We start from the raw sequence: 57,671 nt of genomic DNA on the forward strand, positions 1-57,671 counted from the left end.
AGCGGCGTTCCCATAACCGCGCGTCAGCGCCATAAACACGCTGCAGGATCGGCCTTATGTGGCCGATTTCCCGATCGAAATTCTCAAGCCAGGCGAGAGCCGTGCGCCGATAATGCGATCCCGGCCAGTTCCATTCCCTTTCGACGGTAAGAACCTCGCTGAAACGATGGGGAAGATCAAAAGCGGGCATGATGCCGCCGGTGAAAAAATGCCGGGCAATCCAGTCGGCGGGGTTGTTGTGGTCGAAACGATAGGATCGGCTGCGGTGGTTGAAGACATGGAGGAAAAACTTGCCATCAGGTTTCAGCCAGGTACGAACGCGTTCGAAGAGCACCTGCCAATTCGACATATGTTCGAACATTTCGACCGATACGACGCGATCAAAGTGATCGCCGGTCGCAAAATCGTTCATGTCTGCGGTCACCACGGAAAGATTGGACAGCCCGCGCTCACGCGCGCGGCCAAGGATGGATTCCCGTTGCGATGCGGAATTGGAGACAGACGTGATCCGCGCATTGCGAAAACGCGCTGCCATATAAAGCGACAGCGAACCCCAGCCGCAGCCGAGTTCGAGAATGTCCATGCCGTCCTCCAACTCGGCATGGTCTACCGTCTCGGCGAGAGCAGCTGTCTCCGCTTCACCGAGGCTTGTCTTGTTATGGGGATAATAGCAGCAGGAATATTTCCGCTGGGCTCCGAGAACCAGTGCGAAAAATTCAGCGGGGACTTCATAGTGTTGCCTGTTCGCCTCGTCGGTATGGCTGGCGACGGGGAATTTCGCCATATCCGCCGCAAAAGCCGCCTCGGCATCCGGCGGTATTTTGGCGAGCCGCCGTTTCGTTCTTGCGCAGAGCATATCTATTCCGGCGAGTGTAACGCTGTCGTTGAGCGCCGCGCGTTCTGCGGCATTGATGGCAAAGGCGAGCATATTCATGGCGTTTCCTCGTTTTTGCGCGGCCCCGGAAAGAAGGCGTTGACGCGGCGTTGCAGGGCACGGAATTTTTCTCCGCGCGATTTCAGCATGTGCTCTTCAAGCGGCGGAATGCCGGAGACATGGACGAGCAGCCAGTACATCATGACGGGCGCGGCAAGCGACGCCCAGGACAAGCCGTGCGCCTGAAGGGCCAGCAGCGGCAAGCTGCACCAGAAAAGCCATTCGAAGAAATAATTGGGATGGCGTGAATAACGCCAGAGACCGGTTTCACATATACCGGTTTTCGCTTCGGGGGTTTTCCTGAATTTCGACAGCTGGGCGTCCGAGAGCGCTTCACCTGCCAGTGCAACAAGCGCAACCATGGTGGCGAGAAGATCTATGGTACGCGGGAAAATCCGGTCGTTGCTGGCGGCTAGATAAACAGCCAAAACAAGCACGAAGGCGGCAACCGCCTGTATTTGCAGGAAGAAGAAAAGCCGCCGGGGACCGGTTTCGCCCCATTGCTCCATGAGTTTTGCATAACGCGGATCTTCCCCGCCACCCCGCGTGCGCAGGCCTATGTGTCCAGCAAGCCGCAGGGACCATACGACAACGAGACAGAATACGATACTGCGCCGCCCGCCATCGCCCTCCGCCAGCAACACAGCCAAGATGCCGCCGAGCCCGACGCTTGCCGACCAGACGGTGTCGATCCAGCCGCTCGAGCCGGTCGCTCTTTGTAATGCCCAGGCTCCCGCCATCAGCAGCGACATCAGAATGGCAAGCGTCAGGATCACGGAAAACATCACTACTTCGCTCACCACTTTTAATCGATCGAGGCCGGGTTTCGTGATGGCAAATACGGCCTAACCAGCAAAAGAGTTTCAGGGTTCGAAAAAAATTCGAAAAACCGCCTGCCGCTGAAACTTATCAGACGGCTGCTTCGTATCTGCGCTGTCCAAAGACAATTTCTACAATGCGATAGCGAGGATCGATGACCGACACCGAAACAATGCGACGAGACAACCGGCGCCGCATCGCGATAGTGGGAACGGGAATTTCCGGTCTGTCAGCAGCCTGGCTCTTGTCGCAAAGGCACGATGTCACGGTCTTCGAGGCGGCAGACCGCGTCGGAGGCCACAGCAACACGGTGACATTCGATACGAAGAATGGCCCGATCCATGTCGATACGGGTTTCATTGTCTATAACGACTGGACATACCCCAATCTGACCGCGCTTTTTCGAAAGCTGAACGTGCCGACCGCAGCCTCGAACATGTCGTTCGCTGTTTCCCTTGATAATGGCGGCTTTGAATATTCCGGCGGAAACGGGTTTGGCCTGCTCGCACAGAAGAGAAATGCTCTAAAACCCCGCTTCTGGTCGATGCTTGCGGACCTCCTGCGATTTTATCGCAACGCCCCGCGTGACCTGCACTCGATGGCTGACATGTCCCTCGACGATTATCTGACGCGTAATCGCTACGGCGCAGCGTTCCGCGACGATCATCTCTACCCGATGGCTGCGGCGATATGGTCCACACCGGCCATGGAAGTAGGCCGTTATCCGGCGGCGCATTTCATCAAATTCTGCCGCAATCACGGTTTGCTGTTGCTGCGCAACCGGCCGGTCTGGCGCACCGTCGTTGGTGGCTCGCGCGAATATGTAAAACGCCTCACGGCACCGTTTGCAGACAGAATTCGCCTGTCAACGCCAGTGACGCGTATTCGCCGCCTGCCGCACGGCGTCGAAATTACAACTGCGCAGGGTGAGATTGCCCGCTTCGATGACGTGGTCATCGCGACGCATGCGGATCAGGCCCTGGACTTGCTGGCGGATGCGACACGTGTCGAAAAGCGCATTCTCGGTGCCTTTGGTTATACGCGAAACCGGGCCGTGCTTCACACTGATAACACCTTCATGCCGCGCCGCCGCGCGGCTTGGTCAAGCTGGAATTATGTGGCCGACACGCGCACCGAAGCGGGCCAGCCCAGCATCACATACTGGATGAACCGGCTCCAGCCGCTCGGCGAAGCCGAGGATATTTTCGTGACCTTGAACCCGGTGCGGGAACCGCATCAAGGAAAGATCATCGCCGAAGAGACCTATCACCACCCCGTCTTTGACGCCGGAACCGAACAGATGCGCCAGGAACTATGGGCCTTACAGGGCTTGCGAAACACCTGGTTCTGCGGCGCCTATTTCGGTTCCGGTTTTCATGAAGACGGCCTCCAGGCTGGGCTTGCCGTCGCTGAAGATCTCGGTGGCCTGTCCCGCCCATGGAAGGTGGCGGACGACAGCGGCCGGATCATCCGCCTCGATTTAGAGACGATTGCCAGGGACACGCGATCCATGGAGGCGACGGCATGAAGCCTCCCCTCGTCTCTGCGCTTTTCCCTGGCCATGTCACCCACGCCCGGTTCAAGCCGAAAACCCACAAACTGGACTATCGAATCTATTCGCTGTTTCTCGATCTCGATGAGTTGGAGACGCTGGACCGGAAATTGCGGTTTTTCTCGGTGGACCGGTTCAACCTGTTTTCATTTCATCGCAGGGACCGCGGCAACGGCAGCGGGCTTGGGCTGCGCCAGCAGATAGATGCGGCAATGACGGCGGCGGGCATGACGGCGGATGGAGGGCCGGTGCGCCTGCTTACCATGCCGCGTTTGCTTGGCTGGTCCTTTAATCCGCTCAGCGTGTTCTTCTGCCATGGCCGCGACATGGAACTCAAAGCCATCCTCTGGGAAGTGGACAACACTTTCGGCCAACGGCATTCCTATCTGATCCCCGTAGAGTCCGGCATGGGCGCGGAGATCGTACAGCGCTGTGACAAGGCTTTTTATGTCTCGCCCTTCATGGACATGGACCTTCACTATGTTTTCCGCGTCATCCCGCCTGGGGAGAGGCTGAAGATCGTCATTGAAACATTCGACGATGATGGCGCCGTCCTGACCGCCCGGCATCTTGCCCGAAGGATCGAACTGACCGATCGAGCCTTGCTGAGAGCCTTTGTCACCATTCCTTTCCTGACCCTGAAAGTCGTTCTCGGCATTCACTGGGAAGCGCTGAAAATCTGGCTGAAGGGGGTGGGGCTGAGAAAGCGCCCGCCGCCACCGGAACAGCCAATATCCTTCGTTCACCCTTCATCGTCGCAAATCGAGGCCAGAATTCATGACCCCGTTTGACAATCTCTCGGAATTACCGGTGCAGAACACCCGCGTCAGCGGCCGTATGGGCCCCGGCGCATGGCTCATCACCCGGCTGCTGAACAATATTCACCGCGGCCGGCTGCGCATCACCCTCCCCGGCGGCGGAACCATCGAAAAATCGGGGACATCGGAAGGCATCGACGCCATTCTCGTTCTGCATAACTGGCGGGCAATCCGCCGTCTGTTCGTCAATGGTGATATTGGCTTTGCGGAAGGCTTCATTGAGAACGACTGGTCCACACCGGACCTGACCGCGCTTATCCGTTTCGCCGCGCAAAATCGTGATGCTTTCACGAAATCAATGCGCGGCAGCCTGCCCATGCGCCTCATCAACCGGCTTGCGCACGGGCTGAACGCCAATACCAGACGTGGCAGCCGACGCAACATCGAGGCGCACTACGATCTCGGCAACGAGTTTTACCGGCAATGGCTCGATCCCTCGATGCTTTACTCATCGGCGATTTTCGACCTGATGACACCAACCCTTGAGGCAGCGCAGCAGAAGAAACTCGAGCGTATTGCGGAAAAGTTGCAGTTGACCGGCGACAAGGATGTGCTGGAAATCGGCTGCGGCTGGGGCGCGCTCGCCATCCACCTCGCCACGCAGCACAATGCCAACGTGACCGGCATCACCCTGTCGCCCTCCCAGTTGCGCTGGGCGGAAAATGCTGCGGAAAAAGCAGACAAGGCTGACCGGATCAAACTGAAGCTGCAGGACTACCGCGACGTCAAAGGTCAATTCGACAACATCGTCTCCGTGGAAATGTTTGAAGCTGTCGGCGAAGCCTATTGGCCAAGCTATTTCGGGACGCTGAAGCGCTGCCTGAAACCCGGCGGTCGGGCGGTGCTGCAAATCATATCCATTGAAGAAAACCGCTTCGATACGTATCGGCGCAAGGCCGATTTCATTCAGAAATACGTGTTTCCTGGCGGCTTCCTGCCCTCCGATTCAGCTCTGGAAAAAGCCGTGGGGCAAGCCGGCCTCAAACTCACGGAAAAGGAGCTTTTCGGCCAGTCCTATGCGCTCACACTGGCGGAATGGCGCCAGCGTTTCCATGCCCGGTGGCAGACTATTTCCCTGCTCGGCTTCGACGAGCGCTTTCGGCGGATGTGGGACTATTACCTCTGCTACTGCGAAGCAGGTTTTGCCGAGGGAACCATTAATGTCGGGCTGTACACAATAGAACACGGATGAGGCGGGACAAAAAAACGGAGAACCACGATGAAGATACTTGGATTGGCAATTGTATCCGCCCTGTCTCCGGTGCTGGTGGGAACGAGTGCGACCGCAGCCGATATCAACGGCAACTGGGCGCGGGGCGACGGCAAGGCGAAAGTGCTGATCGCTCCCTGCGGCGAGAAAATATGTGCGACAAACACATGGATCAAACCCGGCACCCAGAAAGAAAAGACCGGCGATCGCCTGATCATGGACATCAGGCCGGGCGAGACGGGCAATTACACCGGCACGGCCTTCGACCCACAGCGGGATAAATCCTACAAGATAACGGTGACGGTGGCAGGCAACAACATGACTACGAAAGGCTGCATCATCGCCGGTCTGCTGTGCAAGGGCATAAGCTGGACCAGGATCGACTAGCCACGTCCCAGATCCTCCCTCTCTCGTCAACCAGACCAAAAAGTCGCCTGATCAATGGCAAAGGAAAAAATCGATGAAGACATATCTTGCCGCCTATTTCTTCACCCTGGTTGCCTTTCTGGTGATCGATTTCATCTGGTTGAGCACCATGGCGTCACGACTTTATCGACCGGCCATCGGCGATCTTCTGGCGGAAAATTTCCGTCTCGCTCCGGCGTTCATCTTTTATCTCATCTACGCCGCCGGCCTTACTTTTCTCGCCGTGCGTCCGGCACTTATTTCGGGACAATGGAGCACGGCGCTGCTTTACGGCGCTGCCGTGGGCTTCATGGCTTATGCCACATATGATCTGACCAATCAGGCGACGCTGAAAAGCTGGTCGACGACCCTGACCGTTGCCGATCTGCTGTGGGGCACCTTCGTCTCCGCGGCAGCGGCCGTCATCGGCTTTCTTGTCACGGTACGCATCATTGGCCCGTTGGAAAACTCGGCAGGCTGGCCATGATGACCGTCGCCTCCTGCGGCCTGCGCCCGATGATCACAGGGCGTGTCCGGAACGAACTTCCCAAGCATCTCTTGTCTTCCTTCGAAAGACGATCCTATAAAGGAAGAATAGCAAGGAAGGTTCGAATGCAGGGCACAGAGATCGCAAGCCTTATCCACCGCGTCGGCATGGGTGATCGTTCAGCATTCGTCTCGCTTTACCAGGCAACAAGCCCGAAGCTTTTTGCGATCTGCCTGAAAATCCTGCGGGACAGAACGGACGCCGAGGAGGCGCTGCAGGAAATTTATATCAAGGTGTGGCAGCGCGCCCGCACATTTGCCGCTAGTGCCGGCAAACCGGCGACATGGCTCGCCACCATCGCGCGCAACCACGCCATAGACACGATTCGCGCCCGCAGACCTGCTGGCGATGACATTGACGAGGCATATGACCTCGTCGACGAAAGCGTTCGCGATCCTGAACAGAATGTTGTTCTGGCGGATGAAGGCCGCAGGATCGACGACTGCATGCGGGAACTTGAGACTGTGCACGCACAGGCAATACGCCGGGCGTATGTCGAGGGTCTGAGCTATCTCGAACTCGCCGACGAATTACGCGTGCCACTGAATACGGTTAGAACCTGGCTGCGGCGCAGTCTTCTCAAACTCAGAGAGTGCATGCAGCGATGACGACGGGCGACCACAGCGGCGGAATGCACTCGCGCGATGAAATACTCGCAGGCGAATATGTGCTCGGTGTCCTGCCGCTTGAAAAGCGCCGCGAAGTGGAACAGCGTATCCAGGAGGACAGGGTCTTCGCGCAACTGGTGCAGCGCTGGGAGACCGAGTTTTCAGACTTTAACGCCGATTACCAGGAAGAGACGCCCAGCGCCGCTATTCTTGCCCGTATTCAAGAGCGTCTGTTCGGCAGCAGAGCGGTCAACACGAATGGCACCTTGTGGAACTCCGCATCTTTCTGGCGCTGGATATCCGTAGCCACCAGCGCAACCGCCGTGGCTGCCGTCGTTTATGCCGCGTTCCCGGAACAACGGGACGGCACAAGCCCGCTTGTGGCCGAGCTTGCGACAACCGACAGCCAAGTCAATCTCCTCGCGTCCTACGACGCGGAATCGGGCCGAATGCGTATCGTTCCCGTGGCGACCGGAAAGACGGACGAAAAGTCACTGGAACTGTGGCTCGTCATGGACGGCGGCAAGACCCGCTCGCTCGGCGTTTTCCAGCCCGGCACGAATGGCGACCTCGTCATTCCCGCCGACATGCGTGGCAATATAAAGGAAGGTACGACTTTCGCGATCAGTGTCGAACCATTCGGTGGTTCACCGACCGGTCAGGCAACCGGTCCGGTCATTGCTGTCGGCACCGCCCGGTGGGGTTGATGCCCCAGTGGGCCGTCTCCAGCCATGGTATTGTCATGCTGCCGCCGGAGAAGAAAAATGCGGTTCCCTTGTCCAGCATGGCGCAGAACCCAGGACTGGCAAGGGTGATCCGCCGTATCTGAAGCGAAACGCCGCGCTGCTGCGGCCGTTCTCAATTTTACCGCCACCGCCATCCGTCTTTTCGCAACGTGCTGCAGCCCAACACGTAACCTACACCCGCGGCAAGGCAAAGTGAAGCCCAAGGACTTCTGCCGATCGCGCTACGTGCGGCACGGCGATTGATCCGGGCAACCGCATTTACAGACACCAAAGCCCGTGAAGCGGTTTCGCCAGCACGGACTTTCAAACTGTCGATCTCGGCGCGCAGTGCGTTTATCTCATCGCTCAATTGCGCTGCAAGGCTGTCATCGCGCTCCGCTACCTCTGCAAGCGCCGCGTCAACGAGGGGAGCGTCGGAGATTTGCGGCTGGACACCCGCGGGGTTCGGCTGTCCGTTGCCCTCTGATGCCGCGGGAACAGAACTGCCATGTTGTTGAAAGGTATTTTGGTTCATCGAAGCCTCCTTGATCAGCATCTAACCCGCGCCTCTCTCGGATGTTCCAGGACGAATGATTGCTTTGCGTCGCGTAAAGCCCTGGCCGGTGGGTCTTGCGAACACTTGCTTCAGCTATCGCACAACACCGGGACCGCGCCTCCTCAGACGCCGCCAACAATGGGTCTAACTGTCGAAGGTTCTTTAGAGGCCGGCGACGCGAGACAAGACACATCGCAGACAGGGAATCGGTCTTGAATCCGGATTTGCCAGCGACGGCGATCGGGGGTGAAACTTTTTTGAGCGCGACGAGTTTGGTTCACGAGCAATGAAGCTCGCATTTCCCACAGCATGCAGTCATCCGCCATGCGGAGAATCTGCCCCCTTTCGGAGGAGATACCGTGAACTCTATCATTTACCTAGTCGGGCTGGTCGTGGTCGTCCTGTTCATTCTCTCACTGTTGGGGTTACGCTAATGGTTGATCCAATCGTTACTGACGCCAATCGGAGCTACGTCGACTGGCCTGCCATTTTTGCCGGTGCGTTTATTGCCTCCGGGGCAATGGCGGTTCTCACCGCGTTTGCCAGCGGATTGGGACTGAGTTCAATCTCGGCGGACAATGGCGGTGAGATCAGTTCAGTCTGGCTGATCATAACCGGCCTCTTCGTGGTCGTTTCTATGGTCGGCTCTTACATGCTGGGCGGTTACATCACCGGCCGGATGCGCAGACCCGCAGGGCAGGCGGACCGAAACGAATTGACCGTTCGTGACGGCCTGAATGGGCTGGTGGTTTGGGGGATTGGAACGGTCGTCTCGGCATTCCTGGCCCTGGGCGTTATTTCAGGTGGTGCAAGAGCTGTTGGAAGCGCCGCCCAGACAGCAATTGAGGCAACCGGAACGGCGGTTGGTGGAGCGGCGCAAGGCGTCGGACAGGTCGCCGGGGGAATCGTTTCAGGAGCCGGCAGTGCCGCTGGCGGTATCGCGCAAGGGGCCGGGCAGGCAGCAGCGCCCAGCATTGAGCAGATGCTTCCGCAGGGCCTCAGGGCCAATCCGCTCGATTATTTTACTGATACGCTGTTGCGAATGGACGGACAGGCAGCGTCGCCGCAGGCCGATCAAACCGTCGGTGACTACCAGCGGCAAATAAGCGGCATCCTGGGAAATCTGCTGTCGACAGGCGAAATTTCCGACGCTGACAGAAACTGGCTCACGACACAGATTGCTACGCGTACCGGCATCAGCCAGACCGATGCCCAGAACAGGGTCAATCAGACGGTGGAGCGGGTGCAGGCCGTACGGACGGAAGCGCAGCAAAAAGTCGATGAGGCCCAAAAGCGCGTCGACGAAATGAAGGCGCAGGCAGAGAAAGCGCTGGAGGATGCCAAGAGGCAGGCGGCTGACGTTGCGGAGAAAGCACGAATCACCGGCATTCTGACCGCATTTTTATTGGCGGCTTCAGCAATCGTGTCCTCTGCAGCAGCTTACATCGGCGCTGTTCACGGTGGTCGACATAGGGATGAAGGAAGAATCTGGGGCGGACTCGCCTACAGGAGATAGCCCTTCATATCTGCAAACGAGTCCCGCCCGTCTCGGGCGGGGCCCCGATCATAAGCCATTCCGCGCTCTTCGGCCTCATTACGCCGCGCCATCATCATCCTTCGACATTTCCGCCTCAATGACGCAGATCACACCGCTCTTCTCGTAGACGAATTTCGTCTCGCCCTTCAATTCGGCGGACAGAAGCCGCTCAATGAGAGTCGAACCGAAACCCCTGCGCCGGGGCGGAGCAACCTCCGGCCCCCCTCGCTCCTCCCACACAATCCGCAGGCGGTTGTCTGCAAGAGGCTCGAATTGCCACGAGATGGATACCTGGCCGCCAGGCGCGGACAGTGCACCGTATTTTGCCGCGTTGGTCGCCAGTTCGTGGAGAGCAAGGGAAAGTGACACGACCGCTCTCGGGGGCAAGGGAACGCTAGGCCCGCCAATCTGAAAGGCGTCGACGGGATAAGGTGACAAGGCCTGCTGCATGACGGCCTTGAGATCTGCGTGCTGCCAATCGGCGTGCACCAGCAGGTCCTGCGCTCTGCTCAGCGACGTCAATCTGCTGGTGAAGGCTTCCACCTCCTCGTGGTTTGCCTTGTCGCGACCAAGCGTTTGTCTCGCAATTGCCGTCACAGTCGCAAGGACGTTCTTGACGCGATGATGGAGTTCATTGACGAGAATGGATTTCAGCCGCTCTGCATCCTTGCGGGCGGTGATGTCGTGCGCCGTCTTGGAGGCGCCTATAACACGTCCGTTGGCGTCGCGGATCGGCGACACGCTGAGAAGCACCTCGACAAGCCGCCCGTCCTTTCGACGACGCTGCGTCTCGTAGGGTTCAACGAAACGGCCTGCCCTGACCTCCGTGAGGATCCTCGGCTCCTCTTCCTGCCTCCCATCCGGCACCAACATCAGCACCGACCGGCCGACGACTTCATCCTGCGAATAACCATAGAGCTTTTCCGCAGCTGCGTTCCAGCTGGTGATCTTCATATCGAGATCGATGCCCATAATCGCGTCATTGGAAGAGGCGATCATCGATGCGAGGTGTTTCTCGATCTCCTGCGCGTGTCGTCTCTCGCCGATATCGACCGAAATGGCGACAGCTTGCGACATGTTTCCCCCGTCATCGCGGATTGCGGAGACCGAGTTCGCGACCCACACCAGACTTCCGTCACCACGGACGTAGCGCTTTTCTATCTCGAAGCTTTCACCGGTCTGAACCATGTGCTGGAACAGGCGCTGGTTTTCGGGAAGATCGTCGGCAAACGTAATCTCCTGCATGCGGATGCCGATCAGCTCGTCCCTCGGCCGACCGACGATCCGACAGAAATGATCGTTCACGCTGAGGAGTTTTCCGGTCAGATCGCCGAGGGCTATGCCAGCGGCCGACTGCGCGAAGATGGCCCTTAGACGCTCCTCGCTCTCTCGCAAAGCCGCGTCCGCCTTCACCCGCTCGGTCGTTTCGTTGACGATGCAGAACACACCACGCACGGTGCCGTCCTGATCCGCGACCGGAGAATACGAAATGTCGAAGTACACCGTTTCGGGGTAACCGTGTCTTTCGATATAAAATGGCCTGTCTTTTGCGGCGACCGTTTCTCCCTTCGCAAGGACGCGCTTCAACAGCGGCTCGAGGTCATCCCAGAGTTCGTTCCAGTGTTCTCGAGCGGGTCTGCCGAATGCGTGTGGGTGCTTGTTGCCTATGGTTGGCGCGTAGGCGTCGTTGTAGAACGCGACAAACTCCGGCCCCCAGAACATCACGATCTGCGCCTGTGAGGGAAGCATGATGCCGATGGCGGCATGCAGACAGGCAGGCCATTCCGATTTCGGGCCAAGTGGCCCTGATGCCCAGTCCACTGTGTCGAGGAGGCTGGATACGGGAACTGCGAGCGTGTTAACCTTGTCCAGGACGACGATCTCCACCTGAGGATTTATAGAAGTAGCCTATAGAACTTTCGGGTGCGAGCAAAGTGTCTGTCACGGTTGCGGCATGTTTCCTGTGTCTGACCGTCGATATCAGCCGAAAGTCATAATGGCCGATCGTATCTCAATCAAAGCCCCATATATCTCAATCCGAGCGGCCCACCCCCGATCACCTCCGCCTGACTCTTGCAATCCAGAGTCCTTTTTGGTGTGTCACTGGACCGTCTCCCTGCCCTGCATGAATACACGCATGAAGGAACGAGATGAAATGCAGGGCGGCGCAGACTCCGCCGCCCTTTTGCCCTTTGCGATCAGCCACGTTGTGAATCGAGCTGTTCGTTGTTCTTTTCGACTTCCTGCGCCTTCATGTAGCTTTCGATCAGAAGCTGATAGGGAGGGAAGATCTTCGTGTAGACTTCCGCCCATTCCTGGGCATCGTCCCGGTGCCACGTCTTTTGAAGTTCGGAAGCCACCGCGGCGGTGTCCATTGGCACCACACCCGCCTGAACGACTCGGGCCAAAGTGATTTCCTGGGCCATCTTGGAGTAGGTTCCGGATGCATCGACCACGGCAAAAACCCTGTAGCCATCCTGAACGGCACTGATGGCTGGAAAGGCCATGCATACGCTGGTGATGGTACCGGCAATGATCAGGGTCTTGCGACCGGTCGCCTTGACGGCGGCGACGAAATCCGGATTGTCCCAGGCATTGATCTCGCCACGACGCGCCACATATTGCGCATGTGGTGCATTTTCATGAATTTCCGGGATCAGCGGACCGTTGGGCCCCTGCGGTACTGATGCCGTGGTGATAACAGGCATCTTCGTCAGCGTCGCCATTCTGGCAAGTGCTATGGCATGGTTGCGCAGAACAGGCATCGGCATATCCGCCACCGTCTGGAACAGACCGCTCTGGTGGTCGATCAAAAGCATCACCGCATCATCGGGATCGATGACAGGCCGCTGGCCGTTAAAATTGGCTGGTGTACTCATTTCAAGTCTCCTTGGTTGGTAAGCATGGACTTGGGGAAGGAAATCACTTGCCCCGATAAGGCCCGCGGCCCTTGCAAAGCCGCGGGAATGGCTCATGCAGGAATGCCGCCAAATTTTCCGGCTCGGAAATCCACGAAGGCTTCGCGCAATTCCTCAGGCGTGTTCATGACGAACGGCCCCTGCATCGCAACCGGCTCGCCAAGTGGCATACCGCTCAGCAGAAGCACCGTCGCGTCGCTGTCGGCGGTGATGTCGAAGCCGCCTCCCTCGCGATCAAGCATGACGAACTGGGCGTCTCGCGCCGATCGTGTCCCATTTACGGTGACAGTTCCGCGAAGTACGGCAAGACCGGCGCTGTGGCCCTCCGGCAGATCGAATCTCGCGAGTCCGCCCTGCTTCAGACGCAGATCCCAGACGTTGATCGGCGTGAAAGTACGCGCCGGTCCGTTGTGTCCAGCATACTCGCCGGCGATGACACGAACAGTTCCGGCATTGGCAGGCAACACCACGGCGGGAATATCCCCGTCGAGTACGGTCTGATAAGCGGGCGGCGCGGACTTGTCCCTCGCGGGCAGGTTCACCCAGAGCTGCACCATTTCCAGCGTACCGCCCTGTTTCGTAAAGGCACGGGAATGACGTTCCTCGTGCAGGATACCCGCAGCCGCGGTCATCCATTGGACATCGCCCGGGCCGATCAGACCACCGCTTCCGGTCGAGTCGCGATGTTCCACTTCGCCCTGATAGACGATGGTCACTGTTTCGAACCCGCGATGCGGATGGGCGCCAACGCCCCGCGGCGCGCTACCAGGCTCAAACCGTTGCGGTCCGGCATAATCAAGATGCAGGAAGGGGCTGATATGTTCGCCCTGGGTCATCTGGGAAAGCATGGAGCGGACCGGGAACCCGTCCCCGACCCAATGCGGCGATGTGCTGCTGTAAACGCCAAGAACCTGTCTCATCATTGTCTCCTGAGTGCCCTTCTCTTTGCGAAGGGCCGCTGGTGATCGTGTGAGAGCAAAATAATTCTGGAACAAACTGGCCGGTAGATCGGAAATCAGGATATACTGTCCTGAAAACAGGACAATTAAAGGCCGTACCATGCCCGATCTGAACGATCTGCGCCTCTTCGTCGACGTTGTGGAACAGGGCGGTTTTTCGGCCGCCGCAAGGAAACTGGACGTCCCCCGCTCGCGGCTGAGCCGCCGCATCGGCCTGCTGGAGGAGAATCTCGGCGTGAGGCTGGTGCAGCGCACGACCCGGCAGTTTGCAGTTACCGAAATCGGCCAGGAATTTTACCGCCATTGTCTAGCGATGGTGGTGGAGGCGGAAGCGGCACTGGAAGTGATCGACCGCCGGCGAGCGGAACCGCAGGGCACGGTGCGGGTGAGCTGTCCCGCATCGGTGATCTATTTTCAGGTTGGAGAAATGATCGCCCGCTTCATGGCCGAATTTCCCAAAGTGAAAGTCCATCTGGAAAGCACGAACCGACGGGTGGATGTGATCCGCGAGGGTTTCGACCTTGCCATCCGGGTGCGTTTCCCTCCGCTTGAAGACAGCGATCTCGTCATCCGCAAGCTGGCGGAAAGCGAACAGCGGTTGGTCGCAAGCCCCAGCATTGTCAAATCACACATCACCATTCCGGCCGATCTCGTCAACATGCCCGGCCTTGCCTGGGGTTCATCCCACAGCAGTTTCGAATGGAACCTGCTTGGTCCCAATGGCGCCTCCGCGGCCATTCCCTATCAGCCGCTGCTGATTACCGACGACATGGTGGCCCTGCGGCTTGCCACACTCCGGGGCATCGGTGTCTGCCAGTTTCCCACCATGGTCATCAGGGAGGATATGGCGATGGGGAGGCTGATCGACCTCCTTCCAGACTGGGCGCCACGAAGCGGCATCATCCATGCCGCCTTCCCTTCACGGCGCGGGCTGCTGCCATCCGTGCGCGCGCTTCTGGACTTTCTGGCGGATGAATATGCAAGACTTTCGGCTTTCGAGAGACAGCAAATTTTACCGTGAACCCCGCACAGGTGACCGTTGAACGTGCACGCTGGTTTCTGCGCACGTTGCGTAGTCAACGGTCAAACGGCCCCAATCCAGTATCAGTTTCTCCCGATCCTCACCTTTGGACTGCTGCCTGGATGCCGCTTGCAGCTATCGATCAAGTTCCGCCGACCGAATGGAATGGCGTTATTGTCGCCCGCGCCAACCATACGCAAGATAAGGAATCGTGCGCCGAACCGGCAGCCACGTGCCGCTACGTGTCACGCCCTTGCGATTTGCCATACAGCGATCGCAGCTGTTGCAGCCGGTATTGTGACGACAATCACGAAGATGGGCAGTTCCTGCATCACCGTGTAACCCGCTTTGGTCACGCCCACCCACATATTAACCAGCGCCATCGCAAGCCAGAGGGGAATGAAAGCTTTCGCGGCGACAGCCACACTTGCCGAATCCTCGCCCCACAGCCAACCGAACAGGCAGAATACACCGAACAGGGCAATGCCGCCCAGAATCACCAACATCATATGCATGATGCCAACCTTTCATGCCTCGCAGGCGAGAACGGGCGCTGAAGCCCGTTCCCCCAGTCGTTACTTGGTCGTATAGCCGCCGTTGACGAGAATGGTTTGGCCCGTCATCCACCAACCATCCGAGACCATAAAACGGATGTAGGGGACGATGTCCTCGATGTCGGTAAGTCCCGTCTTGGAGAAACCGGAGAGCGCCGCCGCGGTCTTATGGTAGGCGACGGCATCCGCTCCTTCGGCGGGATAGAAAAACGGGGTGTCCATCGGGCCGGGCCCGATCGCCGTGACCGAGATGCCGCGCTCACCGAACTCCTTCGAGGCTGCGCGGGTGAAATGCTCGACCGGCGCCTTGGTGCCGGCATAGCTCGCATAGAAAGGTGTGAAAGCGCCGAGCAATGAGGTCACCAGCGTTACCAGCTTGCCGTTGTCATTAAGGTGCCTGCCGGCTTCCTTGATGAAGAAGAATGCGGTTTTCGCGTTGACGGCACTCATTTCATCATATTCGGCTTCAGATATCTCCAGGATTGGCTTCTTAAGGACCTTACCCACCGTGTTGATTGCAATGTCAGGGCGGCCGATGGCAGCGACAGCCTCGCCGAACAGCTTTTCGACGGCGCCCGCCGTTGTCAGGTCGGCTTGCAATGCCACTGCCTCGGCACCGGCCGCCTTGACTGCGGCCACTGTTGCATCCGCCTCCCCTTTGGTGGCAGCGCTGTTATAATGGATCGCGATTGCTTTTGCGCCGTGTGAGGCGAGATCGCGCGCTATCAGCCCGCCCAAATTCTTGGCGCCCCCGGCGATGATGACGGTTTTACCCTTGATGCTGTGATCGGTCATGGATGGCCTCCTTTTGCAGATGGGCAGCCGCATCTGCGTCCGCCGTCGCCAGCCAGAGTATCGTCTGGATTTTCGTGATAAAGTCATCCATTCTGGTTTCACTTGTTTGAAACCCCGCACAATCTGAGGCTCTTGTGGATCGCATCGACCTCTTTCGTGTGTTCACCCGCGTTGTGGAGTGCTCAAGCTTTACACGTGCAGCAGACACACTCGGCCTGCCACGGTCTACGGTTTCGGCTGCCGTTCTGGAACTGGAGGCGCGCGTCGGCGCCCGCCTGCTGCACCGGACCACCCGCAAGGTTTCAGCAACGCAGGATGGGTTGGCTTTTTACGAGAGGTGCCAGCGCATTGTCTCGGATGTCGAGGACACCGAGAACATCTTCCGACAAACCATCTCACGGCCATCGGGCAGGCTGAGGATCGACGTTCCGGGCCGGATCGGCCGGTTGATAATCGCGCCCGCCTTGCCGGATTTCCTTCATCGATTCCCTTTGATCGATATCGAGCTGGGGGTTACCGACCGCGCAGTCAATCTCATTGAAGAGAGTGTGGATTGTGTTTTGCGGGTCGGTGCCTTGACCGACTCCGGTTTGATCGCGCGACAGATAGGCAGGCTGCCACTCATCAACGTCGGCAGCCCAGCCTATTTTGCCGCGCATGGCACACCTTTCGCCCCGGACGATCTGTCGCAACATTGGGCAATTAACTACGCATCTCCTTCCACGGGGAGAATTGAAAGCTGGGAATGGCTGGAAAACGACACCGTTCGCTCGATGTCTATGCGTGCCCGCGTGACGGTCAACAGTGCAGAGGCCTATATTGCATGTTGTCTGGCAGGAATGGGTCTTATTCAGATACCTGCCTACGACGTCCGAGATCACTTGCAAAACGGCGCCCTCATCGAGGTGATGCCGGATTACAGGGCCCAATCTTTGCCCATGGCGTTGCTCTATCCACACAGGCAGCACCTCTCCCATCGTTTGCAGGTCTTCATAGACTGGTTGGAGGCACTGCTTAAACGGGAGCTCCTGAGCGACGCCATTCTTCTTGAGGATTGACCTGGGACCGAGATAAAAATGAGATTGTCCGCCAGCGGACCGATCACGCAAGACAACTGACACCCAGGCAAATCACCACCGCGATAATGCTGGCGGCGGAGGCTCCATGACGCGCCCTCAACGGATGTGTCACCTTCCGGCATGATGGACACAGGCCGAAACAGTCATCATAGTGCAGCAATAGAGCGACGCTACGGTCCGTCACTGAATGGCGTCACGGGCAGAGGCCGGCTCTTCCGAGAGCGAAGAGAAAGTTCGGGCAACCATCCCTGCCTCGGCCATTATGGGATTCACTGGCCTGCCGGCTCAGCTGGATGCTCTTCTCATGTTAACGCGGTGCGCCGCCCTGGAGGACAAGGCTAATGAAAACGAGATTTCTCGGTGGGACTGTCCTCGCTTTGGTGCTCTCCACCGCAATTGCCTCCGCTCAGCAGGCCTCTGACACTGTCGCGCCCGAAAAAGCGACGGGAGCTGCAACTGCCAGACGTGTCGAGTCAAAGAGCTTCATGGTCGCCGCGGCCAATCCGCTCGCGGCTGAGGCGGGACGCGAGGTGATCGCAGCGGGCGGAAACGCCATAGATGCGATGGTGGCGGTGCAGACCGTGCTGGGCCTTGTCGAACCGCAGAGTTCCGGTCTCGGCGGCGGTGCCTTCCTGGTTTATTACCATGCAAAAAGCGGCAAGTTGACGACGTTGGACGGCCGCGAGACGGCGCCACGGGAAGCTACGCCTAAGCTCTTCCTGGATGATAAAGGTCAGCCGCTTAAATTCCTGGACGCAGTCATTGACGGCCGTTCCGTTGGCACGCCGGGAACGGTGCGACTTCTGGAGGAAGCCCATAAACGGTATGGAGAAGCGGAATGGGCGAGCCTTCTGAAGCCCGCCGAAAAGCTGGCGACCGAGGGGTTCAAAGTATCACCGCGTCTTGCCTCCCTCATCGCTTCGGAGGGCGACCGGCTGAAGAAATATGCAGAAGCCCGGTCATATTTCTTCGACGCCTCAGGGGCCGCCCTGCAAACCGGTGCCGTGTTGAAGAACCCGGCCTATGCCGAAACGCTTGCCGTGCTTGCCAAAGGCGGCGCCGACGCTTTTTACAAGGGGACAATCGCCGAGGCGATCGTCAAGACCGTGCGCGAAGCCGCCGACAATCCGGGCGTCTTGTCGCTGACCGACCTGTCCAACTATCGTGTGATCGAGCGCGCACCGGTCTGCTTCAATTATCGCGCTCTTGATGTGTGCGGGATGGGACCGCCGTCTTCGGGTGCCGTCGCCATCGGTCAAATACTCGGCCTGTCGGAGAATTTCGACCTGAAGAGCCTGGGGCCGAAGAATGTCGAAAGCTGGCGCATTATCGGCGATGCGCAACGCCTCGCCTTTGCCGACCGCGAGCGTTATGTCGCTGACGCCGATTTCGTTCCCCTGCCGATCAAGGGCCTGCTGGACAAGAGCTACCTAAGCGAAAGGGCAAAGCTGCTCGATGGCGACAAGGCGTTGGCCAAGGATGCCGTCAAGGCCGGCGAGCCTGAATGGGACCACGCGCTCCTTTTGGGCCGGGATGCCGCGCTCGAGTTGCCCTCTACGAGCCATTTTGTCATTGCCGACAAGGACGGCAATGTGGTCTCTATGACGACGACAATCGAAAACGGCTTCGGCTCGCGTCTGATGACGAATGGTTTCCTGCTCAATAACGAGTTGACAGACTTCTCGTTCAAGACTCACGACGGCGGCCTGCCGGTCGCCAACCGCGTTGAGCCCGGTAAACGGCCGCGCTCGTCGATGGCCCCGACTATCGTGATGAAGGATGGAAGACCCTTGCTCGCCATTGGTTCACCCGGCGGCAGCCAGATCATCGGCTATGTGGCACAGGCGCTGATCGCCTACATTGACTGGGGCATGCCCGTTGAGGCGATCGTCGCCCAGCCACATCTCATCAACCGGTTCGGCACATACGATGTCGAGGCCGGCACCAGCGCAGAAGATCTGGTGGGATCGCTCAAGGCGCTGGGTTACGAGGTAAAACCGGGTGAAATGAATTCCGGTTTGCATGCCATTGAGATGACCCCCAAGTGGTTGGCCGGCAGCGCCGATCCCCGGCGCGAGGGAGCCGTTGTCGGAGAGTGAATGCGTCACGGCCACGAGCACCAGAACAGCGTGGAGGGTGTCTATCCGCCAAGATTACAGGCACGAGCCGACACCTCCCATATGATCTGGATACCTGACTAACGCCGCAGCCCATCCATGACCAGCCGGACGATCCTGTGCGCGCGGTCACGCCAATCCGGCCCTTCCGGTATGGAATAGATGCCGAAGAGCGCGTTCAGGACATCCGCACCTGCGATGTCTCCCTTTACGGCGTCAGCCTTGACGGCATTGTCGAGTAGCTCCTCGAACGCCGTATGCAACAGCTTCGAGCCCTCCGCAAAAAGGGCGGAGTTGGAGGTGAACAGGAGTTTCAGACTGTTGGCCATGCCCCTTTTTGCCGCCATGTAGCTAACAAACCGGTTCATCCATTCTTCAACGGCTTTCGCGGGCTCTTCTTCCCGGATCAGGTCGCGCGCGGCCGTCGCAAGAATTTCCAGCTCGCGCCGATAGACGCCCTCCACCAGATGTTCGCGCGTCGGGAAGTGCCGGTACAGCGTCCCTATGCCAACGCCTGCACGCCTGGCAATATCTTCCAGCGAAGCCGCCGCGCCCTGCTCTGAAAATGCCAGCGCCGCGACTTCAATCAGCTTTTCCCGATTTCGCCGGGCGTCTGCACGCAAAGGGGCCGGTTCAACCGGAGGCGTTTGCTCCTTGGGCACGTGAAAGGCCGCTCCATTAAAAAATAGCTTGACGGACGACTGCAAGCCACTAAGTTAAACGGAGGCGCCTCCGTTTATGGGTGCGCCATTCGCTTCTTTAAATCAGATATGAGGCGGATGTCATGCTGAAATCAACGATTGGCGCTGATGAGCTCCCGACAACTCCAGAGTTCCTGAGGAACTTAACCTTCTGTCGCTCATTCTGATGTCACAATGCAGGAGGCACTTATGACACGATCGGCCGATAGCATCAGACATAACGATAATCCCGCAGATTGGTTGCGTCGCAGTGCCGATGCCTCAATCTTGGCAACACCGCAGCAAGCTTTTTCCACTGACAGGGCCTACGACGTCCTGAACTTTGCCATCGAGACCATGAAGGCAGGGCTTGAGGTGGCGCTGTGCACCTTGGTGGAGATACGCGGAGGCTCGTCCCGGCCGCTTGGCGCGCATATGGCGGTCGCGGAGGATGGCAGGTACTGCGGATATGTTTCTGGCGGATGCACGGAAGCGGCTATCGCCGCTGAAGCCTTGCAAGCCATGAAGAGCGGCCATGATCGCTTCGTCATGCTGGGCGAAGGCTCGCCGTTCTTCGATATCGTGCTGCCCTGCGGAGGCGGCATTACGGTTGCGATTCATCTTGTCAGGAACGTTGAACCGCTCTGTTCCACCAACATGCAGGTCGATCACCGGCAATGCGCATCGCTTTGTTATGCACCGGGTCTCGAGCAACTTTCGCCCGGCCTCCAGAGCAAGCCGACCGGCTGGGATGGCGATGCCTTCGTCACCCACTATCGGCCAAAAGTACGGACGGTTTTTTCCGGGCGCTCGCTCGAAGTGGAAAACGCCGTCAGCGTCGCGAGAGCTGCAGGATACGACGTTGTTCTCCTTGAGGATTCGCCGGGAACCAACATCGATGCATCGTTGATTGATCCCGACACGGCCGTTGCAATTCTCCAGCATGATCTGGATCGGGAAATCCCGTTACTTGAGGCCGCTCTGCGCGCATCGCCTTTTTACATTGGCGCACTCGGCAGTTCCCGCACTCATGAGAAACGCGTCGAGCGATTGCGCCAGATGGGTCATTCGGATGAGTCAATCGCCCGGATCAAGGCTCCGATCGGCGTTTTCGGGCGGGCAAGAGACGCTCAGTCACTGGCGCTGTCGGTCATCGCCGACATCGCAGCGTCGCGACAGCTCAACGTAACAAACAGCTAGAGCAGAAGACCGTGGCATCAACAAGCCGACGGCTGGTCACAGGCAAACCATTACCGTGAGTTCCATGGGTGCCGCGACAGATCCTCCAGCGCGGGCCTTCAGAGGAGGGAGATGTCCAATGCGATTTAACATCAACGGAACGGCAGTGGAGGTCGAGGCAGACATCCGCACCTCGCTGCTTGATCTCATGCGCAACTATCTGGGATTTACCGGCACCAAGAAAGGGTGTGATCAAGGCGCATGCGGCGCATGCACCGTACTGGTGGATGGCGAGCGCATCAATTCCTGTCTCGCGCTCGCGGTCCAGTATCAGGGCCGTAACATCACAACGGTCGAGGGCCTCGCCGCAAACGGCAACCTTCATCCCCTGCAAAAAGCCTTCATAGAGCATGACGGCTTTCAATGCGGCTATTGCACACCCGGCCAACTCTGTTCCGCCGTCGGCATGGCGGGAGAAATTGAACGAAACATTCCGAGCGTCGTCACCGCCGATCTTTCGAGCGACAGCATCGCCGTCGACGACACCGAGATTCGCGAACGCATGAGCGGCAATCTCTGTCGCTGCGGAGCCTATAACGGCATCGTTGAAGCCATATCTGAAACGCTGGTGCAGCAGACGGCGGTCCCAACCGATGAAAGGGCACGGGCATGAATATCTTCTCCTATCACCAGGCATCTGATGCTGGGTCGGCGATCGCGCTCAAACAGGCCGGGCCGGCGGCGAAATATCTGGGCGGCGGCACCAATCTTGTCGATCTCATGCGCGAGACGGTCGAAAGACCGGAAACGCTGATCGATGTCACGCGGCTATCGAGCAGCATCGAACAGCGCACCGATGGCAGCCTGCTGATCGGAGCGGGGGTGAAGAACACGGCGCTCGCGGCCCATGGCGCGGTGCGGACCCAATTCCCGGTTCTCTCCCGGGCCATCCTGGCAGGAGCAAGCGCGCAGATTCGAAACGTCGCGACGGTCGGAGGCAATATCCTCCAACGCACCCGGTGTCGGTATTTCTATGACAATGCCGCCCATTGCAACAAGCGTGAACCGAGTTCGGGCTGCGACGCGCTGGAAGGTTTCAACCGCTACCACGCAATCCTTGGGGCATCTCAAAGCTGCATCGCGACCCATCCTTCCGACATGTGCGTTGCGCTCGTCACACTGGATGCAATGGTGCACCTTGAGGGGCCATCCGGCACGCGCAGCCTGCCGCTGCGCGATCTTCACCGTCTGCCGGGCGACACACCCCAGATAGAAACGGCACTTCATCCGGACGAGCTCATCACTGCCGTCGAAATCCCAGCGCTGCCTTTTGCAAAAAGATCCGCTTACCGAAAGGTCAGGGACCGTGCGAGTTACGCCTTCGCTCTCGTTTCCGTCGCCGCGGCGCTTGATGTCGATAGCGCAGGTAACGTGAACGACGTGAGGCTGGCGCTCGGCGGCGTCGCGCACAAGCCGTGGCGCGCTCTCACGGCTGAATCGCATCTTAAAGGCCAGCCGGCAAACGCGAAGAGTTTCCGCGCTGCGGCGGAGGCCGAACTCGCGGACGCTGTCGGTTTACGAGACAATGCTTTCAAGATCGAACTGGCAAAACGCACTATTGTCGCCGTTCTGGAAGAACTGAAGGGAGAAAACGCATGAGCGCTGATACCCACACGCTGCCGGAAGCGGGCAGACAAGGTCGCTGGCAACCTGCCGTTACGAAAGATCCGCTGCTGCGCAAACATGGCGCCCTCGGGCAATCCATATCGCGCATCGAAGGTCCCATGAAGGTTCAGGGCAGGACGCGATTTGCGGCGGAATTTCCCTATGACAACATCAGCTATGCGGCGCTCGCTTTCAGCACCATTGCCCGCGGTCGCATCTCCGAGCTGAATGTGAGTGCAGCGGAGGCCGCGCCCGGCGTCATTCTCGTCATGACCTACAGAAACGCACCGAGGATGAAGGCGCCGTCGCTGATGATGTCGTCTCCGACAGCTGCCGGGGCGAGCAATCTTCCCGTCATGCAAAACGACGAAATCCACTGGAACGGTCAGCCGATCGCTCTGGTTCTGGCCGAAACGCAGGAACAGGCGGATTACGCTGCATCGTTGGTCACGGCAAAGTATGAACTGCTGCCGGCGGTCACGTCCTTCGATGAAGCCAAGAAATCGCCCAGGCAACTCGAAAACCTGCTTGGTCAGCCTCCATTTGTTGAAATCGGCGACGCGGAAGCCGCGCTTGCAAATTCGCAGGTGAAGGTCGATCTCATCTACAGAACACCACGCCACAATCACAATGCCATAGAACTGCATGCAGCAACGATCGTCTGGAACGATGATGAGCTGCGCGTTCATGACGCGAGCCAGCTGCTAGACCTTACCACAGGCCAGCTCGCGGATATATTCGGGCTCGATATCAGCAAGGTCCATGTAACCTCGCCCTATGTCGGCGGTGGCTTCGGTGGGAAATGTTTCTGGGATCATCAGATCCTGGCTTGCGCGGCAGCCAAACTTGCGGGGCGCCCCGTGCGCATCATGCTGTCGCGGGAAGGTGTCTTCAGGATCATCGGCGGTCGCACCGTAACCGAACAGCGCGTGGCCTTGGGTGCCAGGACCGATGGAACACTTAATGCGTTGATCCACACTGGAACCGCGGCGATGACGACGCACAATTCCTGTCCGGAACAATTCACCTTTCCGGCCCGCCATCTCTATGGCGCCAGAACGTTCCGCATCGGTCAGGATGTCGCCGATCTGGACATGTTGGCAAATACTTTCATGCGTGCGCCGGGCGAGTCCGTCGGGACTTTCGCACTTGAATGTGCACTGGATGAACTCGCGGAGAAATTGGAACTGGATCCCATCGAGCTGCGCCGGCGGATCGAGCCGGAAAAGGACCCGACGACCGGCAAGCCGTTCTCGTCGCGCTATCTCATCGAGGCTTACGACAAGGGCGCAGAGCAATTCGGCTGGGATAAAAGGAGCTGGACACCACGTCAAAGACGTGAAGGCGAATGGCTTATCGGCATGGGATGCGCCACCGCGACCTATCCTTACCATCGCTTTCCCGGCGGCGCGGCCCGGATCAAGCTGACAGCAGACGGCCATGTCACCGTGTCGACGGCCGTCCACGACATGGGTATGGGCACCGCCACGGCTCAGGTGCAGCACCTGGCGGCACGACTGGGCCTGCCGCTCGAGCATGTCACGTTCGAGTATGGCGACAGCAGACTGCCGAGAGGCGTGATCGCCGGAGGCTCCACTCAGACCGCCTCCATAGGCGGGGCAATCATTGCCGCAACCGAGGTCTTCATGGAAGAGTTGATCAAGCTTGCCGGGAATGATTCGCCCCTTGCGGGGCTGTCGCTTCCTGAAGTCGAGGCAAGAGATGGTGGGCTATCGCATGTGAACGATAGCAGCCGGTTTGAGAGCTACCAATCGATCCTCCAGAGGGCGGGTCGAGAAGAGCTCGTCTGCGAGGCAGAGGCACCAGCGCCAGCCGAAATGGAAGCTTTTTCAATGCATTCCTATGGTGCGCAGTTCTGCGAGGTGCGCGTCAGCACACTCACCGGCGAGACGCGCGTCTCCCGCTTCCTGGGTTCCTTCGACGCCGGGCAGATCCTCAATCCCAAAATGGCGACCAGCCAGTTCAAAGGCGGCATCATAATGGGCATCGGGCTTGCCCTGACCGAAGAAACCTATTTCGATGAGCGGACTGGACGCATCGTGAACGCCTCCCTGGCGGATTATCATGTGCCGGTGCAAATGGACGTACCGCCTATTGAAATCCTCTACACCAACAAGCCCGACCCGCAGGCGCCGATGGGCGCACGTGGCATCGGTGAAATCGGTATAACAGGGGTTGGCGCAGCCGTTGCAAACGCAGTCTATAACGCAACGGGTATTCGTGTTCGCGATCTGCCCGTCACCCTGGACAAGCTGATGGCCGGTCTCGACTGACGCGTTCGACAACATCAACGCCCTCAGCATTTCCGCCGCGGTCCAAACCGCTCGCCGCCGACACGGAGCGCTAAAATTCGAGGTCGAGCTTGGACCTCGACCCCGCCTGCAAGCGACAGCAATGTCGGTAAACGGTCCACAAAATCTGTCTGCCTGGATGGGCAGTAAGCCCTGCCCATCGGCAAAGAGCGCAGAGACCACCGGCATTACCCTTCGCCTATGGTTTTTGCGGTTTGCATACCGTCGAGTTGGCCGCTCTGGCGGCCTCCTTAGCGCTCCGGGCATGACCTACGGCATTCGTTTGTTCCTGCGCGGATCACGCGGCAGTCATAGCGAGAGGTTAGCCGTTGTTGGCTGCGCTGAGGACGGCCTTGACCGAAGCCGTGGCGATGTCATCGTCGATGCCGATCCCGAAAACCGTGACGCCATCACGAGTGCGGCATTCCAGGTAGGCGACCGCTTGGGAATTCGCGCCGCGTTTCAGAGAATGTTCGTGATAGTCGAGGACTTCCAACGTCACCCCACAGCCCTCCTCCAGCGCCGAGACCGCACTGGAGATCAGGCCATTCCCACGGCCTGTGATCGCAATCACACGACCTCTGTGACGGATGCGCCCGACAAAAACGCGTTCCTTCCCGGCGCTCCGACGGCTTTCATCCTGATAATCAACCAGTTCAAACGGCTGCGGCCCGGTTAGATGGTAAGCATCTTCGAAGATCGACCAGATCATAGCGGCCGTGATTTCCCTGCCGGTGCTCTCAGCGAACTCCTGCACACGGCGGCTGAGATCGATCTGAAGGGAGCGCGGCAGTTTCAAACCCTTGTCCTGTTCAATCACCCAGGCAATACCTCCTTTGCCGGACTGGCTGTTGACGCGGATGACTGCCTCGTATGTCTCGCCTATGTCCGCCGGATCAACTGGCAGATAGGGCATTTCCCAGATACCGTCATTGCGTTTTCTGTGGGCCGCGAACCCTTTCCGGATCGCGTCCTGGTGCGAGCCCGAGAAGGCCGTGTGCACCAGTTCGCCGGCATAGGGATGGCGCGGGTGCACCGGCAGTCCGTTGCAATGCTCAACGGTATTCACAACATCGCGGATCGCGGGAAAATAGAGTTTTGGATCGATCCCTTGGGTGTAGAAATTCATCGCCAGCGTCACCAGGTCCACATTGCCGGTCCGCTCGCCATTCCCGAACAGGCATCCCTCGACACGGTCGGCCCCGGCAAGTAACGCCTGCTCGGCCGCCGCCACGGCCGTTCCCCTATCATTGTGAGGATGCACGCTGATAACCACCGCATCACGGCGCGAGATGTTGCGGCCGAACCACTCGATCTGGTCTGCATAAACGTTGGGTGTCGCGACTTCGACCGTTGCCGGCAGGTTGAGGATCGCTGGACGTTCGGAGGTCGGCTGCCAAACGTCCAACACCCGTTCACAAATCTCAAGCGCAAAATCAGGCTCGGTGAAGCAGAAGGTTTCGGGCGAATACTGAAAGGTCCAGTGGGTGTCGAGTCGCTTCAGGCTTTCCTCCAGCATCGCCGTGACGCCGGTGACGGCCAGATCGATGATCTGATGCCGCTCCATGCCGAAGACCACGCGGCGGAACAGCGGAGCCGTTGCGTTATAGAGGTGAACGATCGCCCGGCGCGTGCCCTCAAGCGCTTCGAAGGTGCGGACAATAAGATCTTTACGGGATTGGGTAAGCACCTGAATCGTTACGTCGTCGGGAATCCGATCTTCTTCGATCAGCGCACGGACAAAGTCGAATTCGGTCTGTGACGCCGATGGAAAGGCGATCTCAATTTCCTTGAAGCCTACGGCGAGCAGCATGTCGTAAAAGCGTAGCTTGCGTTCCACATCCATCGGATCGGCAAGCGCTTGATTGCCGTCGCGCAGATCGGTGGACAACCAGCGGGGCGCTTTCGTGAGCCGGTTGGACGGCCACTTGCGATCTTGCAGCTCGATGGGAGAGACGAAAGGGCGGTATTTGATTTCAGGATTGGTCAACATGGCGCGATCCGTTGCGATGCGTTTTGTGAAGGATTCGACACGGCCATTACGATCGCCGGGAAGCCGTCAGGCCCGGCGATCGCCGGTAAGTCGCAGCACAACGCAAACCATCAAACAGGCAAACGCTGGGGCCGCGTGTCCAACGGCCACGCCGAGCGCCGCAGGATACGGCTCTTCGATGCAGTCAATAAGGCGGTTGCGGTCGGTCACCTGGCGAAAACTCTCTGCTGTTAGATGGCCTACCGTAGTTAGCGCGAAGCTGATATTCTAACGCCGGATGATCATCGATCGTCGCAAAAGGATCAGTTTTGAAAAGCGGCATAAACATTACCAACGAGATCGCCGTCATCACCCACGACGAAAACCGCTTTTCGGGGCCGAGGCACAGTCACGAAGAGGCTCAGCTTCTATATGCCGTCAGCGGGGTTGTATCGATCAGGACGGATCGGGGCACCTGGGTCGTTCCGCCAAGCCGGGCGGTCTGGCTACCGCCCAAGCTGGCGCACGAAACGTCGAGCCATGCAGGCGTGCAGTTCCGGTCACTTCTGATTGACACAAGCGAAATAGGGGGGCTTCCCGACGAATGCCTTGTGGTGACGATCACCCCTCTTTTGCGGGAATTGATTCTGAAACTTGCCGAGCTTGCTGAGAAGCCACAAAGTCGGGAGCAAGCGGACGCCGTCGTCAGGCTGCTTCTGATGGAACTTTCCTTTCAGCCAGCGCAGCCGCTCAACCTGCCGATACCGAAGCATTCCGGCTTGGCGCAAATGTGCGAGCAGTTCCGTACCAATTTGGCGGAAAATCTCTCCATCGAAGATGCCGCGACCAGGCTTCACATGAGCAGAGCCACCTTTATGCGGACATTCAGGCGTGAAACCGGCATGAGTTTCGGGCAATGGCGCCAACAGGCCCGGATGCTCGATGCCTTGACGATGCTGGCAGAAGGCAGAAGCGTCCTCGATGTCGCCCTTGAGTGTGGCTACAATAGCCCAAGCGCCTTTTCTGCCGTGTTTCGCCGATCACTCGGGTGCCCGCCCAGCACTTATTTTTAAGCCAGCCCGGATTCTGGTCATCACCTCGTTTAGCGCATCGACTGCGCGTTTACATGCCAGACGATCAAGCCTCCGCAATTCAGTTGCAGTCAATCCCGCATGAGGTTGAATTCGGCTTGTCGCGCTGATCCGTCCACCCCTGTGCAAACCGCATCGCCACCGCCAGTCAACAACTTGAACGCCGTAACGGGTCCGCCAAGCCCGCGAGGTTAAACCGACAGACCGAACGGTTGCTGAGCGACGAGATGCACGACTTTCGCTACCCGCGGAATCCAGCCATTGATCACGTCCATAGGATATTGCAGGTTCCAGCAGCGCCTCGTCACAGAGGCTCATGGGAAGCCCGCAAACCATGGGAGGAAGACTGTGTCCAACAGAGACGACAATGATCGGCCGCCCAAAGAACGCCCCGTCGGGCCCCGTGTTTTCGTTATCCTGCTTGCCGCAGGGCGTTCCAGTCGCATGGGAGAGACAGGTGCATCCAAGTTGCTTGCGGAATTTGACGGCGTTGCTCTCGTACGACGTTCTGCGCAGGTCGCGCTCGGGTCGACTGCCGACAGTGTGGTCGTGGTAACGGGGCACCGCCGGCTTGAAATCGAAGCTGCGCTTGATGGCCTGGGAGTCGAGTGTCTCGAAAACCTGCTATACGGCCGCGGCATGGCGACGTCGATTGCGGCGGGGGTCTCATACTGCCATGCTCGGGGAGCGGATGCAGTTCTGGTCCAGCTTGCCGACATGCCGGGCTTGGCAAGCGGCGATCTCGATCGGCTCATTGCGGCTTTTCGAACGACCGATGGTGAAGCGGTTGTACGTGCGACGGGAAACGGGAAGCCGGGGAATCCCGTAATACTTCCTAAATCGCTGTTTGAGGCCGTCACCCACCTCGAAGGCGATGTTGGGGCTCGTCGGATCATAGAAACATCCGGCCTACCCATCATTTATGTGGAGATCGGAGAAGGTGCGTTGCTCGACGTAGACACGCCCGATGCGATACACGCCGCGGGCGGAACGCTGAAAGGTTAGTCCCAGCGCCATCGTCGGTCAGCGTAGCAAGACCCGTCGCTCGTTGTTCATCAGTGCAATGTCAGGGACCCTTACGAAGCCCTGTAGATTGAAGATCTCGCCTTCTCCCATTTATAGTTCTTCATATAGTCGAGGAACGCACGCATCGCCGCGCTCGGAAGGCGGCGGCTGGGATAATACAGGAACCAGTGGGGCAGGGTCGGGCTCCAGTCGGGGAGTAACTCCACCAGTCGACCATCCTGAAGGTAGGGCTTGGCGTAGTCATCAAAGACATGGGCGATACCTCTTCCCGCAAGTGCTGCCTGTAGTTCATTGTGCGCCGAACTGACCGTCAGGCGGCCGGTTGGGGTGACTTCAATTTCCTCGTCGCCCTCGGCAAATCGCCAGGTGACCAGCGTGCCGCCGGGAAAGCGGCGTTTGACACAGTCATGACTGACAAGTTCGTGCGGCGTCTGTGGTTGCCCGCACCTCTCGATGTAATCAGGAGAAGCAACGATTGCATAACGAAGTGCAGGACCAAGCGGCAGAGCGATCATATCCTGCGCCAGTTGCTTGCCGAACCTGACACCGGCATCGAAACCCTGTTCCACGATGTCTATGACGGCCGCGTCGCTGATAATTTCGATCTTCACCTCGCGGTATACCTCCATAAAATCGAAGACCAGTGGGCAGAGGAAGTGATCGACTGCAGGCGCAGGCGCGTTGATCCTGAGGGTCCCCGACGGGCTATCGCGTAATTCATCGACCTCTGCGATGGCGAGCCTGATGTCGCTCAACGCAGGTGCAAGACGCTCGAGAAGACGCTGCCCTGCCTCGGTCGGAGACACGCTCCTCGTTGTTCGATTAAGAAGCCGGATGCCCAGAGCTTCCTCCAGAGCATTCATCGTTTGGCTCAAGGCCGATGAAGAAACCCCCCGTTCAAATGCCGCGGCTCGGAAGCCGCCGCAGCGCACGATGGCGACAAACACGTCGAAGCTGTCTAGCCGAACAGGGTCCATTGCTAAGTTTTTCTAATCAAGTTGATAAAGTTAATGCAGGTTATCAGATCAATGGCGCCATGTCATGGTTCCCTGAGTTAAGGCCTGCGCTCTGGTGCACCTCTGCCCCATTTGAGGGGCAAACCGAGGCAGTGCGCTCAATGAAAGAGGAAAGAAAGATGAACGCCTTCACTCTGAACAGACGTGCTATCATGCTGTCCGCGGTTGCAGGCGCGTCAAGCATGATCCTCCCAAGCCTGGGCGGCCCGGGCAACGCCCGCGCCCAGACAGCTTCAGCGGCGGCCGGCAATGCCGGTCATTATCGCTTTCGGGTGGGAGAGATCAGCGCAACCGTCTTGAGCGATGGGGTGATTGGTGGTCCGCCACGCATTTACGCCAGTGATGCCCCGGAGGCCGAGCTTCAGGATGTGCTGCGACAGGCATTTCTGCCGACCGACCACATGACACTCAATCTCAACACGCTGCTGATCGAAACCGGTGGCCGGCGGATTCTGATCGAAGCCGGCGCTGGCAAGACCATGGGTCCGAACGGTGGCCGCATCTTCGATAACCTCGCGGCAATCGGTCTCGATGCCGCTGACATTGATGTGATCGTCATCTCGCATACCCACCCGGATCATGTCGGCAACTTAAGAACTGCAGACGGTGGCAAGGCCTTCCCTCGTGCCACAGTCTTTGTCCCGAGGGCGGATTGGGACTTCTTTGTCCGTACCGATCCGGACCTATCCTACATGCCTGTCCCGGAGGATTTCCGGACACGATTTGCGGCAAACATCAAGAATAGCCTCGAACCCTTCAGGAACGATGTTGAACTATATGAGGCCGGCACCGAGATTGCGCCGGGTCTGGCGACGATCGTCGCGTCTGGCCACACACCCGGCATGGCGACCTTCCTAGTTCATTCCGGAAATGACCAGCTGCTGCTGACGGCAGACCTTGCCTATCACCCTGTCGTCAACGTCGACAGGCCTTGGGTACCAGGCCCCGACCGCGATAAGGAAACAGCCCTTTCCTCCCGTCGTCGCATATTTGACAGGGCGGCCGCCGAGCGTATGCCGGTTCTTGGCTTTCATTATCCTTTCCCCGGTCTTGGCCGGATGCTGAAGACCGATGGCGGCTATGCCTGGGTCCCCGCCAACTGGCAGTTTTGACGTCAACAACAATCGAGCAGGAAATCTCCCATGGATCAGTCAAAGATCAATCGTCGCGGCTTTCTCGGCACGGTGGGTGCGGCGGCAACCGGACTTGCACTCGCCAGCAGCACTACCGCGCAGGCTCAAGGCACGAACGTGTCGTCGGCCGCATCTGCCTCGAACCCGGAGGTGCTGACCCGGACCTTGCCTCGCACCGGGGAACGGGTCACAGCCCTCGGTCTCGGCACCTTTCTGACATTTGATCTAAAGCCCGGGGATCGCCGCGATGCCCTGCGACAGGTCTTTGAGCGATACGTCGCCGCAGGCGGTCGCGTGGTCGACACATCGCCTCTCTACGGCTCGGCGGAGGTCAGCGTCGGTCAGTTCATGGGCGAATTTGAGGGATCGGATGAGATGTTCCTCGCCAACAAGGTCTGGTCGACAGGAGAATATCTCGGAGACGAAAGCCATTCCGTTGAAAGCTTTCGGCAGTCACGCATGCGGACATGGCGTGACACGATCAACCTGATGCAATGCCACAGCATCACCAATGCGCCGGTCGTTATTCCGCTGATGAAGGCATGGAAGAAGGAAGGTCTTATACGGCATGTCGGCGTGACCCATCACGAGTCGGCGGCACAGGACCAGCTGCTGGCGATTGTTCAACGCGACGATGTCGATTTCATTCAGACGAACTACTCGATCTTCAATCGCGATGCGGAGCGACGCCTCCTTCCAGCCGCCGCCGACAAGGGCGTTGGCGTCCTCATTAATCTACCGCTGGAAAAGGCACGTTTGATGAAGGTCGTCGAGGGGCAACCGCTTCCCGGATTCGCAACCGAGTTTGGAGCGACCAGCTGGGCGCAGTTCTTTCTGAAATGGGTCATGGCACACCCCGCCGTTACGAGCGTGCTCTGCGGTACGTCAAACCCTGACCATATGAGTGACAATGTCCAGGCGATGACAGGCCCGCTTCCGGACGAGCGCATGCGTGCCCGGATGGTCGCGCATATGGAAACAATTTCCGGGTTCGGCTCCATCGGCACGATGCCATGGTACCCGGGCAAGGAGAATATGTATTCCGGCCTCATCCGCGAGGCGCAGGCCAATGCGGCGCAGCGCCTGCGGTAAAATACGCGGCCAGCTCGCCTTAGAGTATTTCGCCTCACCCTGTATTCTCGAGATAGTTTTTGGCATTCGGCGGGCCGGATGGTTTCGACCAGCCTGCCGATATATCGCTTGCGCTTGAGTTAGGATGCCCCAAAAGACCGTAAAAGAGTCACCTAAAGGCTGCCACGACGGGCACAACGCGAGCTGCTGGCTCTGCCATGGCGCGGGCGGTTTGTCGAAGCGCTGCAGAGGTAACGGAGCCGGCCGCCTCCAGGTGGAACTGCGAGACGAGCTCCCGCAGCTTTCTCGCCTCGGTCGCGAGCGCAGCGGATGCCGCCGTTGACTGCTCGACCATCGCCGCGTTCTGCTGCGTCGTCTGGTCCATCGTATTGACCGCCCCATTGACTTCGGAAAGACCGGTCGACTGTTCCCGGGCCGCCGTCGCGATGGCTTCCATATGCCGGTTGATGCCGGAGATGCGCTCACCGATTTCCTTGAGTGCCACACCAGTCTCGCGCACAAGCTTCACGCCGCCGTCGACCTCGGCGGTGGAGGTATTGATCAATGTCTTGATCTCCTTTGCCGCCGTCGCGGAACGTTGCGCCAGCTCGCGCACCTCCTGTGCAACGACCGCAAAACCCTTGCCGGCGTCGCCGGCCCGGGCAGCTTCCACGCCGGCATTGAGCGCAAGGAGATTCGTCTGGAAGGCGATCTCATCGATCACGCCGATAATATTGGAAATCTGCTGCGCGGAATTCTCGATGCGCTGCATGGCTTCCTCAGCCTGGCTGACCACAGCAGCCGAGCGGGAGGCGCTCTGATCGGCCTCCGTCGCCGCCCCGCGTGCCTCCTCTGTCCGTCTGCTGGCATTGGTCACATTGGCGGTGATCTCATCTAGGGCAGCAGCAGTTTCCTCCAGCGAGGCAGCCTGCTGCTCCGTTCGACGCGAGAGGTCGCTGGCACCGGATGCGATCTCCCGCGTGCCGTTGTCGATGACCGTAATGCTCTCGGAAATCGCGCTCAGCGTCCTACCCAGTTGCTTCAGTGACGTGTTGAAGTCATGCCTGAGGGCTTCGAAATCCGGAGCGAAAGGCTCATCGAGCTGGAAGGAAAGGTCACCGGAGGACAGTCTTTTGAGACCATTGGCAAGACCGGATACCGCCACCTGCAGCCGTTCTGCGGCATCGGCCTCAGCCTGCTGCTGCGCCTCGAGCCTGTCAGCTTCGGCTTGCCCACGTGCACGCTCCGCATCCTCCTCCAGCTGCCTGTTGACGATTGCCGCCTTGCGGAAGACCTCCACAGCCGCCGCCATCGTCCCGATCTCGTCTTTCCGTCCGGTACCCGCGCAGGTGATGTTGGTCTCACCCTCAGCCAGCCTTGTCATGTCGGCAGAGAGCGCGAGGATGGGTTTGCTCACGGTGCGGCGGAACAGGACAAAGAGCAAGATCGAAAACAATCCTGCCAGACCGAGAAGAGCTTGCAGCACATCCTGCATGGCAGCGGCTGTCTGGGCGCTTTCGGCGGAGATAGATTCCGACACTTGCTCTATCTGGTCGCCTGTCTCCTCCATGGCGGTTTCCAAGGCTGAGAACTGCTTCATAAAATCGGGCAATGCCGCCAGGGCGACGATCGGATTCTTTTCTGCCGTACCGACGATCTTGTTCGCACTATCAATGTAGGCGAGCAAGGGTTTCTCGACCCCGGCGAGTACCGTCTGGGTGGCCGCATCCGTTGCAAGCGCTTTGTTGGCGGCAATCATTTTGAGAAATGACGCAACGTGTTCTGAAAGATCGGCCTTGACGCTGTCGAATGCGACGCCGGCCGCTGGATTGGAAGCAAGGAGAGACGCAAACACATCTGCGCGCAGGGCGTCATGCATCATGTCCGCCTGCATATGGTTGCGAAGGACCTGAGCCGATCGGGTTACGTTTTCAGAGTTGTGCGTCAGCGTCGATGCCGACCATATCCCCACCCCGGCGGTGCCCCCGGCTATTGCAAATATTGCCACGCCCGCAAAGATGATCTTCTGCTGAATGGATGCCATGACACTGTTCCCAAGTTCGGCCTTGGAAAATAATACGCCGTTATTCTTAATTATCTGTCACAACAATTATCTACGGTGTCTCCGAGAGATCTGATGTCTCGGATGGAACAATAACATTCGCGCTGTCCGATCTTTAATTAGAGCTGTCGGCGCAAATATTCTATGGACTGCGCGTGATACAAACCTTCACTCAAAATTCTACCGGCAATGTGAAAGCCGGCCGCCTTTAAACTTCGATCGTGGAAAAGAAGAGCCCTTTCAAAGCCGCGATTTTGGCCACTGGGCCAGTTGCGTGGTTCCGACGGGGTGCCGACTTGTCTCGGCTTACTTTTAAGGGCCTTGGTTGCTTCGTTTCGCATCTCAAAAAATGACTGCCGCTCCAAGAGGCTCACGCCATTTCAGGTCAGTCTCTTCGCTCGCGATCAGTCGACGATGTTGTTTAATCGCTTCGCGAAACGAACAGGCCATGGAACTTTTGGTTGCTAAAATACTTACTGATACGTTTTCCTGTGCCTCGATCGCTGCATTTGGTAGCACAGACCGCTTAGCCGTCATGTTTTGGTAACCACGATCTTCCTGAAGGGGATTTTTGCAGGGCATTCCCTAGACAATTTGCTCGTCATGCGCGTAGCTCTAGCCCGGCCGGTTTGTACGCTTGATTACACATCTTGAGAGGATGTCGAATGTCGTTCGTTGCCGAAATTTTCCGCCAATCCCCTGAAATCGCGCTCTTTTTATCCCTGGCTTTTGGCTATTGGATCGGAAAGGTCCAGTTCGGCAGGTTTCAGCTCGGAGGCGTCGCGGGCTCCCTTCTCGTAGCGGTCGTGCTAAGCCAGGTGGGAGTTCAAATCGACAATGGGATCAAATCCGTTCTCTTTGCCCTCTTCATATACGCGGTCGGTTTTGAAAGCGGGCCGCAGTTTTTCCGCTCCTTGGGAAAACAATCTATACGAGAGATCGTCTTGGCTGCGGTTCTTGCGATCAGCGGTCTTGCCACCGTGGTCGTGCTCGCAAAGTTGACAGGCCTTGATAAGGGCATCGCCGCGGGGATTGCCGCCGGGGGACTGACACAATCGGCCATTATCGGAACGGCGAGCTCCGCTATTGAAAAACTTGGCCTTGCCGCCGATGAGACGCAGAGGCTCCAGGCGAACGTCGCGATCGGTTACGCGGTCACCTACATATTTGGTTCTTTTGGAGCAATCATCGTCTGCGTGAATATTCTTCCCTGGTTCATGAAACGGGGGATACGGGATGACGCCGTGAAAGCGGAAGCAGAGATGCTCAAGGGCGCCCGAGTATATGGCGTCGGTGAAGCACCTGCCCTTCCGGACCTCGTCGGACGGATATTCAGGGTCGAGGGTGCGGCTGGGAAAAGCATTGCCGAATTGGAAGCACTGTCCACAAAAGGGCCCATCACGATCGAACGCGTGAAACGCGGCAGCGCTCTGGTTGGCGTTGAACCCGAGCTTCGTCTGCAGAACGGTGATCTCGTGCTGATAGTCGGACGTCGTGCGGGCGTCGTCGGTCTTGAAAACCTGATCGGCAGGGAGGTGGCCGCGGCGGAAGGCCTGGAACTCGTGGTCACAACGCGCGACATCGTCGTAAAAGACAGGGACTTCGCCGACCAAACCGTCGCCCGGATATTGGAGCGAAGCAAAGACCTGCGCCATGGGATCTACGTGATCCAGGTAACTCGGGCCGGTGTGAAACTGGAATTGACCAACGATACCGTTATACGTGCCGGCGACATAGTGACCGTGCACGGAGTACAGGAGGATTTACAGCGCCTCTCGAACAGAGTTGGCAGCGTCATAACTCCCAGTGACAAGACAGACTTCGTATACCACGGGTTTGGTGTGGCCGTCGGCCTGCTGGTTGGTCTTCTCGTGTTGAGGATCGGTTCAGTCCCGCTGACGCTTGGCGCGGGCGGCGGGGCTTTGCTCGCCGGTCTCGTATTTGGCTGGTATCGCAGCCGCAATATGACGCTTGGCAACATGCCAACACCCGCATCAACTCTCCTGAGAGATCTCGGTTTGGCAGGGTTCGTGGCCGTGGTCGGCCTACAGTCAGGTCAACAAGCGGTACATACCGTCGCCGAAAGTGGTCTTTCGATATTTGCAATAGGCGTCGTCGTCACGGTGCTCCCGCTGTTGATAACAATGCTCGTCGGTCGCTACCTTCTGAAGTACGACAACGTCGCGGTTTTCGCTGGTGCTCTGAGTGGATCTCGAAGCGCCAATCCCGCCTTCGGAGAAATCCTCGATAAAGCCGGAAACTCCATTCCCACGACCCCTTTTGCCATAACGTATGCACTTGCCAACGTTTTCCTGACGTTGCTGGGCCCACTCGTGGTGGCACTCGTTTAACAGACAGGAGAGAGAAGTATGAACGATTACAGTCAGTTCGCAAAACTCAGCCCCTTCGAACTCAAAGACGAGCTCATCAAACTGGCGTCCACGAAAAAAGAAAAACAAATGCTGAACGCGGGACGCGGTAACCCGAATTTTCTGGCAACCCTGCCCCGGCGAGGCTTTTTCAGGCTCGGCCTATTCGCTGTTGCGGAATCAGAGCTCTCATACTCCTACATGGAGCAGCACCTAGGTGGCTTACCGCGCATAGAAGGCATCGAAGCGCGATTCGAACGCTTCGTCTCAGACAATCGAGACCAGGAAGGCGTCGTATTTCTTGGTCGCGCCATAAGTTACGTGCGTGACCAGCTCGGACTTTCCGCTTCCGATTTCCTCCACGAGATGGTGGAAGGCATATTGGGCTGCAACTATCCTGTTCCGCCGCGCATGCTGCGTGTCAGTGAACAGATTGTCCGTCAGTATTTAGCGAAAGAGATGATCGGCGGGCAAATATCGCCCCAGGACATAGACGTTTTTGCTACTGAGGGCGGAACGGCAGCAATGACGTATGTTTTTGACACGCTGCAGAAAAACCGTCTGATCAAAAAATCGGACAAGGTGGCTATCGGTATGCCTGTGTTCACGCCGTATATCGAGATTCCACAACTGGACGCATACGGGCTTGAAGAGGTTTCGATCAGTGCGGACCCAGAGGCTGGCTGGCAATATCCGGACTCCGAACTCGAAAAACTTAAAGACCCCTCGATCAAGATCTTTTTCTGCATCAACCCAAGCAACCCTCCATCGGTAAAGCTCGATCAACGGAGCCTGGAAAAGATCGCCGACATCGTCGACAATCATCGGCAAGACTTGATGATACTAACCGACGACGTCTACGGGACTTTCGCGGACGACTTCAAATCGCTGTTCTCCGTCTGCCCAAAAAACACGATCCTGGTCTACTCTTACTCGAAATACTTCGGAGCTACGGGTTGGCGGCTGGGAACCATCGCATTAAGACGGGACAACGTGATCGATCAAGCGATCAGGAACTTGCCGGAGGAAGACAAAGCGTCGCTCGACAGGCGGTATTCATCGATTGTCACAGACGTTTCGGCATTGAGGTTTATCGACCGCTTGGTTGCTGACAGCCGTACCGTGGCGCTCAATCACACCGCAGGGCTCTCAACGCCTCAGCAGGTCCAAACGGTGCTGTTTTCGTTATTCGCGCTTATGGACGAAAACGACAACTACAAGAAAACACTGAAGCGACTTATCCGGCGTAGACAGGCAGCCCTGTATGCTGAGCTCGGCCTGGACACTCCCGACGACGAAAATTCGGTCGATTATTATACCTTGCTGGATCTTGAGAAGATTTCCCGCCGGCTTTTTGGCGACGAGTTCGCAGCATGGGTCAGACACGAATTTTCGCCGAACGAGTTGCTGTTCAGAATTGCCGATGAGACCGGAATCGTTTTGCTGCCGGGACGCGGCTTTGGAACCCAGCACCCTTCTGGTCGGGCGTCGCTTGCCAACCTCAACGAGTACGAGTACGCGGCGATTGGCCGATCGCTCCGTAAGATGGCTGACGAGTACTACGCGAAATTCCAGCAAACGCATCGATAACGCGCTTCCTGCCATCGTCCAGATGGCGGGACGCCTCAGTCGCCGACCACCCTGATGATCAAGAGAGTATAAGAGTGCTCTCGCAGATCCTCATGGTGGACAACGTCTATGTCGTGCCAATCGTGATCATGAACAGGTTCATAGGCACGCCGCCAAACTGAATCTTAACCTCACAGCATTGACACGCCATAAGGAGAGTGAATTGCACGGCACACGATCCTCGCAAATTTGTCCGCGCCTCCTGGAATGCCGCCGTGACCGATTTCGGCAATGTATGGGTTCTGAAACCCATTGTAATCAGACGACGTCGCTTCCGTTCCGGCAACACCATTATGAGCCGAACTGCGAATGGTGACTTGGATGTCACGTCGCAAGCTGTTATGTTCTTGTTTCGTTTCTCCCAGCCAACTTGGTTGCAATGGACCTCACCACCGCCTCAGCCGTCAGAAAAATCATCCATGTCGACATGGATGCCTTCTACGCTTCGGTTGAGCAGCGCGACAATCCTGAACTGCGTGGCAAACCCCTCGCTGTTGGCGGAGCGGCTGCCCGTGGCGTCGTTGCAGCAGCAAGTTACGAGGCACGGGAATTTGGGGTGCGCTCGGCAATGCCGTCGGTCACGGCGGCTCGAAAATGCGCGGATTTGATCTTCGTGAAACCACGATTTGAAGTCTACCGCGCCGTCTCACAGCAGATACGCGAGATTTTTGCGGAATATACGCCGCTCATTGAACCTCTGTCGCTCGACGAGGCCTATCTCGACGTCACCGAAAATCTCAAGGATATGCCAATTGCCACTGAAATCGCTCTGGAAATCCGCGCCCGGATCAAGGCGGTGACCGGGCTGAATGCTTCGGCCGGCATCTCCTATAACAAGTTCCTGGCCAAAATGGCGTCCGATCTGAACAAGCCGAACGGTCAGGCGGTGATTACGCCGAAGAACGGTCCGGCCTTTGTCGAACAGCTCGCAGTCAAGAAATTCCATGGCGTCGGCCCGGCTACGGCGGAAAAGATGCACCGGCTTGGTATCGAGACCGGAGCGGATCTGAAAGCAAAATCCTTGCCTTTTCTGGTTGAGCATTTCGGGAAGTCCGGTCCGTATTTCTATGGCATTGCCCGGGGCATCGATGAGCGGCAGGTCAGACCGGACCGCGTGCGTAAGTCGGTCGGCGCGGAAGATACATTTACCGCGGACATCGATGACCTCGAGCTCGCAACCAGGGAACTCCGGCCACTTGCGAAAAAGGTTTGGTCCTATTGCGAGGCCAAGGGTTTCAGCGGCAAGACGGTGACCGTGAAAATCAAATATTCCGACTTCACCCAGGCGACGCGGAGCAGGACAACTGCCATCCCCTATTCGAACGCAGAAGACATTCTAGACGCGGCCAATACCCTGTTGGCCGGTGTCTATCCATTCAAACGGCCGGTCCGGCTCCTTGGGGTAACGCTGTCGTCGCTCACCAATGACAAAGAGGCTGAATACGAGGACCAATCGCAGCTGGGCCTGGGTTTTTGATCAGAAGAATGTGCTTCGGGGCCTGAGTTGATTTAGGCGACGGGCGCGTCAGCTGGGTCGGCTTGATCGCGTCGCTGCCTCCGCAGGCAAAGCGAGGAAAGAGCAGTATCCGAGAGTCCTCGGAGCGGCGACCCTGATCGATCGCCCCCGGAGCGCCGAGGCGGCCGCTGATGGCGACCGGACGCCGGGCGGTCGTCACCACGCCACTGATGTTCATCAGCCTTCCGATGATGTCGCGAACGTCGCGACGAGCAGCAGCTTTGAAGATCCAAAAACATCGATTGGTTCGGATTAAATGTTGCAATTCCAACATTAATATTGTTGGATTTGCCAATCATGATCAAAACGGGCGCGATAAATGTTGTATCATACAGATTTTCTTTCCAGGTTGGGACAAGGCCTCAAGGACCTCTCGCCAGTATGGGGCGTCTCGCCGGATGCAACCCTGACGCTCCTGACGATTTCCGAGAACGCGACCTTCCGTATCGCTGACGAGACCACTGGAAGCGATCTGATCGTGCGTGTGCATCGCCCTGACTACCATACCCAAGCGGAGATACTGTCCGAGCTCGCATGGATTGATGCGCTACGGCAAGATGGGGTGGTTGTTACGCCGCGGCCAGTCACGGCAAACGACGGCAGCCTCCTTCAAGTCTTCTCGGACGGCGAAACCATGCGCCATGCTGTCGCTTTCGAATATATGGCGGGCAAGGAGCCAGATGCTGAGTCCGACCTCGTCCACTGGTACAGGACACTCGGGGAGATCAATGCGAAACTGCACGCCCACAGCCGCAGATGGACGCGACCGGAGAACTTCGTCCGCAAGACATGGAGCTTCAACCGGATTCTGGGGGACGGTGCCTATTGGGGTGACTGGCGTGACGCCGTCGGACTGACGCTCGGCGGCAAGTCCGTTTTAGAGAGAACGCACAAGCTGCTCGAAGCCCAGACCTCCGCCTACGGCTATGGTGAGGACCGCTTCGGCCTCGTTCATTGCGACATGCGCGCCGCCAACCTTCTGGTCGATAATGGCAGACTGGGAGTGATCGATTTCGATGATTGCGGTCTGTCCTGGTACGCCTACGATTTTGCAGCCTCGATCAGCTTCATGGAACATGAGCCTTTCATCCCCGATCTCAAAGCCGCCTGGCTCGAAGGTTATCGGCGCGTCACCGCTCTTGATGAGCAACATGAGGCGGCCCTGCCGATGTTCATCATGCTTCGCCGCATGCAACTCACCGCGTGGATCGCTTCCCATGCTGAAACGCCGACGGCCCAATCCATGGGCACAGGCTATACCGATGGCACCGTGGCGCTCGCGGAGCGCTATCTGGCCGAACACCGTTGAGGAGAGCCGATGAGCGTCGCCACCAAGGAAATTCTAGATCTCAACCGTTTTGATGCAAGCCGTGCCGAGGGCTTCCCGGCTGAACTTGCGCAGCGCGTCGCCAAGCGCCAGGCAACGTTTGGAGCGTCATCCGTGCTCTTTTACGAGCAGCCGATCGAGATGGTGCGTGCACAGGGCGCCTACCTGTATGACGCCGGCGGACGCAGATATCTCGACGTCTACAACAATGTACCGTCGGTCGGCCACTGCCATCCGCGGGTGGTCGAGGCCGTTGCGCGCCAGATTGGCGAACTCAACATCCACACGCGCTACCTCAGCCGCGTCGTCGAGTCCTATAGCGAAGAGCTTCTGTCAAAATTCCCGGCGGCGCTCAGCAATGTGGTTCTGACCTGCACCGGCAGCGAAAGCAATGATCTTGCCATGCGCATCGCCCGCATCGGAACTGGCGCCGAAGGTTTCGTCGTCACCGAAGCAGCCTATCACGGAAATACTGCGCTTGTGACCGAGATTTCCCCCTCGTCCCTGCGCAAGCGCAAGCCCGCACCCTTTGTGGCGGTCATTCCGGCGCCGGCGCCCCGTGACGGCATGAGCGTTGCTGCAAGCTTTGCCGCATCTGTGGAACAGGCGATTAACGAACTCAAATCGCGCGGCATCAAGTTCGCCGCCTTGATCGTTGATACGATCTTCTCAAGCGACGGTATCTACGCCGATCCTGCCGGCTTTCTCAGGGAGGCGACAGATGTGGTGCACCGTGCTGGCGGCCTGTTGATCGCCGATGAGGTCCAGCCGGGTTTTGGCCGGACGGGAGGCAGTCTTTGGGGCTTCGAGCGCCACGGCGTGACGCCCGATATCGTCACGATGGGCAAGCCAATGGGGAACGGTTTCCCGATGGGTGGCGTCGTAACGCGACCTGACTTACTCCAGAGATTTTGCGAGGAAACCGGATACTTCAATACTTTCGGCGGCAATCCCGTGGCGGCCGCCGCTGGCCATGCCGTGCTCAGGGTGATCGAGGAAGAAAATCTGATCGAACGTTCGGCAGCTGTCGGTGGTCATTTCCAGCAATCGCTCCAGGCTTTACAAACCCGACATCCGGTCATCGGCGGCGTGCGGGGGGCCGGCCTCTTTATCGGCCTCGACTTTGTCGACCCCGCCACGGGGGAGCCGGACACGGCGTTCGCAACGACAGTGATCAATAAATTGAAACAAAACGGTATCCTGATCGGGGCAGCAGGCAAGTATGGCGCAACGCTGAAGATCCGCCCGCCACTGTGTTTTTCGAGTGAGGATGCCGATCTTTTTTCGGCTACGCTGGACAGCACCCTGAACGCGCGTTGAGCCGCCTGAAATCTTTCAGGTACACCGGGCGACGATGTCGCCCGGACTTCTTCCGGTTTCAGCCCATCGCGTCGAGCGCTCCGAGCGATTCCGGAAGGGTTTGGCCGCCATCGACAACAATTGACTGACCGGTGATGTAGGCAGCCTCTTCAGATGCGAAGAACAGAGCGGCGTTCGCAATATCCGCCGGCGCGCCAAGACGACGCAACGGAACAGAGGCCGCCATCGCGGCGATATAGTCTGGGCCGTTGTCCTCAAGCCCCTCGGTCATGATATTGCCCGGCATGACCGCATTGATCGTGATGTTCTTCGACGCCAGTTCGATCGCAGCCGTGCGCATGAAACCGAGCTGACCCGCCTTGCTCGCCCCATAATGCGACCAGCCGGGATATCCAGTGATCGGGCCGGTAATTGATGAGGTTATGATGATACGGCCTGAGCCAGCCTTCGTCATTGCTGGCAAAACGGCGGAAACACTGAAAAAGGTGCTTTTAAGATTGGTCGAAATCACCTGGTCGAAGTCGGCTGCCGTCATTTCGCCCAGCTTAGCCGCCGGAAAGATGCCGGCATTGGCGCAGAGGATCGCGACGCCGCCATAGCGGGTTATGGCTGCATCGACCATCGCCCTGCAGCCCTCCTCTGTACTCACATCCGCCGCGAATCCCGAGCCATTGGCTCCGATTTCGGATGCCACCCTGTCGGCGTCGACCTGGCTGCGCGAGACGACGAGGACTTTCAGGCCGGCCTCCCCGAAACGCAATGCTATGCCCTTGCCAATCCCCCGGCTTGCGCCGGTGACAATGACCGTTTTCCCTTGCAGTGACTTCAACATGTTCCACTCACTTTTTTGTTGTAATTTCCACAAATTCCGTGCCGCTGCTGCTTTAATTTGAGGCGTCAGATTAAAACATCGGCACACGACCGGCGCTGCCTGCACAAAACAAATGCACAGTAATATTAGGCGTTTAGCACTCCGTTTTTGCAGACGTCACGTTCGCCTCCGAGTGCTACCGCTCCAATCACCCTCCGCACCTTGAAGCAGAAAATAGATGTTGTAAATCACACATTTTTACGACAAGGTTCCAACATAAGCGATCCACGAGCCACGGAAGCGGCCAAGAAAAAGGAACAATTATAATGAAAATCTCCAGACGCAACATGATGCAGATGATAGGTGCGGCCGCTTTTACCGGCCCAATGGCAAGCGCGACCCGCGCTTTTGCGGGTCGCGAAAAAGAGCTCAATATCCTGTGCTGGGAAGGCTACAATTCCGCACAGGTCCTGGATCCCTTCCGATCCAGCCAGTCAGCGACCGTCAAGGCTGAAAGCCTGACCAACGACCCGACCATGATCAACCGCCTGCGCGCGGGCGAGACCAAAATCTGGGACTTGATCAACGTCAACAATCCCTGGGCCCGAAAGGTGATGGGGCCGGCCGGGCTGATAAAGCCGCTGCCGCGCGCCGAGTTCGAGCCCTATTTCGAGACCATGCTCCCCAACTTCAAGGCGCCTTATCGCTGGGCAATGAGCGACGACGGCAAGGACCTGCTCGGCATGGCGCAGCGCTTCGGGCCCTACAGCTTTGTTATCAACACCGACAAGGTCAGCAAAGCAACAGCGGAGGAACAGGGCTGGGACCTGTTCAACGACGCCTCGATCGCCGGCAAGTACGGCATACAGGAATCCGACGACTGGAACGTCTTCAACATCTTCCTCATCGCCGGAATTGACCCCTTCAGGGAGCATACGGAGGAGGAGTTCAAGGCCTTTGCCGAAACCGCAGAAAAAGTTTTCAAGGGCGCCAAGATGGTCGGGGACATGGCGTCACTCAATCAGGCTCTCGTCTCGGGCGAGATCGACCTTTATATGACCGGTGGCACTTATTCCGTCTCTCCGGCGCGTGCCGACGGCTATGCGAACTTGCGCGCCATTACGCCACTCAAGGGCCCGATGGATGGCAAGGGCGGTATTTCCTGGATCGAGATCACCTCGACGGTCAACAATCCCGAACTTTCGCCACTCGCCCTGGAATTTCTGAAATACGTCCAGGATCCGCACGTCGCCCACACCGTCGCCTTTGCTGAAGGCACATTCAACCCGGTCAGCCAGATGGGCAACCCGAAGTGCTACGAACTCTTCACCAAGGACGAGATGGAAGCCATCCAATGGGACAGCCTCGAGGAGGATATGGCGCGTTCGGCGCAATACGACATCGTGCCTGACTATGACAAGGCACTGGAACTGATGACCGCCGCCAAGCGCCTGCGCGGCTGAGCAAAGCCTGTCCCGACGGAGAACAGAACATGAGCCTTGCGATGATCTCGCCCACCCTATCCGACGTCTTGCCGAAAATCGAGGATCCGATCCATCCAACGCCGAAACCGGTGCTGCAACTTGTCGACGTTCGAAAGATTTTCGGCGATTTTGCCGCGGTAGATGGCATAAGTGTCGATATCAGAGAAGGCGAATTCGTCACCATTGTCGGACCCTCCGGGTCCGGCAAGACCACACTTCTGCGCATGCTGGCCGGCATGGAGTCACCATCAGAAGGCTATATCACGCTGCGCGGCGAAACGATCAATAACGTGCCGTCCGACAGGCGTCCGACATGTCTCGTCTTCCAGTCGCTTGCGCTTTTCCCGCACAAGAGCGTCGGCGAGAACATCGAGTTCCCGCTGAAGGTCCGCAAAATGCCGGCCGCAGAACGCAAAGCGCGCGCTCTCGAACTCATGCGCATGGTGCGCCTGCCTGAGAGTTACTATTCCAAGAACGTGATGCGCTGCTCGGGTGGTGAAAAACAGCGCGTGGCGCTCGCCCGCGCGTTTGCTTATGACCCCGACGTCTTGTTTTTCGACGAACCGCTATCGGCGCTCGACTACAAACTGAAGAAAGTTCTGGAAAAGGAGCTCAAGGACCTGCACCGCGAAAGCGGGAAGACCTTTGTCTACATTACCCATTCGCTCGAGGAAGCCATGGTCATGTCTGATCGCGTCGGGGTAATGAGTCGTGGCCGCCTCGTTCAGATTGGCACACCTGAGGAAATCTACACCAAGCCGGCAACGCGCTTCGTCGCGGAATTTTTTGGTGAGGTGAACAGTTTTGAAGTCAGGCGCGGCCACCAAGGCGTGTGGACGCTCGCCGACGGCAGGCCGATCACTGTAGCCCCGGTAGCACAAACGATTGGCGAGACGGCAACTGTCATCGTTCGGCCCGAAACCATGCGCTTCGTCACCGGCTCCTCGAGCGCTGACAATCTGATCTCCGGCACGATCTACAACGAATATTCTCTCGGCTCGCGCATGCAGTATCAGATTCATTCCGGCGACCGGATCTATCTGGTCGAGGCCGCACGCGCCGCCGCGACCGGCATCACGTCGGGCGACACGGTCACTATCGGCTGGGACGCCCGCGACGCGATCGTGGTGGGAGACTGATATGGTAACCATGACCCATGCTGAAGCGGCCGGTGAACAAAGGCATTTTCCGTCTATCCCTGCAGGACTGCGCGCGGCCGCTCCTGTCACGATCCTGCTGCTGCTTGGCTTTCTGGCACCGCTTCTTACGGTAGCTGCCTATGCCTTCGCCACGCCCAAGAGCTTCGACGTGTTTCGCTCTTTTACCCTCGCCAACTTCACGGTGATCCTTGATCCTTCCAATACCGTTTGGATGTCGTTTGCCTGGTCGATCGCCTATGCCTTTGCGACAGTCATATTGCTTGCGATGATCGCCTATCCCATCGCCTACGGTCTCAATCGCATGTTCGGCAAATGGTCTGGCCTGGTCGGCGTGCTGTTCGTCTTTCCGCTGTTCGTCTCGGAAAACGTACGCCTCTACGGTTGGGTGCTGTTCTTTATCAAGAACGGGGTGCTCGACGGCGGCCTGAAGTGGCTCGGCTTCTCGGGCGGACCCGAGGTACTTTACACACCCGGCGCCATCCTCTTCGGCATGACATATGTCTATCTGCCTTTCATGCTGTTCCCGATGTCGCTTGGCATTGCCATGATCCCCCGGGACCTTGTCGATGCGGCCCGCGACCTTGGGGCTAACAGGCTGACGATCTGGCGTGAGATCGAGCTGCCACTCGCCATGCCCGGTATCCTGATCGGCATGTTGCTAACCTTCGTGCTCGGCGCCGGCGCGATCGCCGAATCCAAGATTCTCGGCGGCCAGTCGGTCATTACCATCGCGCAGGATATCGAGGTTGCTTTCACGTATGCACAGAACTGGCCGCTTGGCTCGGCGCTCGCCCTCCTGCTCGTCGCGATCGTCAGCGGGCTTGCCCTCTACGTTCTGTCCAAGCTCGATCTCGACCGCATTCTGGGAAAGAAGTGAGACATGGAAACCCGCTCGCAAATCCGCGCCCGAGCCTTCGTCAAGGTCTGGACATCCTTTGTCGTCCTTGCCGTTTACCTTCCTATCCTCTGCGGAGCGATGGCCGGCCTGTCCAGGGGACGCTATTTCGGCTTCCCGATTAACGCCTTTTCGACCGAATGGTGGGGCAAGACCCTTGGCTCGCTCGAGACTCAGGCTCTCGTGCAGAACTCCCTCCTGATCGCTTTCATCGTCACGCTTGTCTCCGTGATATTCGCCTTCTTCGGCGCGCTCGCCTTCGCCCGCTACGACTGGAAGGGGCGCAAGCTTTTCCAGAAGGCGATCCTTCTGCCAGTCTTCTTTCCGCAGCCGGTGCTGGGGCTCGCTCTCCTCCTGTGGTTCAACGCGCTTGGCATCAACCCGAGCTGGCAGACGGCCGTTATTGCGCATCTCGTCTGGATCGTTCCGGTGGTCACGCTCGTCATTGCCATCCAGGTCTATTCTTTTGATCCAACACTGGAAGAGGCTGCGCGTGACCTCGGAGCCGGCCGCTGGTTCATTCTGCGCGAGGTGACCCTGCCTATTCTGTGGCCGGGCATCTGGTCCGGCGCGCTCTTCGCGTTCCTGCTTTCCTGGGGCAATTTTCCGTTGTCGCTTTATACAGCCGGCGTCGACTCTACGATCCCGAAATGGCTCTATTCGAAGATGGTCGCCGGGTATTCGCCAATGGTGCCGGCGCTCGGCACGATGAGCACTGTATCGGCTGCCATATTGTTGCTGGCTGGCGGTCTCGCCATCATGCTGGTCCGCCGTCGTCAGGCGGATACATGAGGACGCCTCGATGAACTGGAAAACCGACCGCCGTTCCTTCTACTATCTGGGCGCTCCGGAACCCGACGATCCGACGCTTGAAAAGGGCAAGGTGGCGCTTCTCGTCATCGACATGCAGAACACGTATCTCGATCGCCCAGCTCCCGACACGCTCTCTGGTGATGATCTTGTCCGCTATCACGCTTGGACGCCGTTTCACGAGCGCATGCATGACACCGTCATCCCCAATACCCGGCGTCTCATGGAACGGTTTCGCGCACTCGGCCTCGACGTGTTTTTCGCGCGAATTGCTTGTCTGCGCACCGATGGCCGGGATCGTTCGCTCAGTCAGAAGAAGCCGGGATGGAACAATCTTTTGCTTCCGAAGGATGAGCAAGCTTCGCAGATCCTGTCGAAAATTGCCCCGCAGGACGGCGAGATCGTTGTCACCAAGACCACAGATAGTGCGCTGACGGGCACGAATCTCAGGCTTTTGCTGACCAATATGGGCATCACCCACGTTGTTTGCGCCGGGATTTTTACCGACCAGTGTGTATCTTCCACCGTCCGCAGCCTCGCTGATGAGAGCTTCGACGTCATCGTCGTCGATGACGCGTGTGCAGCAGGCTCCATGGAACTCCACGTCAGTGAACTGACCAGACTGCACATGATCTATGCCAACGTGATGACCACGGAAGAGTTGATCGGCTATCTGCCTCAGGCAGAAGCATGAAACAGTCGGGGACGAACGGTGCCCCGGGCTTGTTCGCCCAGAGTGTTCCTGACACAACTTGGTCGATGAAAGCACTCGAAGCCCTTTATGCCGACAAGAATTCCTCCGTCTCTGCTGCAGTTGAACACGGCGCACTGAGCTGTTCCTCACCCGGCCGAGTTTTGCGCTGGAAAGCCATTGGGAGTGAGGCGCGATGAAAAAACCAAAAAGCGTGCGCCAGTCGCGCATCCTGACTGAACTTAACCAGGCACCGAGCCTGCGCGTTGCTGAACTTGCCCGGCGCCTAGACGTCTCGACAGAGACAATCCGGCGCGATCTGGACGAGATGACCGAACAGGGTCTGCTCAATCGCACCTATGGCGGCGCTGTGCGTTCGCTTTCCACCGAGCCTTCGGTGACCGAGCGCCATGCGCTCTTTGTCGGCGAGCGCGAAAGGATCGCCAAGGCGGCCGTCCAGATACTTAAAGGCGCTCAGGTGCTTATGATCGGCTCGGGCTCGACGACAGTGCACACCGCGCGGCGCGTAGCAGTCGAGATGAAGAACATCACTGTACTCACTCATTCCTTTGGTGTGGCGACCGTGCTTGCCATCAACCCGACAATCAAGGTGGTCATGCTCCCCGGCGACTATCACGCCACCGAGGGCGCGACGGTCGGTGCCTATGCCGTGTCATTCCTCAATTCCTTCTACGCCGATTTCGCCATTCTTGGCGCAAGCGGTCTGGGTCCAGACGGCCCTTCGGACGCCCTCCTGGAGTGTGGCGCGGTCTACAGCGCGATGGTCTCTCGCGCAGCGCGCACCGTCGTGGTCGCCGATCATTCCAAGCACGACCGCCTCTTCCCCGCGCGCTATGCCGCTTGGCGGGACATCACGCACGTCGTTACCGATAAGGCGCTGGGCGAAGATTTGACAGAAAGCCTGGACAACAACGACGTGAAACTGACCATTTGTTGAAAGCTGCCTGAAAATCGGAGGGACCAATGATCAGCGAGACGACCTCAGCAGGCAAAAAACGCGCGCGTGACTTCGGTATTGCCTTCGACGGCACGCCCGGCCCACTCAACGCCATCACCGACATCGCCGGTATCCATGTCGGCTTTTCGACGATCAGTGAAGAGACACCCCGCCCCGGTCGCAGGTTGCCGGTGCGTACCGGCGTGACGGCGATACTGCCGCACGCCGCAGCGGGCGAACCAGTACCGGTATTCGCTGGCATTCATCGTTTCAATGGCAATGGTGAGATGACGGGATCTCACTGGATCGAGGACGGGGGCTACTTTGTCGGGCCTGTCCTGATTACCAACACGCACAGCGTAGGTATCGCCCATCAAAGCGCCGTGCGATGGATGATTGACCGATTTGCATCGACCTACGAGGGAGACGACCACCTATGGATCATGCCCGTGGTGGCAGAAACCTATGACGGCATGCTCAATGACATCAACGGCCAACACGTCGCGGTCGAGCACGTCCTGGAGGCGTTGAACGCTGCCAGAAGCGGTCCGGTCGCTGAGGGCAATGTCGGCGGCGGCACGGGCATGATTGCTTACGGTTTCAAGGGCGGCACGGGCACTGCCTCGCGCCTGATCGCAATTGACGACAAGGAGTTCACCGTCGCGGCGTTGGTGCAGGCCAATCACGGCCAGCGGGACTGGCTGACAATTGGCGGCCTACCCGTTGGAAAACTGCTGCAACAAGAAAACCCGGGGCTGTCCGAACGAGGCTCGATCATCGTTGTGATTGCCACGGACCTGCCACTTGCGCCGCACCAGCTGCGGAAGCTGGCGCGGCGCGGCGCGATAGGCATCGGCCGCAACGGCACAGTCGGCGGCAATAGTTCCGGCGACATTTTTCTCGCTTTTTCGACGGCCAATCCACACCCGACGCGCCATAAGGCCGGACCGTTGTTGAGCATCGACATGGTCAATGACGATGTGCTTGATCCGGTCTATCAGGCCGTGGTGCAGAGCGTGGAAGAGGCGGTGATCAATGCGATGGTCGCCGCGGAAACAACAGGTGGCACACCCCACGATCGATACCGCATCGAGGCAATAGACGCCGACGCGGTTGCCAGACTTCTGGCTCAGCGTTCACCCCGTTGATCCCATCGCGCCGCTTCCGTTCCGCCCGCTGGAAGCGCAGATGCAGTTTTGAACATGCGGCGACGGATGTTATCGCCTTAACACAGGCTAAGCCAAAACACGCCGGGAAAAACCAAAGCGGTGGAAGCAAACGCCGCGAGCGCTGCCGCATGAGAGATTACCGAAAGGATATCGCTCCCCAACTTTTGATTGCTCCGCAATTTCCTCATCCACAGCACAAGCAGGAAAAGCGATAAGCCGAACAGAGCAAGCAGTACGGATCGAAGGATCGAAACACCGGCCCAGGAGCGCGTATCCCACCCCCAGGCACAGCCGACGAATTGCACAGCATATAATGTGAGAAAGCACAGGGCCCAGGTGATGAAGGGCCCAGCAAGACTGAAGCCTGTTCGGTAGCGCATCTCAGCCTCCCTCCGTTAATGACCGTAGTGTCTGCAGGAAAAGAAACGATATGCCTGTCGCGAAAAGCAAGTGAACATGCCAGAGGGTGCCTATGCGAAGGTCGTTTCGGCGACGGTCCGAGACGTAGCCATTCGACAGACGCCAACACCCGAATGCCACAAGGATCAGGCCGACAAATCCGTGCAAAAGGAGATAAACGTTGACCGCAGTCGAAACGCCGTGGATTGCATGGCTTACCGCCGTATATTCCTCCCGCAGCACCATTGCACCACAGACGATCGCCGCCACGTAGGCAATCGTGCTGATGATCGACATCGTCACAGCCGCTCTCAGATGTCTCGCCAGTGTGCCAAAGATGGTGGCTACAGCGGCGCTCAACAGGAAAACCGTCTGCAGTGATATCGACTGCGGCCAGACGATCTTTTCGCCACCAGCGGAAATCCAGAGGAAAAGCCCGCCGAAAAGCAATGAGGAAAAAAGCGTCGTGTCCGCAATCAGGGCAAGTTTCACCGCCATGACGGACGGAGCATCGGCGCATTCGTAATGAAGCGGAAAACGTTCTTCTCCACGCGCGACGACGGGTCCGCGTTCCTGTCTGGCATCATCGTTCGGCGTCCACGCCAGGAAGAGCAAAGCAATAATGATGAGAGCGAAAACCGCCACCGGATACGCCTTGAGAAGCAATGCGATGAAAAAGGCGGCCGTGGACATGGCAGTCAGCAAAGGAAGAAAGCTTGGCCCTGGCAACACGACGATCTGCAGCGGCGCACCGGTTACGGCATCCGTCCCCATGGTCTCCATTTTCCTGGATCTCACAAAGCCGAGGTACCCTTTACCCGCGGCGAGCGTCGCCGCGATCCGGTTGATCGGAAGGCTGTCCGCTCTAGCAGTCACTTCCGGCTGTGACGCAAAGGCATAGGCCGCTGGCGGGGTCGGCATGGCCCATTCAAGGGTACCGGCATCCCACGGATTGCGCCTGAAAGCGCGCCCGTAGCGAAACAGCAGCGCGAAGTCCAGCACCACAAGCATGAAGCCCGCGGCCATTATGAAGCTGCCAATTGAGGAGAGAAGATTGAGCCACTCCCAGGGGGAAGCCTCTGGATAGGAAAAAACACGCCTCGGCATGCCCAGCAGCCCGGTCAGGTGCATCATGAAGAATGTGAGATTGAAGCCGATGAAGATCATCCAGAACGCGGCCCTGGAAAGGTGCTGGACGGGCTGGCGCCCGCTGATATGCGGCACCCAGTAATAAAGCCCGGCGAGCATGGGAAAGAGAAATCCCCCGACCAGGACATAATGAAGATGCGCCACCACAAAATGTGTATCATGCGCCTGCTGATCGAAGGGTACCATGGCCAGCATGACGCCGGTCAGGCCGCCGATGACGAACACGCAGAAAAACCCGAGGATGTGGAGCATGGGAACGCTCATCGTCGGCTTGCCGCTTGCGATGGTTCCAAGCCAGGCGAATATCTGGATCGCTGTCGGGATGGTGACAAGCGCGCTCGCGGCAGAAAAAAACGACAGCGCCACATGGGGGATGCCCACCGTGTACATGTGGTGCACCCACAGTCCGAAGGACAGGAAAGCCATGGCGATCAACGCCGCAACGATGATGTTGTAACCAATCAGGCGCGTTCCTGCCAGAACGGGGATAATTGTCGACAGGGCTCCGGCCGCCGGCAGAAAGATGATGTAGACCTCGGGGTGGCCGAACAGCCAAAAGAGGTGTTGCCACAGAAGCGGGCTACCGCCGCGTTGCGGGTCAAAAAACGGGATATCGAAGGCCCGTTCAGCCTCCAGCAATATCGAACCGAGGATCAGCGGCGGAAAACCGATCAGCATCATCGCGGCGACAACGAGCATGTACCAGGCGAAGACCGGCATCCTGTCGAGGGACATGCCGGGTGCACGCAACCTCAGGATCGTCACGATGATTTCGATCGCCGCGCTGATAGCGGAAATCTCCACGAAGGTAATGCCAAGAAGCCAGATGTCGGCATTGATCCCGGGACTGTATTGCGATGACGACAGCGGCGTGTACATGAACCAGCCCCCCGCAGGCGCAGCCCCGCCAATAAGGGCGAAAATCAGCATTCCGCCGCCGAAGAGGTAACACCAGTAGCCATAGGCGGACAGGCGGGGAAAAGCGAGGTCCCTGGCGCCGATGAGCTTCGGCAAGACGTAGATCGAAAGTCCTTCAAAAAAAGGAATTGCGAACAGAAACATCATGATCGTGCCGTGCATCGTGAAGACCTGCGCATATTGCTCGGCATCCATGAAGGCGTTTGATGACGTGGCCAGTTGTGTCCGGATGAGCATGCCCAGGAACCCGCCGATGGCAAAGAAAACAAGCGCGGTCACCATGAAGCGTTTGCCTATGACGGTATGGTTGACCGCTGCGAGACGCCGAAATCCGGTGCCCGAACTCCAGACCTCATTGAGTTCCCGGTGAAGCCTTAATGACGAGTGTTTCTTCGGTGTGCGCACATCATTCATCAGCGTTGTCCCAAACCCCCGATCACCTTTGAAAACTCGCTCTCCGTGTGAGCAACAACGCGGAAACTCATGCCGGCATGGCCGGTACCGCAATATTCCGCGCAGATGCCGCCGAAGGTGCCGGTCCGATCCGCCGTGAGGGCAATCTTGTTGGAAAGTCCGGGAATGGCGTCGATCTTTCCGCCAAGCCTTGGAACCCAGAAGCTGTGAATGACATCGTCACTGGTGACCTCTACAATGACATCACGGCCCACCGGCATATGCATCACGTCGGAAATGCGGACTTCTCCGGTCGGTGTTTCGTAAGCAAACTCCCATTTCCACATGCGTGAAACCGCATATATGCGAAGCGGATCGCTCCCGGACTGTGGCAGCAGGGATTCTCCTTGCATGAATGAAAAAGCCACCAGGGCCGTCAGGATCGGTATGGGGAACCCGATTCCGCCGCCGACCAGCCAATGGTGCGTTTTCACCCGAGCAAGGGAAGCCGGGCTGAAAAAGACCAACGCCAACAGAACGGCAATCAGCATGAAGATTGCGCAGGCGCCGCCCAACATTACCCACCACAGCAGCGCGACCTTGCGACTGGCCGGGCCTGCCGGCGCCAGTGTCGAGAGGTCACCGGAGCAAGCGGAAACCAGCAAAAGCAGCGGAATGAACGCTATGAAACGGAACCCCGCACTTCTCCCGTGGGTTAGCGGTCGAAAAGGAACTATCAGATGGAAAAAAGCGACGCACCCAACCCGGTCATCTCCAAGGTGGAGGAGAAGACGACCGACTCCGCAATCGCCGTTGCCGGCCATCCACTGCACGCAATGACCGTTCATTTCCCTATTGCCCTTGTCATCACGACATTGGCTTGCGACCTCCTTTATTGGTGGTCCGCAGACGAGTTCTGGGTTCGCGCCGGTGTCTGGGCATCGGGAGGCGCTTTTTTCAGCGGCGTCGCAGCCGGCATCATCGGCACGGCGGAACTGCTTCTTGTCGCGGGAATTCGCGCCCGGGTTGCCAGCTGGGCGCACGGTGTGGCCGCAATAGCGCTGATCTCCGTGGCAGGCGCCAATTGGGGAGGGCGGACATTCGGCATGATCGAGATTTTGCCGCATGGGCTCGGCCTGTCCCTCCTTGCTTCGGTCCTTACTGCGCTCGCGGGCTGGCACGGCGGAAAGCTGATATTCGATCACGGCATCGGCCTCATGGTGTCTCCCAAGGAATGAGGGGGGCGATGTTACGCTTTAGTGCCCCAGGCTCATGGAACCAGTCAGGCAGCAGTGCGGGTATCTCCGGTTTTGCGAGCGCCAGATAGACGATGCCAAGGGCTATGATGCTGGTGAACGCCGTGACGACAATGAAACGCCACACGGGATAGATCTCGCCGTCATTAAAGAGACGGAGAATGACCAAGCCCGTAAGCACGTGTAGAAACACAAGAATAGCCACAAGGGCGAGCTTTGCGCCGAACCATGATAAATATGTGGATTGCAGGAAAATAAGCGTGGTTCCGGACGCGACCGCAAAAAAAGCGGCAGGCGACAATACCTTTACATAGGAAAACCGCACGATCTTTTGCAGGCGGAAACGATCGTCATCGTTTTGGACATGCGCACGTTGCACGTAGAGACCGGGAAGACTGACAAGGCCTGCGATCCAGACGGAGATCGCTAAAAAATGGACAAACTTGAAGAGCGCGATCATTCCACCCCCCGCCATGCACTCATGTGCAGCATGGTCCGGACGGAGGAAATCGCAACGACGAGATAGGGGACAAGACCGAATGTCCACATGATGAGGCCCGAAAGCTGCTGATCTTCGAGCGCTGTCATTCCATAAGACTCGGTCGTGAGCAGATGCTCTGCAAAAAGCGGATAAGGAGCAAATGTAAGGATGGCTGCGAGGAAGCCCATCTGCGCCATCGTTGCAAGTGCGAGCGCAATTCTCCTTCCCGGTCCGGCAGAGACGAGCATCGTCCTCCATAGCCAGACAGCGGTTACAATCAAGGCGAGCTGCATGCCCCAGTAAGCAAGGGAGTTTGAAAGCGCGAATGAATAACCCGGCGGCAGATGCCAGGCCCAATAGACGATGGTATGCGCGAGAAACGGAATTTCCGGCAGGGCTGGGAGCCGCCAGGGTAAGCGCGGCAGGCGTCCTTCAAGGTTTAGCGCAAGCAATGGCGCAAGGACGGCGATCAATATGAAATGATGGAAAACCCGTGCGGAGAAAAGGGCCGTCGTCAGCGCACAAAGCGGCGATACGAACGCAACGACAAGAATGCAGATTATGGCGGCACGCTGCAAGAAGGCCCCCTGTCGGGTCGCTGTCCCAAACAGCAGAACGGTTGCGAGCGCTATCATCGCGATGAGAACCGGATCGAGGTTCCATGCATATGCAAGGTCGGTGAAATCAGGTGCTGGTCCGCAGTACGGAACAGTTGTTTCGCTCAAAGTCTCGAGCCCCCATGTCAATTCTACCCCTCACCCAACTCCGCTTGCGGAGATGCGTTCCCCTCTTTGCTCACGATCGGGACAACAACCCGTGATCAATGTGAAGGAACGATGACGCACGCCCGTGGTTCACCATCAGGCCGGGACGCGAGGAAGGAGGAAACAATGCCAATCGTTACGGGACTTTTTGAAGACGAAGAAGGCGCCAAGCGCGCCGTCCAATATCTGGAGAACATCGGCGTGGATCGCCGCATCATTAAGGTCAAAACCTACGATCAGGGATCGGAGGAAAACGCCGGCCATACCCCGGAAAATGTTGACAAAGGCGGAATTGAGCAGGGCTTGATTGTCCGCGCCGACGTTTCACAACAGTATCTGGTGAGGGCGTCGGAAGCCTTCCTCAATCTGGCAAGGAAGAAACAGCCGTGACGGGGAACTCATTTTGTCCCATCTTTACCGGAACGTCGCCGCCGCAAGTTTCGGAAGCATGAACCGGAAGGCGATGCTGCGGGCGCCCTGAAACAAGAGAAGCGAAATCCACAGGCCGTCATTGCCATAAAGCGGCTGCAGGACTGCCCAGGCGGCGAAATAGATGATCAGGGATGCCACCATGAGGTTGCGCATTTGCCGAGACCAGGTGGACCCGATATAGACGCCGTCCATCTGAAACGCGATGATGCCGACAACCGGCAAAACCACCACGTAAATCAGGTAGGTATCGGCCAGTCTCGCAACGGCGTCGGAGGGCGCTGTCAGCGCAATCACCCAATCCCCGGCGGCCAGGAAGGCCAAGGAAACCAGCGCTGCAAAAATCAGGCCCCAGAATGTCGTCAGCTTGATCGTGCGGTCAAAGGCCGGCCGATAACGTGCACCGACAGCGCGGCCGGCAAGCTGTTCCGCCGCCGTAGCGACACCGTCAAGGAAGGCGACCCCGAAGAAATAAAAACGCAGCAGAATGGTGTTGGCGGCAAGCACGTCGATCCCGAGGAAGCCGCTCTGGCGTGTGAAGAAGGACAGGCCGATCAGCAATGCGAACGAGCGGATCATCATGTCGCCGTTGACCGCAAAGGATCGTCTGATCGCCGGTATATCAGGAAGCCGCCAGGAGGAGCGATCGGTCTTGGCCAGGATCAAAGCTGCGCCTGCCACCGCGGTCACGGCTTCTGCAACCAAAGTGGCGATAGCAACACCTTCCACTCCCCAGCCGAGCCCTATGACCCAATGAACGCTGAGGGCGGCATTCAGGCCATTCAGCAGCGTCTGGAGGATCATGCTCCACATGGCCTCACCGCGGCCAATGAGCCAGCCGAAGGCGACAAAATTGAAGAGAACGAAGGGGGCCGACCAGATTCGCCAGTGGAAATAGGTCGAGGCGGCTTCGGCGACAATCCCGTTCGCGCCCATAACGCTCATGCCGAGCGCACCGATCGGGCCCTGGAGCAGCAGCAACAACAGACCGGCCACCAGTGCGATGATGAGGCCGCTCAGCAACATGCGCTGTTCACCTACCCGGTCGCCGGCACCCATTGCCTGTGCCGTAAAACCGGTGGTGGCACCGCGCAGAAAATTGAAGGTCACGAAGATAACATCGAAGATCACGGAGGCCAGCGCCACCCCGCCCACCAGCGCCTCGTTTCGCATATGCGCGATGACGCCCGTCGCCACAAGACCCACAAGCGGGGTCGACAGATAGGCGATCATCATTGGTATCGCGATTTTAAGGACATCGCGATGCGCGACGCCGAACGGGCGGACAGCTGCCTCGGTCCCAGTGATTGCCGTTGCCTTCACTTATTCTTTCCGATGTGGTTCACCCAACGTATGCATCAGCCGGTTCGCCCAGCCGAAGA

53 protein-coding genes (2 of these 53 running past the window's edge) are annotated in these 57,671 nt (G+C 58.2%); 34 read left to right on the plus strand and 19 right to left on the minus strand.

The annotated features are described in order from the left end of the window. Positions 1-934, minus strand: the 5' portion of a protein-coding gene (locus K7A42_RS25535) for an SAM-dependent methyltransferase (RefSeq protein ID WP_282456112.1). The gene continues 107 nt to the left of window position 1, outside the view; only the first 934 of its 1,041 coding nucleotides appear in the window; the start codon lies at positions 932-934; its stop codon lies off the left edge, out of view. Continuing rightward, positions 931-1,719: a DUF1295 domain-containing protein gene (locus K7A42_RS25540; RefSeq protein ID WP_044459100.1), complete on the minus strand. Its 789-nt coding sequence runs from the start codon at positions 1,717-1,719 to the stop codon at positions 931-933. The genes K7A42_RS25535 and K7A42_RS25540 overlap by 4 nt, the downstream gene beginning before the upstream one ends. Before the next feature lie 188 nt (positions 1,720-1,907). On the opposite strand from K7A42_RS25540, the gene K7A42_RS25545 reads away from it, so the two are divergent. From K7A42_RS25545 to K7A42_RS25580, 8 genes are all read left to right on the plus strand, one after another. Continuing rightward, a complete protein-coding gene (locus tag K7A42_RS25545; RefSeq protein WP_004445922.1) occupies positions 1,908-3,281 on the plus strand; it encodes an NAD(P)/FAD-dependent oxidoreductase in 1,374 nt (457 codons plus the stop codon). After that, entirely contained in the window at positions 3,278-4,096 is an 819-nt protein-coding gene (locus K7A42_RS25550) for a DUF1365 domain-containing protein (RefSeq protein ID WP_244405737.1), read from the plus strand. The genes K7A42_RS25545 and K7A42_RS25550 overlap by 4 nt, the downstream gene beginning before the upstream one ends. Then, on the plus strand, positions 4,083-5,315 hold the full coding sequence (locus tag K7A42_RS25555) for an SAM-dependent methyltransferase (RefSeq protein ID WP_244405734.1): 1,233 nt from the start codon (positions 4,083-4,085) through the stop codon (positions 5,313-5,315). The genes K7A42_RS25550 and K7A42_RS25555 overlap by 14 nt, the downstream gene beginning before the upstream one ends. Positions 5,316-5,342: 27 nt before the next feature. Next, a complete protein-coding gene (locus tag K7A42_RS25560) occupies positions 5,343-5,720 on the plus strand; it encodes a DUF2147 domain-containing protein (RefSeq protein ID WP_244405733.1) in 378 nt (125 codons plus the stop codon). Positions 5,721-5,793: 73 nt separating this feature from the next. Then, positions 5,794-6,225, plus strand: coding sequence for a DUF2177 family protein (locus tag K7A42_RS25565; RefSeq protein ID WP_112556275.1), 432 nt, complete (start codon positions 5,794-5,796; stop codon positions 6,223-6,225). Between the two features lie 125 nt (positions 6,226-6,350). Next, complete coding sequence (locus tag K7A42_RS25570) at positions 6,351-6,893, plus strand: sigma-70 family RNA polymerase sigma factor (RefSeq protein WP_044459366.1); 543 nt, start codon at positions 6,351-6,353, stop codon at positions 6,891-6,893. After that, positions 6,890-7,600 carry an anti-sigma factor domain-containing protein gene (locus tag K7A42_RS25575; protein ID WP_004445932.1) on the plus strand — a complete coding sequence of 237 codons (711 nt, stop codon included), beginning with the start codon at positions 6,890-6,892 and terminating at the stop codon, positions 7,598-7,600. The genes K7A42_RS25570 and K7A42_RS25575 overlap by 4 nt, the downstream gene beginning before the upstream one ends. After that, positions 7,600-7,722, plus strand: a complete 123-nt coding sequence (locus K7A42_RS25580) for a hypothetical protein (RefSeq protein WP_272951095.1) — start codon at positions 7,600-7,602, stop codon at positions 7,720-7,722. Before K7A42_RS25575 ends, K7A42_RS25580 begins: the two co-directional genes overlap by 1 nt. Positions 7,723-7,757: 35 nt before the next feature. Here the strand turns inward: K7A42_RS25580 and K7A42_RS25585 are convergent, their stop codons facing one another. Further along, the gene (locus K7A42_RS25585) at positions 7,758-8,153 is read right to left on the minus strand and encodes a hypothetical protein (protein WP_244405731.1); all 396 of its coding nucleotides are present in this window, start codon (positions 8,151-8,153) and stop codon (positions 7,758-7,760) included. A 454-nt stretch (positions 8,154-8,607) separates the two neighbouring features. Between K7A42_RS25585 and K7A42_RS25590 the strand changes: the two genes are divergently transcribed. Then, the gene (locus K7A42_RS25590) at positions 8,608-9,690 is read left to right on the plus strand and encodes a hypothetical protein (RefSeq protein WP_282456145.1); all 1,083 of its coding nucleotides are present in this window, start codon (positions 8,608-8,610) and stop codon (positions 9,688-9,690) included. A 78-nt stretch (positions 9,691-9,768) separates the two neighbouring features. Here K7A42_RS25590 and K7A42_RS25595 read toward each other — a convergent pair whose 3' ends face one another. From K7A42_RS25595 to K7A42_RS25605, 3 genes are all read right to left on the minus strand, one after another. Beyond that, positions 9,769-11,598: a PAS domain S-box protein gene (locus tag K7A42_RS25595; protein ID WP_282456113.1), complete on the minus strand. Its 1,830-nt coding sequence runs from the start codon at positions 11,596-11,598 to the stop codon at positions 9,769-9,771. A 311-nt stretch (positions 11,599-11,909) separates the two neighbouring features. Then, on the minus strand, positions 11,910-12,590 hold the full coding sequence (locus K7A42_RS25600) for a hydrolase (RefSeq protein WP_282456114.1): 681 nt from the start codon (positions 12,588-12,590) through the stop codon (positions 11,910-11,912). Between the two features lie 92 nt (positions 12,591-12,682). Beyond that, on the minus strand, positions 12,683-13,549 hold the full coding sequence (locus K7A42_RS25605; protein WP_282456115.1) for a pirin family protein: 867 nt from the start codon (positions 13,547-13,549) through the stop codon (positions 12,683-12,685). Positions 13,550-13,688: 139 nt separating this feature from the next. Here K7A42_RS25605 and K7A42_RS25610 point away from each other — a divergent pair, with 139 nt between their 5' ends. Next, positions 13,689-14,609 (plus strand): LysR family transcriptional regulator, encoded by a 921-nt coding sequence (locus K7A42_RS25610; RefSeq protein ID WP_282456116.1) that lies wholly within the window; start codon positions 13,689-13,691, stop codon positions 14,607-14,609. 245 nt (positions 14,610-14,854) lie between these two features. Here the strand turns inward: K7A42_RS25610 and K7A42_RS25615 are convergent, their stop codons facing one another. Together K7A42_RS25615 and K7A42_RS25620 are read right to left on the minus strand one after the other, a co-directional pair. Continuing rightward, positions 14,855-15,124 carry a hypothetical protein gene (locus K7A42_RS25615; protein WP_035208647.1) on the minus strand — a complete coding sequence of 90 codons (270 nt, stop codon included), beginning with the start codon at positions 15,122-15,124 and terminating at the stop codon, positions 14,855-14,857. Positions 15,125-15,184: 60 nt separating this feature from the next. Further along, positions 15,185-15,958 carry an SDR family oxidoreductase gene (locus K7A42_RS25620; RefSeq protein ID WP_022563122.1) on the minus strand — a complete coding sequence of 258 codons (774 nt, stop codon included), beginning with the start codon at positions 15,956-15,958 and terminating at the stop codon, positions 15,185-15,187. Positions 15,959-16,092: 134 nt separating this feature from the next. On the opposite strand from K7A42_RS25620, the gene K7A42_RS25625 reads away from it, so the two are divergent. Both K7A42_RS25625 and ggt read left to right on the plus strand, forming a co-directional pair. Beyond that, positions 16,093-17,016: a LysR family transcriptional regulator gene (locus tag K7A42_RS25625; RefSeq protein ID WP_004445940.1), complete on the plus strand. Its 924-nt coding sequence runs from the start codon at positions 16,093-16,095 to the stop codon at positions 17,014-17,016. A gap of 362 nt (positions 17,017-17,378) precedes the next feature. Next, a complete protein-coding gene (gene ggt / locus K7A42_RS25630; protein ID WP_282456117.1) occupies positions 17,379-19,136 on the plus strand; it encodes a gamma-glutamyltransferase in 1,758 nt (585 codons plus the stop codon). Between the two features lie 98 nt (positions 19,137-19,234). On the opposite strand, the gene K7A42_RS25635 is transcribed toward ggt, so the two are convergent. Beyond that, the gene (locus K7A42_RS25635) at positions 19,235-19,816 is read right to left on the minus strand and encodes a TetR/AcrR family transcriptional regulator (protein WP_022563124.1); all 582 of its coding nucleotides are present in this window, start codon (positions 19,814-19,816) and stop codon (positions 19,235-19,237) included. Positions 19,817-20,044: 228 nt separating this feature from the next. Here K7A42_RS25635 and K7A42_RS25640 point away from each other — a divergent pair, with 228 nt between their 5' ends. The 4 genes from K7A42_RS25640 to K7A42_RS25655 all read left to right on the plus strand — a co-directional run bounded on the left by K7A42_RS25640 (position 20,045) and on the right by K7A42_RS25655 (position 24,972). After that, positions 20,045-21,034 (plus strand): XdhC family protein, encoded by a 990-nt coding sequence (locus K7A42_RS25640; RefSeq protein WP_282456118.1) that lies wholly within the window; start codon positions 20,045-20,047, stop codon positions 21,032-21,034. Positions 21,035-21,152: 118 nt separating this feature from the next. Beyond that, the gene (locus K7A42_RS25645; RefSeq protein ID WP_113381447.1) at positions 21,153-21,686 is read left to right on the plus strand and encodes a 2Fe-2S iron-sulfur cluster-binding protein; all 534 of its coding nucleotides are present in this window, start codon (positions 21,153-21,155) and stop codon (positions 21,684-21,686) included. Then, entirely contained in the window at positions 21,683-22,672 is a 990-nt protein-coding gene (locus K7A42_RS25650) for an FAD binding domain-containing protein (RefSeq protein ID WP_282456119.1), read from the plus strand. The genes K7A42_RS25645 and K7A42_RS25650 overlap by 4 nt, the downstream gene beginning before the upstream one ends. Next, the gene (locus K7A42_RS25655; protein WP_282456120.1) at positions 22,669-24,972 is read left to right on the plus strand and encodes a xanthine dehydrogenase family protein molybdopterin-binding subunit; all 2,304 of its coding nucleotides are present in this window, start codon (positions 22,669-22,671) and stop codon (positions 24,970-24,972) included. Before K7A42_RS25650 ends, K7A42_RS25655 begins: the two co-directional genes overlap by 4 nt. Before the next feature lie 340 nt (positions 24,973-25,312). Here the strand turns inward: K7A42_RS25655 and leuA are convergent, their stop codons facing one another. Further along, a complete protein-coding gene (leuA, locus tag K7A42_RS25660; RefSeq protein ID WP_282456121.1) occupies positions 25,313-26,983 on the minus strand; it encodes a 2-isopropylmalate synthase in 1,671 nt (556 codons plus the stop codon). Between the two features lie 308 nt (positions 26,984-27,291). On the opposite strand from leuA, the gene K7A42_RS25665 reads away from it, so the two are divergent. Both K7A42_RS25665 and K7A42_RS25670 read left to right on the plus strand, forming a co-directional pair. Beyond that, positions 27,292-28,035, plus strand: a complete 744-nt coding sequence (locus K7A42_RS25665) for an AraC family transcriptional regulator (RefSeq protein ID WP_035208665.1) — start codon at positions 27,292-27,294, stop codon at positions 28,033-28,035. A gap of 366 nt (positions 28,036-28,401) precedes the next feature. Then, a complete protein-coding gene (locus tag K7A42_RS25670; RefSeq protein ID WP_282456122.1) occupies positions 28,402-29,058 on the plus strand; it encodes a nucleotidyltransferase family protein in 657 nt (218 codons plus the stop codon). Positions 29,059-29,129: 71 nt separating this feature from the next. Here K7A42_RS25670 and K7A42_RS25675 read toward each other — a convergent pair whose 3' ends face one another. Beyond that, entirely contained in the window at positions 29,130-30,056 is a 927-nt protein-coding gene (locus K7A42_RS25675) for a LysR family transcriptional regulator (protein ID WP_022563132.1), read from the minus strand. Between the two features lie 158 nt (positions 30,057-30,214). On the opposite strand from K7A42_RS25675, the gene K7A42_RS25680 reads away from it, so the two are divergent. After that, the gene (locus K7A42_RS25680; protein WP_282456123.1) at positions 30,215-31,207 is read left to right on the plus strand and encodes an MBL fold metallo-hydrolase; all 993 of its coding nucleotides are present in this window, start codon (positions 30,215-30,217) and stop codon (positions 31,205-31,207) included. A gap of 30 nt (positions 31,208-31,237) precedes the next feature. After that, a complete protein-coding gene (locus tag K7A42_RS25685) occupies positions 31,238-32,320 on the plus strand; it encodes an aldo/keto reductase (protein WP_282456124.1) in 1,083 nt (360 codons plus the stop codon). Between the two features lie 148 nt (positions 32,321-32,468). On the opposite strand, the gene K7A42_RS25690 is transcribed toward K7A42_RS25685, so the two are convergent. After that, positions 32,469-34,343, minus strand: a complete 1,875-nt coding sequence (locus K7A42_RS25690) for a methyl-accepting chemotaxis protein (RefSeq protein WP_282456125.1) — start codon at positions 34,341-34,343, stop codon at positions 32,469-32,471. Positions 34,344-35,026: 683 nt separating this feature from the next. Here K7A42_RS25690 and aspT point away from each other — a divergent pair. The 5 genes from aspT to K7A42_RS25715 all read left to right on the plus strand — a co-directional run bounded on the left by aspT (position 35,027) and on the right by K7A42_RS25715 (position 42,522). Continuing rightward, positions 35,027-36,712: an aspartate-alanine antiporter gene (aspT, locus tag K7A42_RS25695; protein ID WP_282456126.1), complete on the plus strand. Its 1,686-nt coding sequence runs from the start codon at positions 35,027-35,029 to the stop codon at positions 36,710-36,712. A gap of 18 nt (positions 36,713-36,730) precedes the next feature. Next, positions 36,731-38,320, plus strand: a complete 1,590-nt coding sequence (locus K7A42_RS25700) for a bifunctional aspartate transaminase/aspartate 4-decarboxylase (RefSeq protein WP_282456127.1) — start codon at positions 36,731-36,733, stop codon at positions 38,318-38,320. A gap of 418 nt (positions 38,321-38,738) precedes the next feature. Beyond that, the gene (gene dinB / locus K7A42_RS25705; protein ID WP_282456128.1) at positions 38,739-39,836 is read left to right on the plus strand and encodes a DNA polymerase IV; all 1,098 of its coding nucleotides are present in this window, start codon (positions 38,739-38,741) and stop codon (positions 39,834-39,836) included. Positions 39,837-40,194: 358 nt separating this feature from the next. Further along, complete coding sequence (locus K7A42_RS25710) at positions 40,195-41,184, plus strand: phosphotransferase enzyme family protein (protein ID WP_282456129.1); 990 nt, start codon at positions 40,195-40,197, stop codon at positions 41,182-41,184. A 9-nt stretch (positions 41,185-41,193) separates the two neighbouring features. After that, positions 41,194-42,522, plus strand: a complete 1,329-nt coding sequence (locus tag K7A42_RS25715) for an aspartate aminotransferase family protein (RefSeq protein ID WP_282456130.1) — start codon at positions 41,194-41,196, stop codon at positions 42,520-42,522. Positions 42,523-42,580: 58 nt separating this feature from the next. On the opposite strand, the gene fabG is transcribed toward K7A42_RS25715, so the two are convergent. Then, positions 42,581-43,354 (minus strand): 3-oxoacyl-ACP reductase FabG, encoded by a 774-nt coding sequence (gene fabG / locus K7A42_RS25720; RefSeq protein WP_282456146.1) that lies wholly within the window; start codon positions 43,352-43,354, stop codon positions 42,581-42,583. Between the two features lie 302 nt (positions 43,355-43,656). On the opposite strand from fabG, the gene K7A42_RS25725 reads away from it, so the two are divergent. From K7A42_RS25725 to K7A42_RS25755, 7 genes are all read left to right on the plus strand, one after another. Continuing rightward, a complete protein-coding gene (locus K7A42_RS25725; RefSeq protein ID WP_322784328.1) occupies positions 43,657-44,796 on the plus strand; it encodes an ABC transporter substrate-binding protein in 1,140 nt (379 codons plus the stop codon). A 29-nt stretch (positions 44,797-44,825) separates the two neighbouring features. After that, the gene (locus tag K7A42_RS25730; RefSeq protein WP_282456132.1) at positions 44,826-45,956 is read left to right on the plus strand and encodes an ABC transporter ATP-binding protein; all 1,131 of its coding nucleotides are present in this window, start codon (positions 44,826-44,828) and stop codon (positions 45,954-45,956) included. Position 45,957: 1 nt separating this feature from the next. Continuing rightward, positions 45,958-46,854: an ABC transporter permease gene (locus K7A42_RS25735; RefSeq protein ID WP_077985848.1), complete on the plus strand. Its 897-nt coding sequence runs from the start codon at positions 45,958-45,960 to the stop codon at positions 46,852-46,854. A 3-nt stretch (positions 46,855-46,857) separates the two neighbouring features. Further along, the gene (locus K7A42_RS25740; protein ID WP_282456133.1) at positions 46,858-47,664 is read left to right on the plus strand and encodes an ABC transporter permease; all 807 of its coding nucleotides are present in this window, start codon (positions 46,858-46,860) and stop codon (positions 47,662-47,664) included. A gap of 10 nt (positions 47,665-47,674) precedes the next feature. Then, positions 47,675-48,376, plus strand: a complete 702-nt coding sequence (locus K7A42_RS25745; protein WP_060942248.1) for a cysteine hydrolase family protein — start codon at positions 47,675-47,677, stop codon at positions 48,374-48,376. A 193-nt stretch (positions 48,377-48,569) separates the two neighbouring features. Then, positions 48,570-49,331 (plus strand): DeoR/GlpR family DNA-binding transcription regulator, encoded by a 762-nt coding sequence (locus tag K7A42_RS25750; RefSeq protein ID WP_004445980.1) that lies wholly within the window; start codon positions 48,570-48,572, stop codon positions 49,329-49,331. Between the two features lie 26 nt (positions 49,332-49,357). Further along, a complete protein-coding gene (locus tag K7A42_RS25755) occupies positions 49,358-50,479 on the plus strand; it encodes a P1 family peptidase (RefSeq protein ID WP_282456134.1) in 1,122 nt (373 codons plus the stop codon). Positions 50,480-50,881: 402 nt separating this feature from the next. On the opposite strand, the gene ctaD is transcribed toward K7A42_RS25755, so the two are convergent. Together ctaD and coxB are read right to left on the minus strand one after the other, a co-directional pair. Continuing rightward, the gene (gene ctaD, locus K7A42_RS25760) at positions 50,882-53,380 is read right to left on the minus strand and encodes a cytochrome c oxidase subunit I (RefSeq protein WP_282456135.1); all 2,499 of its coding nucleotides are present in this window, start codon (positions 53,378-53,380) and stop codon (positions 50,882-50,884) included. After that, positions 53,380-54,024 (minus strand): cytochrome c oxidase subunit II, encoded by a 645-nt coding sequence (gene coxB, locus K7A42_RS25765; RefSeq protein ID WP_282456136.1) that lies wholly within the window; start codon positions 54,022-54,024, stop codon positions 53,380-53,382. The genes ctaD and coxB overlap by 1 nt, the downstream gene beginning before the upstream one ends. A 75-nt stretch (positions 54,025-54,099) precedes the next feature. Here coxB and K7A42_RS25770 point away from each other — a divergent pair, with 75 nt between their 5' ends. Continuing rightward, complete coding sequence (locus K7A42_RS25770; protein ID WP_004445991.1) at positions 54,100-54,597, plus strand: DUF2231 domain-containing protein; 498 nt, start codon at positions 54,100-54,102, stop codon at positions 54,595-54,597. Here K7A42_RS25770 and K7A42_RS25775 read toward each other — a convergent pair. Then, entirely contained in the window at positions 54,575-55,075 is a 501-nt protein-coding gene (locus K7A42_RS25775) for a CopD family protein (RefSeq protein WP_044459357.1), read from the minus strand. The genes K7A42_RS25770 and K7A42_RS25775 overlap by 23 nt on opposite strands. After that, positions 55,072-55,821 (minus strand): cytochrome c oxidase assembly protein, encoded by a 750-nt coding sequence (locus tag K7A42_RS25780; protein WP_282456137.1) that lies wholly within the window; start codon positions 55,819-55,821, stop codon positions 55,072-55,074. Before K7A42_RS25780 ends, K7A42_RS25775 begins: the two co-directional genes overlap by 4 nt. A gap of 111 nt (positions 55,822-55,932) precedes the next feature. Here K7A42_RS25780 and K7A42_RS25785 point away from each other — a divergent pair, with 111 nt between their 5' ends. Then, a complete protein-coding gene (locus K7A42_RS25785) occupies positions 55,933-56,250 on the plus strand; it encodes a hypothetical protein (protein ID WP_282456138.1) in 318 nt (105 codons plus the stop codon). A 24-nt stretch (positions 56,251-56,274) separates the two neighbouring features. On the opposite strand, the gene K7A42_RS25790 is transcribed toward K7A42_RS25785, so the two are convergent. Next, entirely contained in the window at positions 56,275-57,612 is a 1,338-nt protein-coding gene (locus K7A42_RS25790) for an MATE family efflux transporter (RefSeq protein ID WP_006697836.1), read from the minus strand. Beyond that, positions 57,613-57,671, minus strand: partial view of a peroxidase-related enzyme gene (locus K7A42_RS25795; protein ID WP_004445999.1) — the 3' end only. It continues 520 nt past the right edge of the window; the window shows 59 of its 579 coding nt (coding positions 521-579); the start codon falls outside the window, past its right edge; its stop codon occupies positions 57,613-57,615.

It is taken from the genome of Agrobacterium sp. InxBP2 (assembly GCF_026191755.1).
GTDB classification, from domain to species: Bacteria; Pseudomonadota; Alphaproteobacteria; order Rhizobiales; family Rhizobiaceae; genus Agrobacterium; species Agrobacterium pusense.

Excerpts from the sequence above, each read along its gene's own strand:
- K7A42_RS25680 (WP_282456123.1), top strand. The coding sequence starts at position 30,215 with ATGAACGCCTTCACTCTGAACAGACGTGCTATCATGCTGTCCGCGGTT.
- aspT (WP_282456126.1), top strand. The coding sequence starts at position 35,027 with ATGTCGTTCGTTGCCGAAATTTTCCGCCAATCCCCTGAAATCGCGCTC.
- K7A42_RS25735 (WP_077985848.1), top strand. The coding sequence starts at position 45,958 with ATGGTAACCATGACCCATGCTGAAGCGGCCGGTGAACAAAGGCATTTT.
- K7A42_RS25775 (WP_044459357.1), bottom strand. The coding sequence starts at position 55,075 with ATGATCGCGCTCTTCAAGTTTGTCCATTTTTTAGCGATCTCCGTCTGG.
- K7A42_RS25550 (WP_244405737.1), top strand. The coding sequence starts at position 3,278 with ATGAAGCCTCCCCTCGTCTCTGCGCTTTTCCCTGGCCATGTCACCCAC.
- K7A42_RS25675 (WP_022563132.1), bottom strand. The coding sequence starts at position 30,056 with ATGGACCCTGTTCGGCTAGACAGCTTCGACGTGTTTGTCGCCATCGTG.
- K7A42_RS25650 (WP_282456119.1), top strand. The coding sequence starts at position 21,683 with ATGAATATCTTCTCCTATCACCAGGCATCTGATGCTGGGTCGGCGATC.
- K7A42_RS25640 (WP_282456118.1), top strand. The coding sequence starts at position 20,045 with ATGACACGATCGGCCGATAGCATCAGACATAACGATAATCCCGCAGAT.
- K7A42_RS25785 (WP_282456138.1), top strand. The coding sequence starts at position 55,933 with ATGACGCACGCCCGTGGTTCACCATCAGGCCGGGACGCGAGGAAGGAG.
- K7A42_RS25685 (WP_282456124.1), top strand. The coding sequence starts at position 31,238 with ATGGATCAGTCAAAGATCAATCGTCGCGGCTTTCTCGGCACGGTGGGT.
- K7A42_RS25620 (WP_022563122.1), bottom strand. The coding sequence starts at position 15,958 with ATGACCGATCACAGCATCAAGGGTAAAACCGTCATCATCGCCGGGGGC.
- K7A42_RS25555 (WP_244405734.1), top strand. The coding sequence starts at position 4,083 with ATGACCCCGTTTGACAATCTCTCGGAATTACCGGTGCAGAACACCCGC.
- K7A42_RS25740 (WP_282456133.1), top strand. The coding sequence starts at position 46,858 with ATGGAAACCCGCTCGCAAATCCGCGCCCGAGCCTTCGTCAAGGTCTGG.
- leuA (WP_282456121.1), bottom strand. The coding sequence starts at position 26,983 with ATGTTGACCAATCCTGAAATCAAATACCGCCCTTTCGTCTCTCCCATC.
- ctaD (WP_282456135.1), bottom strand. The coding sequence starts at position 53,380 with ATGAATGATGTGCGCACACCGAAGAAACACTCGTCATTAAGGCTTCAC.
- K7A42_RS25610 (WP_282456116.1), top strand. The coding sequence starts at position 13,689 with ATGCCCGATCTGAACGATCTGCGCCTCTTCGTCGACGTTGTGGAACAG.
- K7A42_RS25750 (WP_004445980.1), top strand. The coding sequence starts at position 48,570 with ATGAAAAAACCAAAAAGCGTGCGCCAGTCGCGCATCCTGACTGAACTT.
- K7A42_RS25575 (WP_004445932.1), top strand. The coding sequence starts at position 6,890 with ATGACGACGGGCGACCACAGCGGCGGAATGCACTCGCGCGATGAAATA.
- K7A42_RS25560 (WP_244405733.1), top strand. The coding sequence starts at position 5,343 with ATGAAGATACTTGGATTGGCAATTGTATCCGCCCTGTCTCCGGTGCTG.
- K7A42_RS25545 (WP_004445922.1), top strand. The coding sequence starts at position 1,908 with ATGACCGACACCGAAACAATGCGACGAGACAACCGGCGCCGCATCGCG.
- K7A42_RS25565 (WP_112556275.1), top strand. The coding sequence starts at position 5,794 with ATGAAGACATATCTTGCCGCCTATTTCTTCACCCTGGTTGCCTTTCTG.
- K7A42_RS25715 (WP_282456130.1), top strand. The coding sequence starts at position 41,194 with ATGAGCGTCGCCACCAAGGAAATTCTAGATCTCAACCGTTTTGATGCA.
- K7A42_RS25730 (WP_282456132.1), top strand. The coding sequence starts at position 44,826 with ATGAGCCTTGCGATGATCTCGCCCACCCTATCCGACGTCTTGCCGAAA.
- K7A42_RS25755 (WP_282456134.1), top strand. The coding sequence starts at position 49,358 with ATGATCAGCGAGACGACCTCAGCAGGCAAAAAACGCGCGCGTGACTTC.
- K7A42_RS25580 (WP_272951095.1), top strand. The coding sequence starts at position 7,600 with ATGCCCCAGTGGGCCGTCTCCAGCCATGGTATTGTCATGCTGCCGCCG.
- K7A42_RS25770 (WP_004445991.1), top strand. The coding sequence starts at position 54,100 with ATGGAAAAAAGCGACGCACCCAACCCGGTCATCTCCAAGGTGGAGGAG.
- K7A42_RS25710 (WP_282456129.1), top strand. The coding sequence starts at position 40,195 with ATGTTGTATCATACAGATTTTCTTTCCAGGTTGGGACAAGGCCTCAAG.
- K7A42_RS25700 (WP_282456127.1), top strand. The coding sequence starts at position 36,731 with ATGAACGATTACAGTCAGTTCGCAAAACTCAGCCCCTTCGAACTCAAA.
- dinB (WP_282456128.1), top strand. The coding sequence starts at position 38,739 with ATGGACCTCACCACCGCCTCAGCCGTCAGAAAAATCATCCATGTCGAC.
- ggt (WP_282456117.1), top strand. The coding sequence starts at position 17,379 with ATGAAAACGAGATTTCTCGGTGGGACTGTCCTCGCTTTGGTGCTCTCC.
- K7A42_RS25690 (WP_282456125.1), bottom strand. The coding sequence starts at position 34,343 with ATGGCATCCATTCAGCAGAAGATCATCTTTGCGGGCGTGGCAATATTT.
- K7A42_RS25655 (WP_282456120.1), top strand. The coding sequence starts at position 22,669 with ATGAGCGCTGATACCCACACGCTGCCGGAAGCGGGCAGACAAGGTCGC.
- fabG (WP_282456146.1), bottom strand. The coding sequence starts at position 43,354 with ATGTTGAAGTCACTGCAAGGGAAAACGGTCATTGTCACCGGCGCAAGC.
- K7A42_RS25645 (WP_113381447.1), top strand. The coding sequence starts at position 21,153 with ATGCGATTTAACATCAACGGAACGGCAGTGGAGGTCGAGGCAGACATC.
- K7A42_RS25600 (WP_282456114.1), bottom strand. The coding sequence starts at position 12,590 with ATGAGTACACCAGCCAATTTTAACGGCCAGCGGCCTGTCATCGATCCC.
- K7A42_RS25615 (WP_035208647.1), bottom strand. The coding sequence starts at position 15,124 with ATGCATATGATGTTGGTGATTCTGGGCGGCATTGCCCTGTTCGGTGTA.
- K7A42_RS25540 (WP_044459100.1), bottom strand. The coding sequence starts at position 1,719 with ATGTTTTCCGTGATCCTGACGCTTGCCATTCTGATGTCGCTGCTGATG.
- K7A42_RS25590 (WP_282456145.1), top strand. The coding sequence starts at position 8,608 with ATGGTTGATCCAATCGTTACTGACGCCAATCGGAGCTACGTCGACTGG.
- K7A42_RS25570 (WP_044459366.1), top strand. The coding sequence starts at position 6,351 with ATGCAGGGCACAGAGATCGCAAGCCTTATCCACCGCGTCGGCATGGGT.
- K7A42_RS25605 (WP_282456115.1), bottom strand. The coding sequence starts at position 13,549 with ATGAGACAGGTTCTTGGCGTTTACAGCAGCACATCGCCGCATTGGGTC.
- K7A42_RS25745 (WP_060942248.1), top strand. The coding sequence starts at position 47,675 with ATGAACTGGAAAACCGACCGCCGTTCCTTCTACTATCTGGGCGCTCCG.
- K7A42_RS25585 (WP_244405731.1), bottom strand. The coding sequence starts at position 8,153 with ATGAACCAAAATACCTTTCAACAACATGGCAGTTCTGTTCCCGCGGCA.